This is a genomic window from Candidatus Rokuibacteriota bacterium, assembly GCA_030647435.1.
In the GTDB taxonomy this organism is placed as follows: domain Bacteria; phylum Methylomirabilota; class Methylomirabilia; order Rokubacteriales; family CSP1-6; genus AR37.
The window spans coordinates 1-42,551 of record JAUSJX010000127.1; the positions used below are offsets into that span (position 1 = coordinate 1).

The window sequence follows — 42,551 nt, forward strand, 5'->3', positions numbered from 1 at the left end:
TCAGCGGCTGATGCGGACCATGGAATACAGCAGCCTTCATATCGTCCTCCTCTATCGGTCTAGTGGGATCCGGGCGGCGTGCAGGCACAGACACTGCGCCGCCTCGCCCGAGGTGTCAAGGCCCCCAAGGTTGTCGAGTCAGGCCTCGAGAAAGTCGTCAGACCGCGCCGGAATCGGAGAGCGTCCGCGTGGCGGGGTCGTCGAGATGGGCGATGCAGTTGAGCAACCGCACCCGCCACGGGGCCGGATGGTCGATGACGGTGAGCGCTGTATTCTCCCAGCGTGCCGGGACCTCCTGGCCCTCCGGCAGGATCAAGTGTCTCGCGGCCAGCGAGCGGCAGACGAGCCCGTGCGTCACGACCGCAAGATGCCCGCCGGCCGCGGCGGCCGTCTCCCGCACGAGCGCCCAGGCGCGATCGACGCGCTCGTGGAAGACCTCCCAGGTCTCGCCTCCGGGCGGCGCGTAGTCCGGCGCAAACATGTCGAGGCCGAGCTCCGCGTAGGGCGTGCCCCGGAGATCTCCAAAGTTGCGCTCCTGCAGCAGGGGGTCGTAGCTGATGGGCACGCCCGTGACCCGCTGAAGATGCTCGGCCGTCGTCACGGCGCGTGAGAAATCGCTCGAGAGGATGGCCGCGATGCCCTCAGACTCGAGGCGGCGCGCGAGGCGCTCCGCTTGAGCGACGCCGCGGGGAGAGAGCGGGTTGTCGGGCAGCTGAACGGTGCGCGAGGCGTTGCCGAGCGTCTCGCCGTGACGGATCAGGAAGATCGACATCCGCGAGCTGGAGGCGGCTTAGATGACGCGCTCGCGTCGAAGCGCCGCGATGTCGACCGAGGCGTACCCGAGGCCCGCGAGAATCTGATCAGTGTGCTGGCCGAGCTTCGGCGCCGTCGCGCGCACTCCGATTTCGCTCGCGGACATCCGCACGGGCGTGCGGATGTGGGGCACGCGTCCGAGCTCCGCGTCCTCGGCGTAGACCACGAGCTCGCGGTGCTGGACCTGCGGATCGGCAAAGAGCTCTGCGTAGGTGTACACGGGCCCGCCGGGCACGCCCGCATCGTCCAGCACCTTGCTCCAGTGCGCGGACGACGCTGTCGCCAGGACCGCCGCCAGTTCCACTTCGAGCGCGGCGCGGTTGCGCATGCGGTCGGCGCCGCGGCGGAAGCGCGGATCATCTATCCACTCCGGATGCCCGAGAGCCTTGGCGGCGCGTTCCCAGATGCCCTGGCCGGCCGCGCCGATCATCATGTAGCCGTCCTTGGTCTCGAAGCGCTGGTACGGCGCATTCTGACGGTGGCGCGAACCCTGGCGCGTGGGCTCCTTGTGATCGGCCAGCCAGCCCGCGCTCGTCCACGAGGAGAAACCGACGGCTGTCTCGAGGAGCGAGCACTCGACCTTCTGCCCCTGGCCCGTGCGCTGCCGCTCGTAGAGCGCCGCCAGGATGCCCTGCACGCCCCACATGCCCGTGCCGAGGTCACAGATGGGCAGGCCGACGGAAGTCGGCGGACCGTCAGGCTCTCCCGTGACGTGCATGATCCCGCCCATGCCCTGGGCGATCAGGTCGAAGCCGCCCCGCTCGCGGTAGGGGCCGTCGGAGCCGAAGCCGGACAGTTGTGCATAGACGAGGCGCGGGTTCTTCTGCCGCAGAACCTCGTAGCCCAGGCCCGCGCGGTCCATGACGGTGGGGCGATAGTTCTCCACGAGCACGTCCATGCCGATGACGAGCTTGAGGAAGATCTCGCGGCCGCCGGGCGCCTTGTAGTCGAGCGTCAGGCTTCTCTTGTTGCGGTTGATGTAGCGGAAGTAGGGATTGCGCTCGCTGCCGTCGCCCATGGCGCGAGAGGAGTCGCCCGTGCCGGGGCGTTCGACCTTGATCACGTCCGCGCCCATGTCGGCCAGGATCATGGTGCAGTAGGGCCCCGCCATGTGCTCCGTCAAGTCGAGGACCTGGAGACCTTCCAGCGGGCCCCGCGCGTTCTTCTCCGCCATGCCGCCTCCGTGAGAATCAGAGGCCCAAGGCTGCGGCCTCCAGACCACGGGAGATCATAGCACCCTGCGGGACGGAGAGGATCGGCGCGGGCACATCGAGGAGCCGGTTTGACCTCGCACACGCGCTCTGGCAGGATCGGCGCGTGACCCGCACTTCGCTCGCCTCGTTTCTCGACCCGCACAGCATCGCGGTGATCGGCGCCTCCCGGGATCCCTCCAAGATCGGGGGCAGCGTGCTCGCCAACCTGCGCTCGGCGGGCTTCGCCGGCCGCATCGTGCCGGTGAACGTCCTCGCGACGACGGTCCAGGGGCTCCCGGCCTTTCCCTCGCTCCACGCGGTCGACGGCCCGGTCGACCTCGCCGTGATCACCGTGCCCGCCCCCGCTGTTCTCTCCGCGCTCAACGACTGCGTGGCCAAGGGCGTGGGCGGCGCCGTCGTGATCTCCGCCGGCTTCCGGGAAAGCGGTGAGGACGGACGGAAGCGGGAGGCCGAGCTCCGCGAGTGGCTCCGCGACCAGCCCATCCGCGTCCTCGGCCCCAACTGCCTCGGGTGGATCAGGCCGTCGCGCCGTCTCAACGTCACGTTCGCCCCCGGCATGCCGGAGGCGGGAGGCATCGCGTTTGTCTCGCACTCCGGCGCGCTCGCCGTCGCCATTCTCGACTGGGCCCGCGAGCGCCGCATGGGCTTCTCGCTCTTCGCGAGCCTCGGCAATCAGGCCGACCTCACCGAGGCGGACCTGCTCGAGGCCGTCACCGCTGACGCGGAGACGCGGGTCATCGCCGCCTATATCGAGGGCGTGGCGGACGGGCGGCGGTTCTTCGAGGCGCTGTGCGCGGCGGCGGCGGTCAAGCCCGTCGTGCTGCTGAAGGCCGGGCGCTCCGCCGAGGGCGCCCGCGCCGTCTCCTCGCATACCGGCGCCCTCGCCGGCTCCGATCAGGCGTTCGACGCGGCGGTCAAGCAGGCGGGCGCGCTGCGCGCGGGCACCGTCGAGGAGCTCTTCGATCTCGCGCGCGGCTTGGTGAGCCAGCCCCTGCCGCGCGGCCGCCGGCTCCTCGTCGTGACCAATGGGGGAGGGCTCGGCATCGTCGCGACCGACGCGGCGCGGGAAGCGGGACTCGCGGTCGACCCGCTCGACGCGGCCGTGCGCGAGCGGCTCGCGGCCGTGCTGCCGCCGACAGCCAGCCTCGCCAATCCCGTCGATCTCGTCGGGGACGCCGATGCCGCGCGCTACAGCAATGCGCTCCACGCCATCGGCGGCGCCGGGGCCGACGCCGCGCTCGTGGTGCTCACGGCTCAGGCAGCGACGGACGCGCTCGGCGTGGCGCGGGCGGTGATCGGCGCCACGCGGGGCTGGCCCATCCCGGTCGCCGGCGCCTTCGTCGGCGGCGCGCGCGTCGCGCCGGGTGCGCGCGCGTTCGAGGAGGCGGGGATCCCGTGCTATCCGTTTCCGGAGCCGGCGGTCAGGACCCTCGCGGGGATGGCGAGGCTCTTTGAGCGGCGCGGGCGCCGGGCGGAGCCGGCGCGCTTTCCCGCCCGCGTCGAGGAGTCGAAAGCGGCGGTTGCGCGGCTGAGCGCCTCCGGTCGGTCCACGTTCGGCATGGCGGAGCTCGAGCCCGTGCTCGAGAGCTATGGCATCCCCTGCGCGGCGGCGCGGCCGGCGACCACGTCGGCAGAGGCGGCCTCCGTCGCCGAGCGCCTCGGCTTCCCGGTGGCGCTCAAGCTGCGCTCCCCCGACATCACGCACAAGACCGAGGTGGGTGGGGTCCGCCTCGGCCTCGGCTCAGCCGGCGAGGTCGCGGAGGCGGCGACGGCCATGCTCGCGAGCGTACGCGCGGCGCGGCCCGACGCGCGTCTCGAGGGCGTGCTGGTCCAGCGGATGGCTCCGCCGGGCAAGGAGCTGCTGCTGGGCATGATCAGGGATCCGCAGTTCGGTCCCCTGGTCGTGGTCGGCTTCGGCGGGATCTACGTCGAGGTGCTCAAGGACACGGCCGCGCGCCTCTGCCCGCTGGCCGCCCGCGACGCCCACGAGATGCTCGGCGAGCTCAGGATGGCGCCCCTGCTCAAGGGCGTCCGGGGGGAGCCGCCCGTCGACCTCGACGCGCTCGCCGAGACGATCTGCCGCTTCGCCCAGCTCGCCGCCGATACGGCCGACCTCGCGGAGATCGAGGTGAATCCGCTCGTGGCCGGTCCCAGCGGCGTGATGGCCGTGGACGCGCGAGCACGAATCTGACCCGCTCCCTCAGGTCAGGACGGCGATCTTCTTTCGCTCGATGAGGCCGAAGTCGATCGCCGCGCCGAGCCCCGGGCCATCGAAGGCGTGGACCAGCCCCCGCTTGTCGACCTCGATGTCCTGGGCGAGGCCGTACTTCTGGGCTCCGGCCGGCAGCAGCACCTCGAAGAACTCGCAGTTCCGGATGGCCATCATCACGTGGAGGTTCGCCACGTTGTTGAGCGAGTTGCCGCCGTGGTGGATCTCGAAGTTCATGTGGAAGGCCTCGGCGAGATGCGCCGCCTTCACGAGGGCGGTGATGCCGCCCTTCACGGCGACGTCGCCGCGCAGGTAGTCGGTCGCCTGGTGGACGAGCCACGGCGCGTACGCGGTGAGGCCGCCCGGTGAGTACTCGGTGGCCAGGATCGGGATCGCCAGGTGCTGCTTGAGCTTCACGTAGCTCAGGAGGTCGTCATCCGCGAGCGGGTCCTCGTACCAGTAAAAGCCCAGCTCCTCGATGACCTTCCCCACGCGGAGCGCCTCGGGATACTGGTACGCCCAGGTCGGATCGAGCATGACGGTGAAGCCGTCGCCCACAGCGCGCCGGACGGCGCGGCAGACCTCCGCGTCGACGACTGGATCAGTAGGCGGATGGATCTTGTAAGCCGTCCAGCCCTCGGCTTTGAACCGCGTCGCTTCCTCCGCGTACGCCTCCTTGGTCGGCAGGACGGCCGAGCTGGCGTAGGCCGGGACGCTGTCGCGGTACGAACCAAGCAGCCGGTGAATGGGCAGGCCTGTAATCTTTCCCGCGATGTCCCAGAGCGCCACATCCATAGCGCCAATCGCGCGAAGCGTCGTCTGGCGGTTCTTCTGCCACATCGCCTGGTAGAGGCGCTCGCGCGCGAGCGGATCCTGGCCGAGCACGACCGGCTTCAGGTACTGGATGAGCGACTGCCCGTCCAGGTGCGCGCCGCGCATGGCCGAGCCGAGGAAGGCGTGACCCTTGACGCCGTCGTCGGTCTCGATCGTCACGAGGCCGAGCTGGCTCGCGCCGCTGAACGTCCCGGTGTGCCGGCCGTACTGGGTCGCCGGAATGTCGTCCCAGCCAAAGAGCGTCAAGTGAGCGTCGGTGATTTTCATGACGAGGCGAGACTATCACACCGGCGTGCCGGAGCGACTGTGACTCCCCGGCCTGGGACCTTGACAGGTCGGGGCAAGTTTGCTAGAAACAAACACCATTTCGAGTTGACCCTGGTCCGTTCCCGGACCATTTGAGGAGGACTTCGATGACCACACTGCTGTGGAGACTCGTGGGCGCCCTAGCAGTGGTGGCGCTGTTCGGCGCCGCCGAGGCCCAGGCGCAGGCCCCGATCAAGATCGGTGCGTCGCTATCGCTCACCGGGACCTACGCCGCGCTGGGGCAGAACCAGCACCGCGGCTACCAGCTCTGCGCCAAGGACGTCAACGAGAAGGGCGGCGTGCTCGGGCGCAAGATCGAGTTCGTGCTCTACGACGACCAGTCCCTGCCCGCCACCGGCGTGCGCCTCTACGAGAAGCTGATCACTCAGGACAAGGTGGACGCGATCATGGGCCCCTACTCCTCGGCCATCACGGAGGCCGTGGCCAACGTCAACGACCGCTACAAGATGCCCATGGTGGCCCCCATGGCCTCCACCACCTCCATCTTCAGGAAGGGGCGGAAGTACATCTTCATGGTCCAGTCCCCGGCGGAGGTGTACCTCGAGGGGCTGATCGAGGTGGCGGCCAAGCGGGGCCTCAAGACCGTGGCCATCATCAACGAGGATACGCTCTTCCCGAAGGCCACGGTGCAGGGGACCATCGAGCTGGCCAAGAAGAAAGGGCTCCAGGTCGTCTTCGTCGAGGCCTACCCCAAGGGCAACACGGACTTCTCCGCGCTCCTCACCAAGATGAAGGCGGCCAACCCAGACGTCCTGGGCGCGGCGACCTACTTCGACGACGCGCTGGCAATCACCCGCCAGATGAAGGAGCTCAACGTCAACCCGAAGATGTACGGGGTGACCGTGGGCGGTGACCTGCCGAAGTTCTACGAACAGCTCGGGCGCAACGCCGAGTACGTCTACGGCGCCAGCCAGTGGGAGCCGGAGCTGCCGTACCCCGGTTCCCAGCAGTTCGCCGAGGCGTACAAGAAGGAGTTCCCGGGGTCCGACCTCTCCTACCATTCCGCCGGCGGCTACGCCGGATGCCAGATCCTGGTCGAGGGCATCAGGCGCGCCGGGTCGCTCGACAGCGAGAAGATCCGCGAAGCGATCCTCAAGATGGACTTCAACACGGTCTACGGCGGCTTCAAGGTGGACCAGGACGGCTTCCAGGTCTCCCACAAGATGGTCATGTTCCAGTGGCACGACGGCAAGAAGGTCATCGTGTGGCCGGACGAGCTGGCCGGCGGGAAGATCCGCTTCCCCACGCCGCCGTGGAACCAACGCTGACCAGATGACCGTCTGATTCGCCACAGGCAGGGCGCCCGCCGGGGCTCCGGCGGGCGCCGGCTCGCCAGGGCCCTCTCGACTCGCGAGGCTCCATGACCGTCGTCATCACCCCGACCATGATCGGCCAGGTGGTCATCTCGGGCCTCCTGGCCGGATCGCTCTACGCGATGGTGGCCCTGGGCCTCGGGCTCGTCTTCGGCGTCATGCGGGTGCTCAACGTGGCCCACGGGCCGCTGCTCATGCTGGGCGCCTACACGACGTTTGGGCTCTTCCAGTGGCTCGGCCTGAACCCGTATCTCTCGCTCCTGGTGTCCATGCCGGCGCTGTTCGTCGTGGGCGTCGTCCTCCAGCGTCTGCTGGTGCGACGGGTGGTGGACGCGCCGGAACTGTCCTCGCTGCTGCTCACGTTCGGCGTGTCCATCGCCATCGTCAACCTGGCTCAGCTCGGCTTCACCTCCGATGTGCGGTCGGTGGAATATCTCACCGGGTCCTTCGTCCTGGGGCCGTTCGCTTTCTCCAAGTCTCGCGTGATCGCCTGCGCCTTCGCGCTCGTGATCACCGCCGGCGCGTTCTGGTTCCTGCGGCAGACCCGCCTCGGCAAGGCCATCCGCGCGGTCTCCCAGAGCCGCGAGGTGGCCCAGGTCTGTGGGATCAACGTCCAGCGGATCCACATGATTACCTTCGGCCTCGCCTCGGCGCTGGCGGCCGCCGGTGGGACCCTGATCGCCGTGATGGTCGCCATCCAACCCGAGATGGGGCAGGTCTACACCTTCAAGTCGTTCCTGGTGATCGTGCTGGGCGGCGCCGGCAACTATCCCGGCGCTCTGCTGGGCGGTCTGCTCCTCGGCCTCATCGAGCAGCTCTCCTCGTTGTTCATCACCACCCAGGTCAACGAGGCCGTCGCCTACATCCTGCTGGTCCTGGTGCTGCTGGTGAGACCGACGGGCCTGCTCAAGGGGCGCTCGTGATGACGCGCTGGCTGCTGGCCGGTTTCCTGGTGCTGCTCGTCCTCCTGGCGCTTTACCCGATGCAGGGGACGGGTTACGGCATCCGCACCATGCTCCAGCTCTTCATGTGGATCGCGCTGGCTCAGTCCTGGAACCTGATCTCGGGGCTCACCGGTTACGTTTCGTTCGGGCACGTGGCCTTTTTCGGCATGGGCGCCTATACGGCCGGCATCCTGATCGGCAAGCTCGGGTGGCCGTGGCTGTTGGCGTGTCTGGCCGGCGGTGTCATGGCCATGGTGCTGGCGCTGGTGATCGGCTGGCCGTGCCTCAGGCTCAAGGGGCCGTACTTCGCCATCGCCATGCTGGGGCTCAACGAGGTCTTGCGCGTGATCGTGTCCTATTACGAGGGCCTCACCGGCGGCGGCAGCGGCCTCTCCCTGCCCACGCTCCACGCGAGCGTGCCGATCTACTATGCCATGGGGCTGGTGGCGCTGCTGGTCACCGCGCTTACCTACGTGATCATCACTTCCCGCTTCGGCCTGCGCCTCATGACCATCCGGGAGGACGAGGTGGCGGCCGAGGCGATGGGAATCGACACCTTCCGCTACAAGCTCTACGCGTTCCTTCTCTCGGCCGTGGCGCCGGGGATCGTGGGCGGGCTGGCGGCCCGGGACCAGGGCTACATCGAGCCCACCAGCGTGTTCCCCCTCATCACGACGATCACCATGATCGTGATGGCGCTCTTCGGCGGCAAGGGAACCATCTGGGGCCCCGTGCTGGGCGCCGTCCTGCTGTTCACGTTTCAGGAGCTGGTCTGGGCCAGGTTCATCTACCTCCACCAGCTCCTCTTCGGCGCCATCATCGTCGGCGTTGTCCTGCTCATGCCACGCGGCATTCTGGGCGTGCTCCAGCAGAAGTACAACCTCCCGAGGACCATCTGATGGAGCCCATCCTGATGGTGGACCGCGTGGTCAAGCGCTTTGGCGGCGTGACCGCCGTCAACAAGGTATCCCTGTCGCTCGAAGCGGGTCGTATCTACGGCCTGATCGGCCCGAACGGCTCGGGCAAGACCACGCTCTTCAACTGCATCACGGGCGTCGATCAGGCCGACGAGGGGCAGATTCGCTTCAAGGGCCAGCGCATCGACGGGCTCAAGCCCCACCAGATTTTCCACCGGGGTATCGGCCGGACCTTCCAGGTTATCCGGGTCTTCCCGGAGCTGACGGCGCTCGAGAACCTGGTCGTGGTGACCATGGGCGACTATGCGCAGGCGCGCGCCCGAGCCGAGGAGCTGCTCCGCTTCGTCAAGCTCGAGCGGCTTGCCAACGAGTACGCGGGCAACCTCTCCTACGGCCAGCAGAAGCTGGTCGAGTTCGTCCGCGTGCTCATGACGGACCCCGAGCTGGTCCTGCTCGACGAGCCGGCTGCCGGCGTGAACCGCACCCTCCTCAAAGAGCTGCTCGATGCGGTGCGGACGCTGCGGGACCGCGGCAAGACCGTGCTGCTGGTCGAACACGACATGAAGGTCGTCATGGGGCTCTGCGAGACGGTCTTCGTCCTCGACCACGGCGAGAAGCTGACCGAGGGCCCTCCCGGCGTCATCCAGTCTGACGAGCGAGTGATTGAAGCTTATTTTGGCCGCTAGCGCCGCGCTCGCGCTCTATCTCGGCTGGGGCTCCTGGGGGTGGCCGCTGATCCACGACGCCCCGCTCATGCACTACATCGCCTGGCTGGTGGCCCAGGGTGCCGTCCCCTACCGCGACGTCTTCGACATGAACGTGCCCGGCGTCTACCTGCTGCACCTGGGCGTGATCACGCTGCTGGGTGAGGGCGATCGCGCCTGGCGGCTCTTCGACTTTGCGTGGCTCGCCCTCACGGCGGCGGCGCTCTTCGGCTTCTCGCGACGCATGGGCGATGCGTGGAGCGGGCTCGGCGCGGCGCTCCTCTTCATCCTCTATCACCTCTCCGGCGGGGCCTGGCGGGCGGGGCAGCGCGATTTTCTGCTCACGCTCTTCCTCGTCCTGGCCGCGTGGGGAGCGGCGCGCGCCTGGGAATCGGGCGGCGCGCGGGCGCCCCTTCTCTGGGGAGGGCTTGCCGCCGGCGCGGGGGTCATGGTCAAGCCCCAGGCCGCGCTCTTCTGGATCGCGTGCGCCGGCGTCGCGGCGCTCGGCGCCGTGGGCTCGGGCGCGATGCGCGCGCTCGGGCATTGGTGCGCGGCGGGGCTCGCCGTGCCCGTCCTCGTGATGGGCTGGCTCGCGTGGCACGGCGGGGCAGGGCCCTTTGTGTCCATCGTCACGGGTTACGTCCTGCCGCTCTACAGTCGCGTCGGGCGCGTCTCGGTGTGGGAAGGGCTCCGCTGGCACGTTTACGGCTGGCAGATATGGAGTTGTCTCATCGCGCTCGGCCTTCTGGGTTTCGCGCGCCGCCCTTCGCCGGCGTACGGCATCCGCCGCTGGCTCGCCCTGCTGGGCGCCGTCTACGGCTTCGTGCATTTCGCCGCTCAGGGCAAGGGGTGGGAGTACCACAGCTATCCCTTCGCGGTCTTCGTCTGCGCTCTCGCGTCGCTTCCGCTCGCCGCGCGGGTGACGCAGGCCCAGCCCTCACGCTGGGATGCCGCGCCCGCGCTCTCCCGCGCGCTCACGTGCGCCCTCCTCGTGGTTGCCGTGGCGCTCCTGGGCGCCAAGGGCGCGGCCGCGGCCGACGCGCCGTGGATCGCCGACAAGGCCCGCCGCGTCTCGGCTCTCGCGCGCGACCTGGAGCGTCTGGCGGGCGCGGGCCCGGTGCAGGTGATGGACGTAAGCGAGGGCGGGGTGCACGCCCTCCTGCGCCTGCACCTCCGCCAGCCGACACGCTTCCTCTACGACCTCCACTTCTTCCACGACGAAGGCGACGCCCGCATCCAGGCGCTTCGCGACGAGGTCGCGCGCGACCTCGAGCGCGGCAGGCCCACGGCCGTCGTCGTCTTCAAGGACACGTGGCGCCGTCCCGGCTACGAGCGGCTCGACGGATTCCCAGCCGTGGCGGGGCTCCTCGCGCGGGACTACAAGCTCGCCGTCGAGGGTGACGGCTACAGGATCTATGCGCAGCGAGCCAGTCCTTAACGTCATTCGCGCCTACGAGGACAAGATCGTCCGCGGCTACTGCTGGGGGCGCTTCTGGATCCTCCGCCAGCGCTTCCTCGACGAGATCGGCCAGTACCTGCCCGAGCGCGGGCGGGTGCTCGATCTCGGCTGCGGCTTCGGCCTCTTCTCCCTCTACTACGCGAGCGTCCATCCGGGGCTGCGCCTCGAGGGGCTCGACCGCAATCCGCGCCGCATCGCCATGGCGCGGGCCGCGGCGGGCAAGCTCGGCCTCTCGAATGTCCGCTACGAGGTCGGCGACGTCATGGACTTCCGCGGCGGTGAGAGCTTCGACGCGGCCTACATGCTCGACATTGTCCACCACATCCCGGAGGAGGCGGTGCGCCCGCTGCTCGAGCAGGTCGCCAAGATCCTGCCGCCGGGCGGCCGGCTCCTCATCAAGGACGTGGATCGCCGGCCCTTCTACAAGCGCTGGTTCACGCATGCCCTCGACAAGGTCATGGACCCGGGCACCGCCGTTCGCTATTGGGACGCCGAAGAGCTGGGGCGCCTGCTCCAGGACGTCGGATTCACGGTCCACCGCCACCTGATGGTGGACATCCTGCCGTACCCGCACATCCTGTATGTCTGCGAGCGGCGGCCGTGACGCCGACGCTCCTGCGCGCCGAGGGGCTGACCGCGGGCTACGGCAAGATGCCCATCCTCCACGACGTCACCCTCGAGGTGCGCGTGGGCGAGATGGTCAGCGTAATCGGCCCCAACGGCGCGGGCAAGTCCACCGCCTTCAAGACGATGGTGGGCTTCGTGCACGCGACGAGCGGGCGCGTCGTGTTCGACGGCCAGGACATCACGGGTCTCCGCCCCGACCAGGTGCTGCCGCGCGGGCTCGCCTATGTCCCGCAGGGGCGTATCGTCTTCCCGCAGATGACCGTCCTCGAGAACCTCGAGATGGGCGCCTACATCGAGCGGGACGGCGCCAGGATCCGGGAGAGCCTCGAGCGCGTCTACGGTCTCTTCCCGGTCCTGAGCCAGCGGCAGGGGCAGAAGGCCGGCACGCTCTCGGGCGGCGAGCAGCAGATGGTCGCCATCGGCCGGGCGCTCATGACTCATCCCAAGCTCATCCTCCTGGACGAGCCGTCGCTGGGGCTGTCGCCCAAGTTCGTCTCGCTGATCTTCGACACGCTCGCCGAGATGAAGCGCGCCGGCTACACCCTGATGGTGGTGGAGCAGAACGCGGCCAAGGCCCTGGCCGTCGCGGACCGCGCGTATGTCCTCGAACTGGGACGCAACCGCTTCGAGGGCACGGGGGCGGCCCTGCTGGCCGACCCCGAGGTCAAACGCCTTTACCTTGGCGGCTGATTTCTGTATCGTGTAGCGGGTTCAAAGGGGGAGAGAGACTCGAATGGATCGGTTTTTGCGGCCCAGCGGGGTCGCCTACTTCGTCGTCGCGGTCGTCTTCATCGGAGTGTTGGCCGGTCTCCCGAGCTGGGCAGCCAAGAATTCCGCCAAGGCGGCCCCAAAGGCGACCCAGGGCGCTGTAGCCGCGGTCCCGGCGGCGCCCAAGGCGCCCGCCGTCGATCACGCGGCCGGCGGGTATTCGGCTACCGCGCACCAGGAGATCCTCGATCGGGGCAAGCACATGTTTGTGCAGTACTGCGCCTCCTGTCACGGGGACGCGGGCAAGGGTGACGGGCCCGGCGGCGCCAACCTGGCGGTCAAGCCCCAGGACCTCAGCGTGGGCGCGGTCATGAACCCGCTGCCCGATGCGTTCCTCCACCGGGTCATCGCCGAGGGGCCGCAGTCCGTCGGGCTCTCCGCGCTGATGCCGCCCTTCAAGCCCCAGCTTGGCGACCGGCAGATCAATGAGATCATCGCGTATGTCCGGACGCTGGCGCAGCCCGCCTACGATCCCGCCAAGGTCCTGCCCGTCACGGCCACGCGCGAGGGGCCGGTGCAGCCCATCTTCTTCAGCCACGTCATCCACACGGGCTCATACCAGATCGCCTGCCAGTACTGCCACGCGGGTGCGCGCCGCAGCAGCGACGCCGGGGTGCCCTCGGTGGAGAAGTGCATGGGTTGTCACAAGATCGTGGCCGCGCAGGGCAACGAGCAGGTCCAGAAGCTCCACGGCTATTGGAACAAGCAGCAGCCGATCCCGTGGGTGCGGGTCTTCAGGATCCCGGAGTACGCGCAGTTCCCGCACAAGAATCACATCCAGGCGGGGCTCGTCTGCCAGACCTGCCACGGCCGCATCGAGGCGATGGAGCAGGTGCACGCCACGACGGGCCAGAACACCATCAACGACCTGATGAACCTGGCGGCCATGCCCGTGCCGGGGCCCAAGCTGACCATGGGCTGGTGCGTCGAGTGCCACCGCGCCGTGAACGAGAAGGGCGTGCAGGCGGTGCAGCCGACGCCCGATGCGTGGGGCGCGGCGCCGCGGCCGGCGACGGCCGACGACACGAAGAAGCGCAACGCGCCGCTCGAGTGTGTCGCCTGCCACCACTGATCTAACGTCGAAGGCCTCCCCCTCATTCTCTCAGCCCTCGCCTCGCCGCTCGAGGCGAGTGTCTCAGCTCGAACTTCGGCCCTCTCCCCCTCGCGGGGGAGAGGGTTTCTGTTTGTCCCCCCTCTCCCCTCAGGGGAGAGGGTAGGGTGAGGGGTGGTGTACGATAGCCGCCGTGCCCGCGCGCTCCTACCGCTTCGTGCAGGTGGATGTGTTCACCGACCGCGCTTTCACCGGCAACCCGCTCGCGGTCTTTTTCGACGGGCGCGGCCTTGACGACGCCGTGATGCAGCAGATCGCGCGCGAGATGAACCTCTCCGAGACGGTCTTTCTCTTCCCGCCCTCGCGTCCCGACTGCGCCGCCGCGCTCCGGATCTTCACGCCTGCGCGCGAGGTGCCCTTCGCGGGTCATCCCAGCGTCGGCACGGCGTGGGTGCTGGCCGCGCATGGAATGGCGCCCCCGGGCGCGGCGCGCTTCGTCCTCGAGGAGAAGATCGGCCCGGTACCCGTGGAGGTCGAGGGCAATCCCGCGCGGCCGGATTTCATCTGGATGAAGCACCCGGGCGCGACCTTCGACCCCGCGCTCGAGAACCGCGACGCGGTGGCGCGGGCTCTCGGCCTCGCGGAGGCCGATCTTCTTCCCGGCGCGCCCATCCAGCCAGGCTCCACGGGCAACAAGTTCTTGTTCGTCCCGCTGCGCGACAAGGCGGCGGTGGACCTCGCCGTCCTCGCCGTCCGCGCCCTCCTCGAGGCCATGGGCCACCTGCCGCACCTGGGCATCTTCGTGTTCGCCCCGGATCCCGATCCCGCCGCCGGCCGGGTCTACTCGCGCATGTTCGCGCCCCACACCTCGGGTGTCCCCGAGGACCCGGCGACGGGCTCGGCGAGCGGCCCGCTCGGCGCCTATCTCGTGCTGAACGGCCTCGTGAGGAAGAGCGCGGAGGTCCGAATCGTGAGCGAGCAGGGAACGAAGATGGGACGGCAGAGCTTTCTCCACATCCGCCTGGCGATGCAGGGCGAGACGATCACGGGGATCCGTGTCGGGGGCGGCGTCGTGCCGGTGCTGGAAGGGGAGCTTCGGATCTAGCTGAGGATCGCGGTCAGGCTGCGGAGGTCGGGGCAGCCGTCGAGACCTTCGACCATCTCGCGTACCGACTCGACGCGGTCCTCGGACAGAACGATACGCGCGCAGTCCCTGAACTTCTCCCTCAGCTGATCCATCGAGAGCGGCAGGTCCGGGTGTCCCGGCACGGCCCTGGGCGCGATGGCCAACTCCCGCCCGTCACGCAGGCGCACTGTCATGCGCGTCCACATGTGGCGCTCCAGGTCCCCCGGGATCGTTGGGTCTACGACCACGCGCACGCGCTTCATCAGCCCCGTGATGGCCGGATCGTCCGTCTTGCCGTCGCGGAACGTCGCGATGCCGACCCACCCCTCGCAGAGCGCCGCGGCCGCCGTGAACTCGCCCGAGAACTTGGCCTCGAGGCCGCTCCGCGGGTTGGAGTGGATGAGGATGCGCGGGACGGCGGCGTTGACGCCCACCGTGACCCGCTCCACCTGCTCGGGAGTGATGCCGTGGGTGCGGCGCAGCTCCAGCGCGCTGTCGATGATGGAGTGCGTGCAGGCGCAGGAGGGATACGGCTTGACAGCCACGCCCGTCTTGAGGATCTTCCACGGCGCGCCGAGTGTTTCGAGCGCGCCCTCGTCGCGCTTGCCCGCGCCCAGCACCGCGAAGTAGCCCTGCGGCCCTTCGAGCGCCTGCTCCGAAGCGGAGAATCCCTCGCGCGCGAGCAAGGCCGAGAGCACGCCGCTTCTTGCCGCGTGCCCCGCGTGAAATGGCTTGGTCATGGTGCCGAAGTTTTCCTTGAGCCCCGAGGCCTGGCTGGCCGCGACGGCCAGGGCTGCGCGCGTCTGCGACGCGTCGAGACCGAGGAGACGCGCCGCCGCCGCCGCCGCGCCCATCGTGCCGAGCGTGCCGGTGGCGTGGAAGCCCTTTTCGTAGTGCGGTGGATTCATCACCTCGGCCAGCGTGGTTTCGACCTCGAAGCCCAGCAGGAAGGCGTGGACGAGAGCCCGGCCGTCGGCCAGCGCCAGCTCGCCCGCCGCCAGCGCCGCCGAGAGCACGGGCGCCGACGGGTGGCCCATCATGGCGAAGTTGGTGTCGTCGAAGTCGAGCGCGTGCGCCGCCGTGCCGTTGGCGAGCGCGGCCCACACGGCGCCGGTGCGGAGTGACGTGCCGACCACCGTGGCGAGAGGCGCGCCGCCCTCTGACCGGGCGATCTCCGTCACGATGCGGGCCGCCGGCTCGACCGAGCCCGCGAGCATGACCCCCAGGCAATCGAGGATGGCCCGGCGGGCCGCGTCCACGGCCTCGGCGGGGCAGTCCTCCCAGCGGCTCTTGGCGACGAACTCGGCGACCGTCGAGGTGGCGCGCATGGGCCGAGCCTATCACAGGTCTGCTATCATCGCCCGGTGACCATGAGGCCGGTGACTTTGGTGCTGCGGTTTGCGCTGCTCGCCGCGCTGGTGCTCGCGCCCGCTCACGCGCACGCGCAGATCTTCATCGCCTCGCGCCCCGATCCGCCCTTCGCCATCGGCCCGCTGAGCATTCGCGCAACGGTCACGCCCTCGCTGACCCCGGTTGACCTGGAGGTGCGCTGGGCCCTCGACATCCCGGCGGGCAAGAGCCGCGCGGGGATCGAGCAGGACATCTTCCTCCTCTGGCCCGGCGAGGTCACGAACCCGCATGGCCGCGCGGCGGGGGACAAGGCGCTGGCGCAGTTCGTCGAGAAGCGAGGTTTTACAGTCGTCGGCGACGGCCGCCTGCCGCTCTACGCCCAGAACATCTACGCCGAGGGGGTCGAGGCCGCGCCCAAGCCCGTCGGCGAGGCGATCTACGTCACGTTCGTCCAGGACAGCCACGCGCTGGGCCTGAGCCCGGCGGCAACGTGGATCCGCATCCCCTGGACACCGCAGATGGCCAACGTCACCTACATGATGAGCCTGCTCATGCGCGTGGGCGGCGTCATCAAGCCGCGCCAGCTCCCCTGGTACGAGAGCGTCTTCACCGGCGAGCGCCACCAGTTCTCGCTGTCGTTCAACGAGGTGCGCGACCGGCCGATCTTCCCCATGTACGCGGAGCACCGCAACCGCGCGGTCCGCCTGGCCGAGGCGCCCGCCGAGCTGGTGGTGCACTTCACGCACGCGGAGCAACTGCGGATCGAGCAGGTGTATCCGCCGACGAGCATCCGCCGGCTCAGCGAGACGCTCGAGAGCACGGAAGTGGTCTCGCTCTTCATGGGCGCCGCCGAGGGCATCGTGCCCCAGCACATGACCGTGCAGTTCGGGTACTTCTCGCGCCTCCAGGGGCTGATGATCGTGCTGATCCCGCTCCTGCTGCTGGCCGCGGGCCCCGCGCTCGGTCCTGCCATCGGGCGCGCGCTGCCCGGTCTGCTGGCGCGGGTGCGGGCGCGGCTGCATCTGGGCGCGTCGGAGGCGAGTCTGCGGGCGCGCGGGGTGGTGCTCGGGCCCGAGACGCTCGACCGCATCGTGCCGGGCAAGACCTCGCGCGAGGATGTCTTGCGGCTGTGCGGGAGGGAGGTCGAGGAGGAGGAGCGGCGCGACCAGCCCGATCGACGCGTTCTCATCTACCGCGGCTGGCGCGCCGTGCCCGAGACGCGCCGACGCATGAAATGGATCGCCACCGTCGAGGCGTGGGAGATCTTCGCGCAAGAGGCGCGCATCGAGATCGAGCGCGACGTCGTCAGGGACGTCCGGGTGCTCATCCGGCGGAGCCGCGGCCCCAATCCCGAGCCGCCAGCGTAGAGCCCGACAATAAGGACACAAAGCAGAAGAAGATGTTCTTCTTCCAGGTGGGATTCGACGCTGTGACGGAGCCGGAGCTGAAGGAGAGCCTGAACGCCATCCCGACGACCTTCCGCCTGCGTGCACCGCCTCGGCGGGTTCCTCAGCATACCGGGGAGCAGTCCAGTGGTCGGGGGAAATACATGGTGCGGCTTCTTTAGTCCCGGCGAACAGCAAAAGCAGAAAGAACTCCGGCAGACCCGCTGATCGCGCTCGGAGTGTGCCCGCCGGTTGAGGCGCTGGGTCTCAAGGACGGTTCACAAACGACCCACCGCGGCTTGACCTCGCCCCGCGCGAGGACTACACTCCCGGAACGTTCCGTGTGGGAGATGTGCCTATTGAGCCCGAGCGGGAGGCTGTGACGTGACGTGTCCGCGCTGCCAGGCCACGAGCCGCGAGGGCGCCCGGTTCTGCGAGCAGTGCGGCGCCCGCCAGGCGCGGGCGTGTCCGTCCTGCGGCGCCGAGGTGGCGGCCGAGGCGCGCTTCTGCGGCGGCTGCGGCGCGGCGCTGACGGCGGGCGCTCCCGCGACGGGCCGCTTCGCCGACCCTCAGACGTACACCCCCAAGCATCTCGCCGACAAGATCCTCACCACGCGCGCCCAGCTCGAGGGCGAGCGCAAGCTCGTCACCGTGCTCTTTGCCGACGTCAAGGGCTCGATGGAGCTCCTCGCCGACCGCGATCCCGAAGAGGCGCGCAAGATCCTCGACCCCGTCCTCGAACGGATGATGGAGGCGATCCACCGCTACGAAGGCACCGTCAACCAGGTCATGGGCGACGGGATCATGGCGCTCTTCGGCGCGCCGGTCGCCCACGAGGACCACGCGGTGCGGGCCTGCCACGCCGCGCTCCGCATGCAGGAGACGGTCGGCTGGTACGCGGACGAGCTGCGCCGGAGCCAGGGCATCGACGTCCAGATCCGCGTCGGGCTCAACTCGGGCGAGGTCGTGGTCCGCGCCATCGACAGCGACCTGCACATGGACTACTCCGCGATCGGCCAGACGACGCATCTCGCCGCGCGCATGGAGCAGCTGGCGCGGCCGGGCACGGCGCTGATGACCAAGGACACGCTGCGGCTGGCCGAGGGGTACATCGAAGTCCGGCCGTTGGGCCCGGTGCCGGTGCGGGGACTTGCCGAGTCGGTGGAGATTTTCGAGATCGTCCGCGCCGGGGCTGTCCGCTCGCGGCTGCAGGCGGCGGCCGCGCGCGGGCTCACCCCCTTCGTCGGGCGCGACGGCGAGCTGGGGCGCCTGCGCGAGACGCTCGAGAAGGCGCGGGCGGGGCAGGGGCAGATCGTGGCCGTGTCGGGCGAGCCCGGCGTGGGCAAGTCCCGCCTCTTCTGGGAGTTCACGCACTCGCACCGGACGCACGGCTGGCTCATCCTCGAGAGCTCGCCGGTGTCCTACGGGCGGATGACCTCGTACCTGCCGGTCAGCGATCTCCTCAAGACGTACTTCGGCATCGAGGATCACGACGACAAGCGGCGTATTCAAGAGAAGGTCACCGGCAAGATCTTGACGCTCGACGACAGCCTGCGGGGCACCATTCCCGTGTTCCTGGGGCTCCTCGACGTGACCACGGATGAGGCCGAACAGAACACCGACCCGCGCGAGCGCCGGCGTCGGACCCTCGACGCGCTCAAGCGCCTGCTGCTGCGCGAGAGCCAGGTGCAGCCGCTCCTCGTGATCTTCGAGAATCTCCACTGGTTGGACGGGGAGACGCAGGCGTTCCTCGACAGCCTGGTCGAGAGCCTGCCGGCGGCGCGCCTGCTGCTGATGGTGAACTACCGGCCGGAGTACACGCACGGCTGGGGCAGCAAGAGCTACTACACGCAGTTCCGCATCGACCCGCTCGAGCCCGAGAGCGCGGACGAGCTCCTCCAGGCGATCCTGGGCAACGATGCGGCCCTCGCCCCGCTCAAAAAGCTTCTAGTGTCGCAAACCGAGGGCAATCCCTTCTTCCTCGAGGAGTGCGTCCAGTCCCTGGTCGAGACCGGCGCGCTCGCGGGCGATCGCGGCCAGTACCGCATGGCGAAGTCCGTCGAGACGTTGCAGATGCCGCCGACCGTCCAGGCGGTGCTGGCCTCGCGCATCGACAGGCTCGAGCCCGAGGACAAGCGCCTGCTGCAGGCCGCTTCCGTCATCGGCAAGGACGTGCCCTTCGCGCTCCTCGACGCCATCGCCGATCTCCCAGAGGAGGCGCTGCGCGCGGGGCTCCTGCGGCTGCAGTCGGCCGAGTTCATCTACGAGACGACGCTCTTCCCGGCGCTGGAGTACACCTTCAAGCACGCGCTCACCCACGACGTCGCCTACGGCAGCCTGGTCACGGGCCGGCGGAAGGTGCTGCACGCGCGGCTGGTGGACGCGCTCGAGCACCTCTACGCCGACCGCTTGGGCGAGCAGGTCGAGCGCCTGGCGCACCACGCGGTGCGCGGGGACGCGTGGGAGAAGGCGATCGGCTATCTCCGCCAGGCTGGAGCCAAGGCGACCTCGCGCGCCGGCAACCAGGAGGCCGTCGCGTTCCTCGAGCAGGCGCTCCAGGCGCTCACCCACCTGCCGGAGGGGCGCGCCAAGCTCGAGCAGACGATCGACATCCGGCTCGAGCTGCGGCCGCCGCTGCTCCAGCTCGGACGGCTGCGCGAGGTGCTCCAGCTCTCGAAGGAAGCCGAGCAGCTCGGCACCGAGCTGGGCGACGAGTCGCGCCTGGGGCGCGTGTACAGCTACCTCGTCAACTATCACTACCTGAACGGCGAGCCCGACCTCGCCATCGGCTACGGCGAGCGCTGCCTGCGTATCGCTGACGCGACCCAGGATCTCGCGCTGCAAGCCCTCGCCCGAGGCTACCTCGGCCTCTCGTGCCACGCGCAGGGGCAGTACCGGCGCGCCGAGCTCATCCTCCGGCAGAACGTGGACGCGCTCGCGCAGGCGCGCGGGACCGCCGCCGACCAGTCGGCCATCTCCTACGTCACGTCGAGCGGGTGGCTGGCCTTCACGCTGGCGGAGCTCGGCGACTTCCACGGCGCGGACGCCTGCGTGGACCAGGCGCTGCGCGTGGCGGACGGGGCCGGCCACGTGTACGGCCAGACCATTGCGCGTACCCTGGCCGGGCTGGTGTGGCTGCGACGCGGCCACCTCGAGCGGGCGCTCGGGCTCTTGCAGCCGAGCCTCGAGGCCTGCCGCGAGAAGCACCTCGACGTCTGGCGGCCCATCCCGGCCTCGCTGCTCGGGCTCGGGCTGGCGCTCTCCGGCAGGCTCGCCGAAGCGATGCCGCTGCTCGAGGATGGCGTGCACCTGAGCGAAGTCCTCGGTGTCAACGCGTACCTCGCGCTGTGGACGCTCCACTGGGCCGAGGGGCTCATGGCGGCGGGCGAGGGCGAGCGGGCCCGCGAGATGGCGCGGCACGCGCTCGATCTCGCCGTCGCGCACAAGGAGCGCGGGCACCAGGCCTGGGCGTGGCGCCTGCTCGGCGACCTGGCATCCCGCGGTGGAGCGCCGGCGCTCGCCGAGGCCGAGCAGCACTACCGGGAGTCGCTCGGCATCGCCGAGGAATTGCGCATGCAGCCCGTCGTCGCTCACGCCAAGATGGGCCTCGGGCGGGTCATGCGGCTCGCCGGCGACCGCGCGCGGGCCGAGGAGTATCTGGTGACGGCCTTCATGTTGTTCCGGGGCATGGACGTTCCATACTGGGTCAAGAAATGCGGAGAGGAGATGGTGCAGCTCGGAGAGATCTTCGTCGTCGCGCGATACAATCCGCAGCTCTATGATTACCTCCAGCGCGAGTTCAGCCACGAGGAGCGGATCCGCATCATCATGGACCGCCGGGTGGGCGAGCGCCGCCAGCGCGCGGTCCCCGCGTCGGGCGAGCGCCGGCAGAGCGACCGCCGCCGGCACGAGGACGTGGACGCGAACCTGCGCGAACGCGGTTTCGTGATCCTGCACAGCGGCAACGGCGCCTCGTGATCGTCTTCTACCCCGCCCGGTGACGACGGCCGACCTCGCCCACGAAGGGGAGGACGCATGGGCATTCCGCTGTCTGACGACGTCAAGGCCCTGATCCGGGGCGCCAACTTCGCCCACCTGTCGACGCTGATGCCGGATGGCTCCCCCCAGGCGGCGCCCGTCTGGGTGGACCTTGAGGGCGACCGCATCCTCATCGCCACCGGCGAAGGCTCGCTCAAGGCCAAGAACACGCGGCGGGATGGGCGCGTGGCGCTCTCCGTGGTCGCCTACGCCAACCCTTACGTCGAGACGCAGCTCCGCGGCCGAGTGGCCGAGCGCTGGAAGGACGCCGACTTCAAGATCATGGACCGCATCTCGCGCAAGTACACCGGCAAGGAGTTCCCGATGCGGCAGAATCCGGAGCAGCGCGTGGTGCTGGTGATCGAGGTCGAGCGCGCGCGGTTCGCCAAGCTGCCCTTCGCGCACACGCCGGCCTGACATGCGCGCGTTCATGATCATCCGCATCCGGCGGCCGGCCCCGTGATCCCGGGCGGTCCTCTGCCGGTGACCGGGGGCGAAGCCTCGACGGCCATCGAGCTCAGGACCGACACGATCGACTCCGAGCTCGGCCCCATCGTCGTCGTCACGGACGCCCGGGCGCTCTGCGCGCTCGACTTCGGTGACTGCGAGGAGCGCATGAAGGAGCTCCTCACGCGCCGCTTCGAGGACCTCGTGCTCCGGCACGAAGCGAATCCGCTCGGCGTGAGCGAGAAAGTCCGCGCCTACCTCGCGGGCGACCTCCACTCGTTCGACGGCATCGCGGTGGACCCGGGCGGCACGGAGTTCCAGCAGACGGTCTGGTCGGCGCTCAGGAAGATTCCGGTCGGGACCACGCGCACCTACGGTCAGCTCGCCGCCTCGATCGGACGTCCCACCGCCTCGCGCGCGGTCGGGCTCGCCAACTCTCTCAACCCCGTGGCCATCGTCATCCCGTGTCACCGCGTGATCGGGAGCAACGCGTCCCTCACGGGCTACGCGGGCGGGCTTCCGCGCAAACAGTGGCTCCTGCGCCACGAAGGCGCGCTCCTCTGACCTGGTACGCTCGCTGGGGCCGCCGTCCATTGGCCGCAACCGCGGTCCTTTGTCTCGTCCTCGCGTGGCCGGCGGTTCGAGTCTGGCAGGCCCGGTCACAGGTCACCGACCTGTGCGCCGGGGCGGTGGCCGGCGCGTCGGCGGCCGAGCAGGAGGCGAAAGCGAGGGCCAGCGGGCTCAACGTCATGTCGTGGCAGGACCCGAAGCCGGGCCGGCCCGCCATCATCTCCGCGTCCGGGGGGTTCTTCTTCTTCCGATGGGTCTGTGTCGTGGAGCACGCGGGCGGGAAGGTAGTCGCCACGCGCACGTTCATTCTCGACTGACGGCCCGGGACTGACGGCCTGGGACTGACGGCCTGAAGCTGCTCTAGTCCGCCCGCGAGCGCGCAATCCGCTCGCGAATCTCCTCGATCGGCATGCCGCCGGCCGGCGCCTGCTTCAGTTCACGTTCGGTGTCGTCCGAAGCCCGCGCCGGAGGCGGCGTCAACGTCGGCAGGACCGGCAGCCATCCTCCGGGGCATTCGGGCACGTACGGGTAGTAACCCTGCGCGCTCCGGCAGTAGGCCCAGTACTGCGGTTGAGGCTGACTGTAGGCCGGATACGGGACATAGACCGGGGTCGGGTAGCTATAGACGTACGTCGAAGGGGCGGCGGCCACGGGGGACTGGACGACGAGCCCGGAGCCGAAGAAGAAGGGATGCCGCCCAAAGAACGGCGCCCGGACAAAGGACGGGGGCCGAGTCGGGAGCGGAGGCCTCCTGACCCCGTGTCCGCTGATGCCGCCCCGCGGGTCTGGCATCCTGGACTGAGCCTGGGCGGCGCCCGCGAGAAGCAGCACCAGGACCGTCGACAGCGCCGCAGCTGATGTCTTCATAGCCGTCCTCCTCTGCCCTTCCCCTATCGTACTCTTGCCGGCGCGGTTCTGAGCGTCAGCGTCACCCGGCAGCCACGCTCGGTCCCGTTGATCGTCTCGGCGGGGCCGATGGTGATGGCGCCGTCGTGGACTTGGGCTACGCGGCTGGCCAGCGTGAGGCCGAGGCCGAAGCCGCCCGATGCCTCGCCCGGTGTGCGCGCCTTGTCGAGCCGGTAGAAGGGCGCCAAGACCCGCTCGCGCTCCGCCGGCGCTATGCCGTCACCCTGGTCCGTGACCGACAGCGCCACGTGATCTCCGTCCCGCTCGACCTGGAGCGTGATGGGCGGGGCGCCGTACTTGGCCGCGTTGTCCACGAGGTTCCAGAGCGCGCGCCGGAGCAGCGCGCGATCGGCCGTGAGCTCGATCGCCGGACCCGCGGCGACCCGCACGGAGCCGGCGGCCAGCCGGGGATCGCCGGCGGCGCGCTCCGCGACGTCCATGAGGACCTCGCGCGCGTCCATCATCCCGAGGCGAGGCGGCACCCCCGTCGCCTCGAGCCGCGTGGTGGTGAGCACGTCTTCGATCAGCCGCTCGAGCTCGTCCAAATCCGCTTCCACGTCCTTGAGCCGCGCGTCGGCACCGCCGTCGTGCGGCAGGAGCTCGAGCGCGACGCGGATCCGCGTCAGCGGCGAGCGGAGCTCATGCGAGACGTTGGCCATGAGCTCCTTCTGCCCCGCGATCAGCCGCTCGATACGCTCGGCCATGTCGTTGAAGGCCCGCGTCAGCTCGGAGAGCTCGTCCTCGCCATTCCGCGTGCCGATCGGCACGCGGGCGGCGAGGTCGCCCGCGCCCAGCCGGCGCACCGCCTCGGTCAACCGCTCGACGGGGCGCGAGATGCGGCGGGCGAGGAGCGCGGACGCGATGGCGACGAGGACGAGGACAAGGCTCAGGATCAAGGCGGGGCGGGTGAAGGCGGCCCAGAGGGGGCGCTGCTGCGCCGCGCTCACGACCGTGCCGATGACAGCGCCCGTTCCCGGCTCGCGCACCGGACCGACGGTCGACCAGGCTGGGGTCGGGTGGACGATGCGCCGCCCGGTTCGGGCCTGGCCGAGCTCCTCGGCGGTGAAGGCGGGCGGCTCGGCGCCGGCGGCGGCGAGGACTCGCCCCTCGAGGTCGCGTACCACCAGGTCGATCTCGAGCTCGTCGTGGAGCAGCTTCACGCGGCGCGCGAGCTCCGGCGGGTCGCGGAAGACCTCGCCCACGATCCTGCCCGCGTGGCGCGACGTCCGCCAGGCCGACTCCTGGACGAAGGCGCTGCGGGCGGTGAAGGCGAAGACCAGGCTCGCCGCGACCGCGACCACCAGCAGCACGCCCAGGAAGTGGAGGTAGATTCGCGCGAAAAGCCGGCGCATCTCAGTCTGCCTCGCGCGCGAGCATGTAGCCGACGCCGCGGACGGTCTTGAGGTAGCGCGGCTCCTTGGGATCGGTCTCGAGCTTGGCGCGGAGCTTGGCGATGTGGACGTCGATCGAGCGGTCGAAGGCTTCGGCCTGGCCTTTGAGCGCCTCGAGGATCTGCTCGCGCGAGAGCACGCGGCCGGCCGCCCGCGCGAGCGTGGCGAGGAGCTCGAACTCGTGGTGGGTGAGGACGCGCCGCTTGCCGTTCACCGTCACCTCTCGCGCGGCGAAGTCGAGCTCGAGCCGTCCCACCCGCAGCCGCGGCGGCGTCGCGGCGGGACGGGTGCGCCGCAGCACGGCGCGGATCCGCGCCAGGAGCTCGCGGGGGTTGAAGGGTTTGGCGAGGTAGTCGTCGGCGCCGACTTCGAGCCCAACCACCTTGTCCACGTCCTCGCCCTTGGCGGTCAGCATGATGACGGGCAGGGAGGCCCACTCGGCCGTCGCGCGGATCTTGCGGCAGACCTCGAGGCCGTCCATGCCGGGCAGCATCAGGTCGAGCAGGACGAGGTCGGGGCGGCTCTTGTGGAGCGCGATCAGGCCGCGCGGCCCGTCACCTGCGATCGTGACGTCGATCTCGTGCTTGCCGAGATATTCCGCCACCAGGGCGCCCAGGCGGGCGTCGTCGTCGATGAGGAGCGCGGCCGTGCGGTACGCCATGCTGCTACCCTATCACTCCCGCGCGTCAGGACCGTGTGTGCCGCGTGTAAAGAAGTGTGAAGGCATCCGGCTCCTTGCGCGGCGCGGGACGCCCGGTTATTATCTAACTGGTTACTTTAGCCATGGCCACAGTCTCTCTGCTGCGACCCCGCCAGCACCCCGTCGGGCACCACCCGGCGCGCACCCGCGAGCGCATTCTCGCCTCTGCGCTCAGGGAGTTCTCCGACAAGGGCTTTGCCGGCGCGCGCGTGGATCGCATCGCACGGCGGGCGCGTATCAACAAGCGAATGCTCTACCACTACTTCGGGAACAAGGCGCATCTCTTCCGCGAGATCCTCGCCCGCAAGGTCCGCGAGCGGTCCGCGTGGGCCGTGACGGCCCCGGACGACGCCGCCGAGAGCCTGGCGTTCTGGTTCGACGCGGCCTGCCGGGACCGCGACTGGGTGCGGCTCATGGAGTGGGAGGCGCTCGGCTCGGCCGAGGGGGCGGTGAGCGGGGATGCCGAGCGCCGCGCCGCCTTCCAGAAGGGCGTGGGCCAGGTGCGCGATCGGCAGGCGCGCGGGCTGCTCCGCGCCGACCTCGATCCCGGGCATCTCCTGCTCGCGATGGTCGCGCTGACGACATTCCCTACGGCCTTCCCGCAGTTCACCCTCCTGCTGACCGGGCTCAGGCCGACGGACCGCGCCTTCGTGACGCGCCACGCCGCCTTCCTCCGGCGGCTGGCCGACGGCCTGAGACCCGCGCGTCAGCGCCAGCCCGCGGAGGCCCGGCGATGACGCCCCGGCGCGCCGCGGCGCTCGCGCTCTCCGTCGCCGTCCTTGCCCTCGCGGCCTGCTCCAGGAGCGACGGCGACGCCAAGGCCAAGGCGGCGCCACGCGCGCCCGCCGTGCCCGTTACCGCGGCCACCGTCGAGACCCGCGACGTGCCGGTGGTGATCGAGGGCATCGGCAACGTCCAGGCGTCCTCGACCGTGTCCGTGTACTCGCTCCTCAGCGGGCAGATCTTCCAGGTCCACTTCAAGGAAGGCCAGGACGTCAAGGCGGGCGCGCTCCTCTTCTCGATAGACCCGCGGCCCTTCGAGGCGGCGCTCCAGCAGGCGCAGGCGACCATGGCCCAACACCAGGCGGCCATCGCGCAGGCCGAGGCCAACCTCGCGCGCGACCAGGCGCAGGCCGACAACGCGCGCGTTGAGGAAGAGCGCTACAAGAAGCTCGTGCAGGGCGGTCTGATCGCGCGCGAGCAGTACGACCAGATCTTCACGGCGCACAAGTCGGCGCTGGCGACCGTGGACGCCGCCCGCGCCATGGTGGCGAACCAGAAAGCGCTCGTGCAGGCGGACGCGGCGGCCGTGGAGAACGCGAAGGTCCAGCTGACCTACACCGCCATCCGCGCGCCGATCGAGGGGCGGACCGGCAACCTCCTCATCCACCAGGGCAACATCGTCAAGGCCAACGACATCGGCAACCCCCTGGTGATCATCAACCGCGTGCACCCGATCAACGTCGTCTTCTCCGTGCCCGAGCGCTTCCTCGACCAGGTCAAGACCGAGCGGGCCAAGGGGCCGCTCGCGGTCGAGGCGACGCCGCAGGGGCAGAGCGTCAGGGCGCGCGGCACGCTCAGCTTCGTCAACAACACCGTGGACACGGCGACGGGCACGATCCAGCTCAAGGCGGCGTTCGAGAACGCGGACAACGCGCTCTGGCCCGGGCAGTTCGCGACGGTCACGCTGACGGTCCGCACCGAGCCCAACGCCCTCGTGGTGCCCTCGCAGGCGATCCAGGCCGGCCAGAAGGGGCAGTACGTCTTCGTGGTCAAGCCGGACTCGACCGTCGAGTCGCGCCCGGTCGTGGTCGCCTTCGCGAGCGGGCCGTTCACGATCGTGCGTCAGGGGGTGCAGGTCGGCGAGCGCGTGGTGACGGACGGCCAGCTACGCCTGGTCACCGGCACGCGCGTGGACGTCAAGCCCGCGGGGCCGGCGAGTCCGACCAGCCCCGCGCCAGCGCAAACCAGCCCCGCGCCAGCGCCCACCAGCCCCGCGCCCGCGCCCAAATGAACACCGATCTCTTCATCCGCCGGCCAGTGATGACGACGCTCCTCATGGCGAGCCTCCTGATCTTCGGCGCCATGGCGTACCGGCAGCTGCCGGTGAGCGACCTGCCCAACGTGGACTTCCCGGTCATCCAGGTCGCCGCGAGCCTGCCCGGCGCCAGCCCGGACACCATGGCCTCCGCCGTCGCGACGCCGCTCGAGCGGCAGTTCTCGACGATCGCGGGCATCGACTCGATGACGTCCACCAGCGCCCTCGGCCTGACGCAGATCACGGTCGTGTTTACCCTCGACCGGAACATCGACGGGGCGGCCCAGGACATCCAGGCGGCGATCGCGGTCGCGGCGCCGCTCCTGCCGCCCGGCATGCCCACGCCGCCGTCGTACAAGAAGGTCAACCCGGCCGACCAGCCGGTCCTGTACCTCTCGCTCAGCTCGCTGACGCTCCCGCTGTACACCGTGGACGAGTACGCCCAGACCATGCTGGCGCAGCGGATCTCGACCATCAGCGGCGTCGCCCAGGTGCAGGTCTTCGGCTCGCAGAAGTACGCGGTGCGCGTCCAGCTCGACCCGCGCGCCATGGCGACGCTCGGCGTCGGCATCGACGAGGTGCAGCAGGCGATCGCCCAATCCAACGTCAATCTTCCCACCGGCACAATCTACGGCCAGTACCAGTCCTTCAACGTCCAGGCGACGGGCCAGCTGACGAACGCCGCCGCCTTCCGGCCGCTCATCGTCGCATACCGGAACGGCTCGCCGATCAGGCTGGAGCAGCTCGGCGCCGTGCTCGACAGCGTCCAGACCGACAAGGTCGCCTCCTGGTACAACGACGAACGCTCGGTCATCCTGGCCATCCAGCGCCAGCCCGGCACCAACACCATCGAGGTGGTGGACTCGATCAAGAAGATCCTCCCGAGCTTCCAGGCCCAGCTGCCGGCCTCCATCAACCTCAACATCCTCTACGACCGCTCGGTGTCCATCCGCGCCTCGGTCGGCGAGGTCCAGTTCACGCTCCTGCTGGCGATCGCGCTCGTGGTGTTGGTGATCTTCCTCTTCTTGAGAAATGTCTCGGCGACGATCATCCCGAGCCTGGCCCTGCCGATGTCCATCATCGGCACCTTTGCCGGCATGTACGCGCTCGGCTACACGATCGACAACCTCTCGCTCATGGCGCTGACGCTGTGCGTGGGGTTCGTCGTGGACGACGCTATCGTGGTGCTCGAGAACATCATCCGGCACATGGAGCACGGCATGGAGCGCATGCAGGCGGCGCTCCTGGGCTCGCGCGAGATCGGCTTCACCATCATCTCGATGACGCTGGCGCTGGCGGCCGTGTTCATCCCGGTGCTCTTCATGGGCGGCGTGGTGGGCCGCCTGCTCCACGAGTTCGCCTCCGTCATCGTCATCGCCGTCCTGGTCTCAGGCGTCGTGTCGCTCACGCTGACGCCGATGCTCTGCAGCCGCTTCCTCAAGCCGCCGACCGCCTCGCACGGAAGGATCTACCGCGCCTCCGAGCGCGTCTTCGCCGGCATGCTGGCCGCCTACCGGGGGACGCTCGAGGTGGTGCTCCGCCATCCGCAGGCGACGATCGGCGTCTTCGTGGCGACGATCGTGGGGACGGGGTGGCTCTTCATGGCCGTCCCGAAGGGCTTCATCCCCGACGAGGACACGGGGCAGATCTTCGCCTTCACGGAAGGCGCGCAGGATATCTCCTTCGACAGCATGATGGCGCACCAGCGGGAAGCCGCCGCCATCGTGCTGAAGCAGCCGTACGTCTCCTCCTTCATGTCGTCGATGGGGGCCAGCAACACGAGCGTCGTGCCGAACACGGGGCGGTTCTTCATCCGCCTCAAGCCGCGCGCGGAGCGGCCCGGCGTGGACGAGATCATCCAGGAGCTGCGCGCCAAGCTCACCGGCATCCCCGGTTTCACCGTGTACCCACAGAAGCTGCCGACGATACGGATCGGCGGCAACCTGACCAAGGCCGCCTACCAGTACACGCTCCAGGACGCCGACGCGGCCGACCTCTACAAGTGGGCGCCGGTGCTCCTCGACAAGGTCCGCGGGCTGCCGGGCTTCCTCGACGTCAACTCGGACCTGCAGGTGACGAGCCCGCAGGTGCTGGTCGAGATCGACCGCGACCGCGCCTCGGCGATGGGCGTCACCGCCTCGCAGATCGAGGCCGCGCTCAACAACGCCTACGGCGCGCCCCAGGTCTCCACGATCTACACGCCGACCAACCAGTACTGGGTGATGATGGAGCTCCTGCCCCGGTTCAAGGACGACCCCGACGCGCTCGGCATGCTCTACATCCGGTCGACTTCGGGCAAGCTCGTGCCGCTCAGCGCCGTCGCCAAGCTCACGCGCTCCGTGGGCCCGCTCACGGTCAACCACCTGGGTCAGCTGCCGGCCGTGACGATCTCCTTCAACCTCAAGCCCGGCGTGCCGCTGGGCGACGCCGTCGCGGAGATCCGCGGGCTCGAGCGCGAGCTGCGACTGCCGGCGACGCTGACGACGACCTTCCAGGGCACGGCGCAGGCCTTCCAGTCCTCGGTCAAGGGCCTGGGGCTCCTCCTCTTGGCAGCGGTCCTCGTGATTTATCTGATCCTGGGCATCCTCTACGAAAGCTTCATCCACCCGCTGACGATCCTTTCCGGCCTGCCGTCTGCGGCGATGGGGGCGCTTCTGACGCTCCTCATCTTCCACGAGGAGCTGAACCTCTACGGCTTCGTCGGCATCATCATGCTGGTCGGCATCGTGAAGAAAAACGCCATCATGATGATCGACTTCGCGATCGTCGCCCAGCGCGAGGGCAAATCCCCCCGTGTGGCGATCTTCCAGGGGTGCCTGCTCCGCTTCCGCCCGATCATGATGACGACGATGGCGGCGCTCATGGCGACGCTGCCGATCGCGGTCGGCGTCGGGGCGGGCAGCGACGCCCGGCGGACGCTGGGCCTCTCGGTGGTGGGCGGGCTCATCCTCTCCCAGCTCCTGACGCTCTACATCACGCCCGTGATCTACCTCCAGCTCGAGGGCCTGCGCGAGCGCGTGGGCGGCTGGCGGGATTTGTGGCGGCGGATGCGCCCGGCGCGGCCGGAGGCGCTGCAGCTGCCCTCCTCGGGCGCCGCGGGCAAGTAGCCCGCAGCCGAGAAAGGGAACGAAGAGCTACTGGACCGGGGCCTTGGGCGCGACCGACACGCCGATGGCGCCGGTCTTCTGGATCGCTTGGGCGACCAGCCCAGAGGTTTTTGCCTCCTCGACGAAGCCGCGAAGATACGTCACGCCGGCGTCGCGGCCCTTCGGGATGCCCACGGCCTGCTGCACCGCCATGAACCGGCCATCGAGGATGCGCGATCCGGGCAGCTTCGCGGCGGGCGTTATGAGCGCCTGCCTCAACCCGGCGAGCGCTTCCACCTGTCCCGAAACCAGCAGGGCGATGGCCGCGTCGGCGCCTTGCGCCCGCACCAGCTGGGCGCGCTTCAGGCTCCGGGTGAGGAACAGCTCATACGCGGCCCTGGCCGGCGCGGCGACGCGCACGCCGTCACGGTCAACGTCGGCGATGGCGTGCAGCGGCGACCCGGCCGGCACCAGGTAGGTCGCCTCGAGCTCCACGTAGGCGGCGGTGAAGCTGATCTCGGCCGCGCGGGCCGGATCGGCCCCGAGGAACGCGATATCCCACGCGCCAGCCTTGGCTCCGTCGACCATCGTGCCGACGCTGTCGTACGCGACGATCTCGACGGGCACGCCCAGACGCTTCGCCAGCTCCCGCGCCAGGTCGATCGCCACGCCGGTGGACTCGCCCGTCGCCTTATCCTTCCTCGCGACGATCACGTTCCCATAGTTGATCCCCGCGCGCAGCTTGCCCGTGGGCGCGAGCTCGGCGCGCGCCGGCGGAGGAACCTGGGGGGTCGATGCGCCGGCGGCCATGAGGAGCACAGTAGCAAATCCGAGAGCGATGCGCGCGAGGGATCAGCCGGCGCCGGCCGCCTTGAGTCGTGCGGCCGCCGGTGTTAGAAGAGAGACCATGGATTTCCAGTACACGCCGGAGCAGGAGGCCTTTCGCCGCGAGGTCCGCGGCTGGCTCGAGAAAAACTTGCCGGCGGACCTGTGCGTGGACGATGCCTTCGACGAGCGCGTCGCGCCGGACCGCGCGACCTTCGATCGCCGCGTGGCCTGGCAGAGGAGGATGTACGCCTCCCGGTGGGTCGGCATCTCCTGGCCGGCCAGCTATGGCGGCCGGGACGCGACGCTGCTGGAGCAGATCATCTTCGATGAGGAGTACTTCCGCGCTCGCGCTCCCGTCCTGCCCGGCTACTCCGGCGTGAACATGGCGGGGCCGACCATCATCGAGTGGGGCACCGAGGAGCAGAAGCGGCGCTTCCTGCCGCGCATCCTGAGCGGCGAGGACATCTGGTGCCAGGGTTACTCCGAGCCGGGCGCCGGTTCCGACCTGGCAAGCCTCGCGACCCGGGCGGAGGACAGGGGCGATCATTTCGTGGTCAACGGCCAGAAGGTGTGGACGTCGGGCGCCCAGTTCGCCGACTGGATCTACGCGCTCGTGCGCACCGACCCGGCGGCGCCCAAGCACCGCGGCATCAGCTACCTGCTCGCCGATATGAAGACGCCCGGCATCACCGTGCGGCCGCTGGTCCTCATGAACGGCCATCGCCACTTCAACGAGGTCTTCTTCGTCGACGTCCGCGTGCCGAAGGAGAATCTGATCGGGCGGCAGAACGAGGGCTGGAGGCCGGCCATGACCACGCTCATGTACGAGCGCAAGTCCGGCGGCGGGCGGGGCTATACCGAGCAGCTCGCGCGGCTCCGGGCCCTGGCCGGAGAGCTCTACGTCGCCGGCCGGCCCGCATGGGAGGACCCGCTGGTCCGTCAGGGCTTCTCCCAGCTCTGGATCGACGCCACCTGCCTTCGGTACACGCGGCTCCGCAACATCACGCGCCAGCTCCGCGGCGAGCCGCCCGGGCCCGAGGGCTCCATCCTCAAGCTGTTCGGCTCCGAGCTCGGCGTGCGCATTGCGGACTTCGCCGGCGAGCTGCTGGGCCCCCGCGTGCTGGTCAACCGGCCGAGCACGGCCGTGCCCGACGGCCCGCGCTGGTACAACCGCGTCGTCAGCGCCCGCCAGTACACTATCGCGGGAGGCACCAGCGAAATTCAGCGCAACATCATCGGCGAGCGCGTGCTGGGTCTGCCGAAGGACTAAGAGGAGGACTCACAGTGGCCGGGATCACGCTCGAGCAGGCGACGACGGTGGTGGAGGCGGCGCTCAGGAAGGGCCGGGAAACGGGCTGCGCGCCGCTGGCCGTGGCGGTGCTGGACGACGGCGGGCACCTGAAGGCCTTCTCCCGTGAGGACGGGGCCGGCATCATCCGTCCCCAGATCGCCGTGGGCAAGGCCTGGGGCGCGCTCGGGATGGGCATGGGCTCGCGCGCCCTGGCCCGCCGCGTGGCGGAGCAGCCTCAGCAGGCGCCGTTCTTCGCCGCGCTCAACGCGATGTCGGACGGGCGGGTGGTGCCCGCGCCCGGCGGCGTCCTGATCCGCGACGGCGCCGGGACGGTGATCGGCGCGGTCGGCATCTCCGGCGATACGTCGGACAAGGACGAGGCCTGCGCGCTTGCCGGCATCGAGGCCGCCAAGCTCGTCGGCGACACGGGATAGCCGTCGCTCGCTTGACAGGGTCGTGCGCTTCTCTCATAGTCTGGCCCTCTCACAGGTGGACGCAGTGAACCCCGAAGCACAGCTGAGCGGCGGAGGCGAGCCATGGTGCAGTCGAGCGCGTTGCGCTACGAGGTCCTCGAGGGCTGGGAGCAGCTTCCCGCCGGATACAAGCACCGCGATGTCGCCGGCGTGGCGGTGGACTCGGAAGACCGCGTCTACCTGATCTGCCGCGGCGATCACCCCATCATTGTCTACGATTCCGGCGGCAGGTTCCTGCGCTCCTGGGGCCAGGGCGAGTTCACGTACCGGACCCACGGCATCAGCGTCGGGCCGGACGAAATGCTCTACTGCACGGACGACGGCAATCACACGATCCGCAAGTTCACGCCGGACGGCAAGCTGCTGATGACGCTTGGAACGTTGAACACGCCGTCCGACACCGGCTACGACGGCAAGGACACCGGCACCGTCTCGCGGGCCGCCGGCCCGTTCAACCGCCCGACGAACCTCGCGGTCGGGCCCAAGGGCGACCTCTACGTGTCCGACGGCTACGGCAACTGCCGCGTGCACCAGTTCTCGCCAACCGGGGAGCTTCGGCGATCGTGGGGCACGCCGGGCGGCGGCCCCGGCGAGTTCTTCCTGCCGCACGGCATCGCCGTGGCGGCCGATGGGCGCGTCTTCGTCTGCGATCGCGAGAACGACCGCATCCAGATCTTCAGCCCGGACGGCGAGTATCTCAGCGAGTGGACCGACACCCAGCGGCCGACCCACCTCGTGTTCGACGCGCAGGGCCGGGCTCACGTGTCCGAGCTGTGGTGGCACAAGGGCCAGACCTCCCAGCGGCACGGGCCGACACTCGAGTCGAAGTACGGCCGGGTCAGCGTCTTCGACAAGGACGGCCGGGTCTTGGCCCGCTGGGGCACGCTCAATGCCGAGGAGCCCGGCAGCTTCGCGGCCCCGCACGGCTTGGCGGTTGACTCGCGCGGCGACATCTACGTGGCGGAGGTGACCTGGACCTTCGCGGTGAGTCGAGGGCATGCCCGCGAGGACTGCCACACCTTCCAGAAGTTCACGCTGAAGCCCTGACCGGAGCCGGAAAACACACGTGGCTACGGAGCGCCCTATAGCCCTGCCAGTTCAGGTCTGAGAACGGGTGGTATGTTATCTACGCTCTTCACATAACGCGTGATTTGACGCATCACGAAACCAACGATTGAGGGAAAGGAATCAGCATGATGCAGAAAGGTTTCTTCATGCTGTTGGCGATTCTTGTTGTGTCCACTGCCTTGGCGGCTCCCGACACAAAGGGAACATCGGAAAGGATGCCTGGTTCGGTCACCGTCGAAACGTTGTGCGCCAATGCACAGGCCGATGCGACGTACTTTATCCCGGAGGCCTTCACGGAACACAGCCTTCGGAGCATCTCCGGAAAGCATGGGTATCGCACGAGTCCGAATTGCCCCTTCTGGGTCGCGGACTTTTCAATGAACAGCAAGTCCAACACCTTCGTCGATCCGCGCACGAACCAGCGTATCAAACAGCGGACTCAATTTTATGGCCGTGCCCATGACTTACCCAGTTCTCCGTCGGCGGACGGCACGATGCCTGTCGTCGATGAGGATTGCAAACGATATACCGTTGAATATATCGTCTACAGAAAATTCAAGCACGAAGCAAACTTTGTCCTCCAAAAGCACGTCACTTCGCAAGGCAGTGTGCTGGGTGGCGGGTGCATTCAGCAACCCAAACCTGATCTGGCTTCCTATAAGACGGAAGCGCCCGACGCCAATGTCCTGGTAATCAGAGTGGCCACGCGAGTAAAACTGCGCACGTCCTGGCAGGAGACGGCCGCGAGGGCGGACGACGCCCCTCTCGAATAGCCTATCCTCGGGCCGCATGCTCGGCATCGTCCGCCAGGACTGCCACACCTTCCAGAAGTTCACGCTGAAGCTCTGACGGCGGTCGGAAAACAAACGGGGCTACGGAGCGCTCCGTAGCCCCGCAAGATTTTGGTGGAGCTGAGGCGTGTCGAACTTGACAAGTTGTTCGTAAATACCACAGGCGGGAGGCTGTGCCGCTACGTGCTGAGGTGCGGCTGGAGCGATGGGACGACGCATCTGCTCTTCGAGCCAGTGGAGTTTCTGGAGAAGCTGGCGGCGCTGACGCTTGCTTTCGCCCCGTCCCGTACGCCGAGAACAAGCATTGTGTTACTTACGCACTGACGACGACTAGCGTGAGGTCGAGGGAGAGAGGATCCGGCCCAAATGGCCAGTGGCGAGGTGGTGATCGTGGGAAGCGGCATCGTGGGCATGGTCACTGCCTACTACCTCGCGAAGGCGGGCGTTCCCAGCGTCGTCGTCGAGCGCGACGCCATCGGCAGCCATGCTTCGGGCTTCGCCTATGGCGGGCTGAGCCCGGTGACCGGCTTCGGGATCCCAGGGCCCCTCGCCGAGATCGCCCAGGACGGGATGCGGCTGCACCGCGAGCTGGCCGAGAGCGTGGTCGAGGAAACGGGCATCGGCATCGACTTCCGCGTGCGGCCCTCGCTCGCCCTGGCCTTCACCGAGGCCGACGCGCAGAGGCTCCAGGCCGCCCTGCCCTGGCAGCAGCGGCAACCGGGATGTTCGGCGCGCTGGCTGGACGCCTCGGAGGCCCGCCGCGTGGAGCCTCGCATCTCGGACGAGACCCTCGGGGCGGTGTCGATCGAGGGCACCGCCGACGTCGAGCCCTATCGTCTCGTGCTGGCGCTCACCCGGGCGGCCGAGCGCCTGGGCGTGACTGTCCGGCACGGGCGGGTCACCGGCCTGCGGCGCGAAGGGGGGCAGGTCACGGGCGTGATCCTCGAGCGGGACGAGGTCGCCTGCTCCAGGGTAGTGCTGGCCCTCGGCCCCTGGAGCGGGGAGACATCGGCCTGGATCGACGTGCCGATCGAGGTCCGCCCCCTCAAGGGCCAGATCCTGCGGCTCCAGGCTCCCGGGCCGCCGGTCGCGTGCTCCGTCGGCTGGGGCCACAACTATGCCACCACCAAGACCGACGGCCTGCTGTGGGCGGGCACGACCGAGGAGGAGGCGGGCTTCGACGAGGAGTCGACGACCGAGGCCCGCGACGAGATCGGCGCAGCCCTGGTGAGGATGCTGCCCGCGATGGCGGACGCCCAGGTCGTGCACCAGACCGCCTGCCTGCGTCCGGTGGCTTCGGACGGGCTGCTCCTGCTCGGCCGCGTGCCCGGGCTCGAGCATGTCTACATGGCCACGGGCGCCGGCCGCAAGGGCATCCTGTTCGGCCCGGCCATGGGGCGCGCCATCGCCGATCTCGTTCTGACCGGGGGCACGACGATCGTCCTCGAGGCCTTTGCCCCCGGGCGCTTCGCCCGGTAGCCGGCTTCGGATCGCGCGGCCCGGCTCTCGGGGGCTGAGAACGGGTGTTGTGTTATCTACGCTCTAACGCGCTCGCACGACGCTGACATGAGGAGACGCGCCAGCTCCGCGGGCTGGCTCAGCATCGGATAGTGTCCGGTGTCCATCTCCGTGTACGAGGCCTTCAGGCGCTCCGCCGTCCGGCGCTGATGCGACTCGGGAGGGTTGCGCGCCTGCCGGCAGCGGATCACCGCCGCCTTCCACGTATGCTCCCAGAAGTTCGTCGGCCCCATGGGCGCCTCGAGCGCCGCGATCGGATGGGGTGTGTAGCGGGCGAGCACCCACGCCCGCATCGCCGGCTCGAGATCGGCGAACATGCGCCCTTCAGCGTCCTGGCGCGTCGGCGCCGTGGTCATCTCGGTTACTTCATTGGCGGCGGGACGGTTCACGATATCGGCGACGCGCTCGGCAGGCAGGAGCGCCAGCGCGTCCACGAAGACGAGGCGCGAAATCCGGTCGCCGGCCAGCTCGGCCGCCTGACAGATCACCATGCCGCCCGAGCTGGTGCCCACCAGCACGACGTCTTCCAGATCTTCGTAGAAGAGGAGCCGCGCGACCTCATGGGCATGCGTGCCCACGGTGATTCCGGGGCGGACTTGATGGTGCCGCTCTCCGCAGCCTTCGAGCGTGGGCGCATAGACCTCATGCCCGGCGGCCCGCAGGCGTTGTGCCACCGGCTTCCATATCCAACCGCCCTGATACGCTCCGTGGACGAGTACGTAGGTGGCCATCGCCTCACCCGCCGCCGCCGACCCGCACGCCGGCGAGCCGTTCGAATACCTTGATGACGGCGGAGCCGTCCTCCTTGTTGAATCCCGCGGCGCGCGCCATCTGATAGACCTGCTGGCTGACGTTCGCGAGGAGCACCGGCACGCCGAGCTGCTTGGCGAAGGCCGTCTCCAGCTCCTGGTCCTTGAACGAGATGTCGACGGTGCCGCCCGGCGAGAAATCACGCTTCAGTATCTTCGGCATGCGCGTCTCGAAAGCGAAGCTCGTACCGGTACTGACACGCACCACGTCGTAGATCATCTGCGGGTCAAGGCCGGCCTTCACGCCCATGACCAGCGCTTCGGCGATGGCGACCGTGTTGACCTGGATGAGCATGTTGTTGACGAGCTTCATGGCGAGGCCCTGTCCGAGCCCGCCGACGTGAAAAACGTTGTTTCCCATGGCCTCGAAGAGATCCTTGCACGCGGCCACCGTCTCCGACGTCCCTCCCACGATGATCGACAGCTCCCCCGATGCTGCGCGCCCCGTGCCGCCGCTCACGGGCGCGTCGAGCATGGCGATGCCTCGTGGCGCGAGCTGGTCGGCGAGTCGGCGCGCCGCGAACGGGTCGATCGTGCTCATGCAGGCCACGATATGTCCAGGCCGGGCGCTCCGAACAATGCCGTGCTCGCCCGCGATGACGGCCTCGGCCTGCGCGGTCGTCTCCACCATGCAGATCGTGCGCTCGACCGAGGCGGCTACACTCTCGGCGGAATCGACGATCGTGGCGCCGCGCGTGCGCCACAGCTCGGCTTTCGCCGGATCGATGTCGTGCGCCACGAGCGAGAAGCCGTGCTTGACGAGGTTCAACGCCATGGGACCGCCCATGGCCCCGAGCCCGATGAATCCTACCGTGCCTGGCATCGCGATCACGCCTCCTTGAGGGATTTCGAATGACGCAAATCCTGCCAGATCAGAGTGGATGGGTCAAACCCGGGCTTGGGGGCCGGGCTCCGTGAAAGGAATCTCCGTTCGGCGCCTCGAGGGGTTTACTTGGCGAAGTGATCCCGCGCCAGCGGCGGGCGCACGTCAGCTCCCGAGAAGAGCAGCTGCACGATGATCTCGACCGAGGCGTCGCCGCCGAGCCCCCGGCAACCGATGGCGGCGCGGGTGGGCTTGCCGCGGTCGCCGTAGATCTCGACGAGCAGGTCGGCCGCGCCGTTGATCACCCGGGGCTGATCATTGAAGCCCGGGGCCGAGTTCACGAAGCCCGTCATGTGGACGATCTGCTGCACGCGATCCAGGTCGCCCAGCGCGTACTTCACGGCCGCCAGCGTCGTGAGCGCGGCATAGCGGGCCGCCTCGTAACCCTGCTCGATGGTCAGGTTCTCGCCCAACACGCCGGGGAGATAGAGCGTGCCGTCTTTGATCGGCACGGTGCCGGAGAGATGGAGCATGCTCTGCACGGGGAAGTGCGAGATGTAATGGGCGCCCGAGGCATTGGTGCGGTACAGATCCTCGAGGTTCGGCACCATCAATCCCAGCCCCTTCAGCTTGTCCTCGACGATCATACCGGCCGATGGTGCCAGATGGCCGGGGACAGGTCAAACCCGATGTCGGAGGGGGTCATTGGCGCCCACCCGGCCCATTGGAGAGAGATCAACTCCCACCAAGACGACCTCGACCGGGAGCAGGTCCTGTCTCTCAGTGATCGCCTTGTCAGAGACCTCGCCGCACTGGCGGCACGACAGCCCGGCGGGCCTCGGCGTACCGCTTGATCGCGCGATACTGGCTCTCGCCGTCCAGGCCGGCCTCGGCGAGCACGACCTCGCCCTGGCCGCTTCCGAGGAAGTGCCCGTGCTGGAACGGGTGGAGCGTCATCCCGCGGCCGAGGTCGGATCGCACCCAGCGGAACATCGTCGGCAAGGTGAAGCCCGTGATCCCCATCGCCTCCTGCGCGCGCTCCTCGGGGAAGATCGCGCGCTGCCGCTCCGGCGGGAGCAGGTCGAACAGTTCGGCGCTCGCGACGTAGTAGACCCAGGGATCGAGCCCGTCCCGATCGAGCCGCGCCAGCGCCTCCTGGACGAATGCGTAGGTGACGCCGCTCTCCTGGAGGATCACCGTCCCGTCGCCCTCTCCCCGCGGCCGCCGCAGGAGGTAGACACCGCTCACGGCATCCTGGGCGGGCGCCAGGTGGAGGCGCGCGCGGTCGAGGACGACCTCGTTCGGACGCGTCACGAACGGGGCGATGATCGCCGGCCGCTTGGCGAGCGCGGCGGTCAGGAGCGGCCAGATCTCCTGAGGGTCCCACGGTGTCAGCGTGATGGCCGTTCCCCGCGGGAAATTCTCCTGGAGGAGCTGGAGGGGCTGGGGGTCGGCGTGGGTCGGCCCGTCCTCGCCGGTCGTCAGGCCGGCATGAGCGCACACGACGATCATTGGCCGGTACGGATCCCCGGCCCGCGCGTGGCGCGCCTGGGCGCCGATGGCGTGCAGGCGCGCGGCGATGTGGCTCAGCGGCGCGATGAACGCGCCGTACGACGAGCCGACGCCGATGTGATGTCCGAACGTGGAGAGGCCGGACAGGATCCCGGCCATCCCGTCCTCGCAGATGCCGCCGATCGAGAGGATCCGCGATCCCGGGTTCGCGCTGGCGTTCCAGTACCCGTCGGCGAACCCGACGCCCGCGGCACCGACGCTCGTCGAGGCGAGGAGGTCGGCGGAGGCGGTGAAGAGCGCGCCGCCCGACGCGCGGTTCAGGTGGCCGAGCGCACGTCCAAGCTCGCCCCGGAGCGTCGTCACCGTTCCAGGCTCGAGGAGAAGCTCGACGGGCGTCCGAGCGCCCTCGGCCGCCAGCTCGTACACCGCGTCCACCCGGGGCGCGGCGGATCGGGGACGACGGCCCCGCCGGTCGAGCCGATCGCGAGCGGCGACGAGCCGGGCGGAGAGCGCTTCCACGAGGGGCCGGCTCTCCTCCAGCACCTTGCGCACGATCCCCAGCGACTCCCAGAAGCACGCCTCGATGACGGCGCTGCTGTCCGGGCTCGCCATGCAACGCTGCTGGCCCGCCTCGCACGTCGGCACCATCGCGTCCGCCACGCCCGTCAACCCGGCGATGGCCTGGCAGAAGCCGTCGGAGCACATCTTGTGGCCGGCCCCGTGCGCCGCCTTGCCCTCGATCCCGTACTGCCAGCCCTTCACCGTGCGGTAGACGATCGCCGTCGGCTGGCCGTTGGCGATGGCGGCGCTCGCGCGCTGGGCGGCGGAGACCTGGCGGAGGTCCTTGCCGTCGGGCACGAAGACGACGTTCCAGTCGTGGAGATAGAAGAGCTCCATCGGCGTCCACTGCACGTAGTCGCCCGGCTGACCGTCTTCACGACACACCCGGTTCGAGTCGATCGAGGCCTGGTTCCAGTCGAGGTGGACGACGGCATTCCCCAGCGAGGCGGTGCCCGCCGCCGCCAGCGCTTCCACCACGCGTCCGGGGGTCAAGCCGCCCTCGCCCTCGATGACGTGAACCCTTGGCGCATCGTCGCCGAAGTAGTCCCTGGCGCCGAACGCCAGCCCGAGGGAGCTGGCGAGTCCCACGCCGGATGCCCCCGTGGAGAGCCGGACGAAGGGCGTGGCCGGTGTCGGATGGCCGTCGAGGGCCTTGGCGCCGAACTTCGTGACGAGCGGCGTCTTCGTGACGGGATTGCGCCGGAACCCGAGCAGGTCCTCCAGCCGCAGGCGCGACTTCGCCTCCGGCGGGAGGAGGTCAGGCGCGCCGATCCGGGCGATCTCGTCGCGGAGCGCCCACATCGCATAGAGCCCCATGGCCTTGTGCCCGGCGGCATAGGAGATGATGTCCGCGTCCTCGCGATCGGGGCGCGCGAGGTCGTAGTCCAGCGCGTCGAAGAGCGCGGCGGCCACGATGCGTCCCGAGGAGATCGAGCCCCCCGGATGTCCCGAGGTGGGCACGTAGTTGTAGAGGAGGGCGCAGAGGGAGCGATACACGAGATCCAGGGTCTCGAAGTGGCTGATCTCCGCAGGGGACAGCGGGCGGCCCTGCCCCCCGTCGAGGATCTCGCCGACATCCGTGTAGACGGCACGCCGCGGTCCCATCTGGAATGCCATGGATCCCTCCTTGCGAGCCTCTTTCGCCCGACAACCGGCCAAGTATCCCACTCTCGTTCATACCTGCCGGGGTTGGCGCCGTCAATCAGCCATCTGGGGGGTCAGGTCTTGCAATCCAACATCCGGCCTCGGCCGATGATCCCTCGCCGCAGCGGAGTCCGGCGGACAATGTAGGAATGCAAGACCTGACCCCGATCCCCTCGGCGAGAACACGCTCGGCCTGCGCAAGTGGCACATCGATCCGATCGTAGACGCGATCAACCGGTCACCCTCGCGCTACGTTGGCGACATCTTCTTCTCCGGCGAGGACCTCTCGCGGTTCGACATCGTCGTCATCGTCAAGCACTTCGAGTCCTTCACCCCGGACGTCGTGCGTCGGCTGCACGAGCGGCCCACGCGGCTTGTCTACGACACGGCCGACATCCGGTTCGTCCAGACCACGAGCGGGCGGCGCGACATCTACGAGGACCCCGACGCGCTCGAGCGGCACTATAAGCCATTCCTCCGGTCGATGGACGCCCTGATCCTGGCGAGCCCGCTCCAGCGACGAGACTTCGAGGACCTCGGGATCCCACAGGTGGAGATCGCCCGCCCGCTACTCAACCGCCGGCACCGGACCACCTACGCGCACGGCGGTCCGATCCGGGTGGTATGGCAAGGCTATCGGGAGAACCTCGCGCCGATGCTGCAGCTCCACCCCATCATCGAGCAGCTCCGGGAGGAAACCGGCCTCGACATCCGGCTCGTGTACGACACGAGCGGGCCGGCCCGCGACGAGGGCCCGATCCAGTACACCGAATGGAAGATCCACCGCTGGGAGCGTGTGCTCGCCGCGTCCGATGTAGCCGTGGTGATCAAGCCGCTCGACGACCCGTTCCAGCAACGCAAGGCGCAGACGAAGGTGGTCAGCTACATGGCCGCCGGCCTCCCCGTCGTGTGTACGCCGTCGGAGGCGGACCGGCGCGTCATCGCCCACGGGGAGACCGGATTCTTCGCGTTCGAGGATCGCGAGTGGCACGCGTGCCTCGGCGCACTGGTGACGGACCCGTCACTTCGGGAGCGGGTTGGCACGGCCGCGCGGCAGCACGTCCTGGAAGGGTATGACGTGGAGCGGATCGTCGCCGACTACTTGCGGCTATTCGACCGGCTCCTTGGGCCCTGACCCCTGCGCAGCGCGTGACCCAGACGCGCCCGTGACCCACAGCCGATCTCTGAAACCCTTGGCATCTGTGCCAGTACAGTTCAGGTCTGAGAACGGGTGTTATGTTACCTACGCTCTGCCCTTCGAGTCGGTGTTGTTCTTGTAGATCAGGATCCGCTGCTCGGGTGGCGAGACGGCCTCCGCCCGCACGCGGGCGAGGTCCAGGATGCGCTCGCCGGCCCTGTCCCAGATGACGCAGTCACGCGGGTTGGTCGTCTCCGGCGAGGAGTACTCGGGGTGCGCGTGGTCGACGTAGAAGCGCGCGCCGTTCGAGAGGATGAGGTTGATGAGGCGCGACTCCTCCTTCGACGGCGTCTCCTTCTCCTCCATGTACTCGAAGCCG

At 69.2% G+C, this 42,551-nt stretch carries 37 protein-coding genes and 1 pseudogene; 25 read left to right on the forward strand and 13 right to left on the reverse strand.

All coding sequences use genetic code 11. The features are described 5' to 3' along the window. Window positions 1-157: 157 nt before the first annotated feature. Window positions 158-772: a histidine phosphatase family protein gene (locus Q7W02_21900; GenBank protein MDO8478800.1), complete on the reverse strand. Its 615-nt coding sequence runs from the start codon at window positions 770-772 to the stop codon at window positions 158-160. A gap of 18 nt (window positions 773-790) precedes the next feature. After that, window positions 791-1,987, reverse strand: coding sequence for a CoA transferase (locus Q7W02_21905; protein MDO8478801.1), 1,197 nt, complete (start codon window positions 1,985-1,987; stop codon window positions 791-793). Window positions 1,988-2,130: 143 nt separating this feature from the next. Here Q7W02_21905 and Q7W02_21910 point away from each other — a divergent pair, with 143 nt between their 5' ends. Beyond that, a complete protein-coding gene (locus Q7W02_21910; protein MDO8478802.1) occupies window positions 2,131-4,218 on the forward strand; it encodes an acetate--CoA ligase family protein in 2,088 nt (695 codons plus the stop codon). A 9-nt stretch (window positions 4,219-4,227) separates the two neighbouring features. Here Q7W02_21910 and Q7W02_21915 read toward each other — a convergent pair whose 3' ends face one another. Further along, window positions 4,228-5,337, reverse strand: coding sequence for an enolase C-terminal domain-like protein (locus Q7W02_21915; protein ID MDO8478803.1), 1,110 nt, complete (start codon window positions 5,335-5,337; stop codon window positions 4,228-4,230). Window positions 5,338-5,483: 146 nt separating this feature from the next. Between Q7W02_21915 and Q7W02_21920 the strand changes: the two genes are divergently transcribed. From Q7W02_21920 to Q7W02_21960, 9 genes are all read left to right on the forward strand, one after another. Beyond that, on the forward strand, window positions 5,484-6,665 hold the full coding sequence (locus Q7W02_21920; GenBank protein MDO8478804.1) for an amino acid ABC transporter substrate-binding protein: 1,182 nt from the start codon (window positions 5,484-5,486) through the stop codon (window positions 6,663-6,665). 92 nt (window positions 6,666-6,757) lie between these two features. Next, the gene (locus tag Q7W02_21925; protein MDO8478805.1) at window positions 6,758-7,633 is read left to right on the forward strand and encodes a branched-chain amino acid ABC transporter permease; all 876 of its coding nucleotides are present in this window, start codon (window positions 6,758-6,760) and stop codon (window positions 7,631-7,633) included. Beyond that, the gene (locus Q7W02_21930; GenBank protein ID MDO8478806.1) at window positions 7,633-8,553 is read left to right on the forward strand and encodes a branched-chain amino acid ABC transporter permease; all 921 of its coding nucleotides are present in this window, start codon (window positions 7,633-7,635) and stop codon (window positions 8,551-8,553) included. The genes Q7W02_21925 and Q7W02_21930 overlap by 1 nt, the downstream gene beginning before the upstream one ends. Further along, window positions 8,553-9,257 carry an ABC transporter ATP-binding protein gene (locus Q7W02_21935; GenBank protein MDO8478807.1) on the forward strand — a complete coding sequence of 235 codons (705 nt, stop codon included), beginning with the start codon at window positions 8,553-8,555 and terminating at the stop codon, window positions 9,255-9,257. The genes Q7W02_21930 and Q7W02_21935 overlap by 1 nt, the downstream gene beginning before the upstream one ends. Then, window positions 9,247-10,713, forward strand: a complete 1,467-nt coding sequence (locus Q7W02_21940) for a glycosyltransferase family 39 protein (GenBank protein ID MDO8478808.1) — start codon at window positions 9,247-9,249, stop codon at window positions 10,711-10,713. Before Q7W02_21935 ends, Q7W02_21940 begins: the two co-directional genes overlap by 11 nt. Further along, on the forward strand, window positions 10,691-11,338 hold the full coding sequence (locus Q7W02_21945; protein MDO8478809.1) for a class I SAM-dependent methyltransferase: 648 nt from the start codon (window positions 10,691-10,693) through the stop codon (window positions 11,336-11,338). The genes Q7W02_21940 and Q7W02_21945 overlap by 23 nt, the downstream gene beginning before the upstream one ends. Further along, a complete protein-coding gene (locus tag Q7W02_21950; protein ID MDO8478810.1) occupies window positions 11,335-12,051 on the forward strand; it encodes an ABC transporter ATP-binding protein in 717 nt (238 codons plus the stop codon). The genes Q7W02_21945 and Q7W02_21950 overlap by 4 nt, the downstream gene beginning before the upstream one ends. 43 nt (window positions 12,052-12,094) lie before the next feature. Beyond that, window positions 12,095-13,201 carry a c-type cytochrome gene (locus tag Q7W02_21955; protein ID MDO8478811.1) on the forward strand — a complete coding sequence of 369 codons (1,107 nt, stop codon included), beginning with the start codon at window positions 12,095-12,097 and terminating at the stop codon, window positions 13,199-13,201. A 172-nt stretch (window positions 13,202-13,373) separates the two neighbouring features. Next, window positions 13,374-14,285 (forward strand): PhzF family phenazine biosynthesis protein, encoded by a 912-nt coding sequence (locus Q7W02_21960; GenBank protein MDO8478812.1) that lies wholly within the window; start codon window positions 13,374-13,376, stop codon window positions 14,283-14,285. On the opposite strand, the gene Q7W02_21965 is transcribed toward Q7W02_21960, so the two are convergent. Then, window positions 14,282-15,634 carry an MmgE/PrpD family protein gene (locus Q7W02_21965; GenBank protein ID MDO8478813.1) on the reverse strand — a complete coding sequence of 451 codons (1,353 nt, stop codon included), beginning with the start codon at window positions 15,632-15,634 and terminating at the stop codon, window positions 14,282-14,284. The genes Q7W02_21960 and Q7W02_21965 overlap by 4 nt on opposite strands. Before the next feature lie 57 nt (window positions 15,635-15,691). Between Q7W02_21965 and Q7W02_21970 the strand changes: the two genes are divergently transcribed. From Q7W02_21970 to Q7W02_21995, 6 genes are all read left to right on the forward strand, one after another. Next, window positions 15,692-17,023 carry a hypothetical protein gene (locus tag Q7W02_21970; GenBank protein ID MDO8478814.1) on the forward strand — a complete coding sequence of 444 codons (1,332 nt, stop codon included), beginning with the start codon at window positions 15,692-15,694 and terminating at the stop codon, window positions 17,021-17,023. Between the two features lie 32 nt (window positions 17,024-17,055). Beyond that, window positions 17,056-17,223: a hypothetical protein gene (locus tag Q7W02_21975; protein ID MDO8478815.1), complete on the forward strand. Its 168-nt coding sequence runs from the start codon at window positions 17,056-17,058 to the stop codon at window positions 17,221-17,223. A 202-nt stretch (window positions 17,224-17,425) separates the two neighbouring features. Next, window positions 17,426-21,019: an adenylate/guanylate cyclase domain-containing protein gene (locus Q7W02_21980; protein MDO8478816.1), complete on the forward strand. Its 3,594-nt coding sequence runs from the start codon at window positions 17,426-17,428 to the stop codon at window positions 21,017-21,019. A gap of 57 nt (window positions 21,020-21,076) precedes the next feature. After that, window positions 21,077-21,496, forward strand: a complete 420-nt coding sequence (locus Q7W02_21985; GenBank protein ID MDO8478817.1) for a PPOX class F420-dependent oxidoreductase — start codon at window positions 21,077-21,079, stop codon at window positions 21,494-21,496. A gap of 66 nt (window positions 21,497-21,562) precedes the next feature. After that, window positions 21,563-22,090, forward strand: coding sequence for a methylated-DNA--[protein]-cysteine S-methyltransferase (locus Q7W02_21990; GenBank protein MDO8478818.1), 528 nt, complete (start codon window positions 21,563-21,565; stop codon window positions 22,088-22,090). A 125-nt stretch (window positions 22,091-22,215) separates the two neighbouring features. Continuing rightward, on the forward strand, window positions 22,216-22,413 hold the full coding sequence (locus Q7W02_21995) for a hypothetical protein (protein ID MDO8478819.1): 198 nt from the start codon (window positions 22,216-22,218) through the stop codon (window positions 22,411-22,413). A gap of 43 nt (window positions 22,414-22,456) precedes the next feature. Here Q7W02_21995 and Q7W02_22000 read toward each other — a convergent pair whose 3' ends face one another. Genes Q7W02_22000 through Q7W02_22010 form a run of 3 tightly spaced genes read right to left on the reverse strand, consistent with a single transcriptional unit; the run spans window position 22,457 to window position 25,054 of the window. Next, on the reverse strand, window positions 22,457-22,963 hold the full coding sequence (locus Q7W02_22000) for a hypothetical protein (GenBank protein ID MDO8478820.1): 507 nt from the start codon (window positions 22,961-22,963) through the stop codon (window positions 22,457-22,459). Between the two features lie 23 nt (window positions 22,964-22,986). Further along, a complete protein-coding gene (locus Q7W02_22005; protein MDO8478821.1) occupies window positions 22,987-24,354 on the reverse strand; it encodes an ATP-binding protein in 1,368 nt (455 codons plus the stop codon). Window position 24,355: 1 nt separating this feature from the next. Then, complete coding sequence (locus Q7W02_22010) at window positions 24,356-25,054, reverse strand: response regulator transcription factor (protein MDO8478822.1); 699 nt, start codon at window positions 25,052-25,054, stop codon at window positions 24,356-24,358. Window positions 25,055-25,176: 122 nt separating this feature from the next. Between Q7W02_22010 and Q7W02_22015 the strand changes: the two genes are divergently transcribed. The 3 genes from Q7W02_22015 to Q7W02_22025 are packed head-to-tail and all read left to right on the forward strand — an operon-like array spanning window position 25,177 to window position 30,238. Beyond that, entirely contained in the window at window positions 25,177-25,830 is a 654-nt protein-coding gene (locus Q7W02_22015; protein MDO8478823.1) for a TetR family transcriptional regulator, read from the forward strand. Beyond that, on the forward strand, window positions 25,827-27,107 hold the full coding sequence (locus Q7W02_22020; protein MDO8478824.1) for an efflux RND transporter periplasmic adaptor subunit: 1,281 nt from the start codon (window positions 25,827-25,829) through the stop codon (window positions 27,105-27,107). Before Q7W02_22015 ends, Q7W02_22020 begins: the two co-directional genes overlap by 4 nt. Beyond that, window positions 27,104-30,238, forward strand: coding sequence for an efflux RND transporter permease subunit (locus tag Q7W02_22025; GenBank protein MDO8478825.1), 3,135 nt, complete (start codon window positions 27,104-27,106; stop codon window positions 30,236-30,238). The genes Q7W02_22020 and Q7W02_22025 overlap by 4 nt, the downstream gene beginning before the upstream one ends. 27 nt (window positions 30,239-30,265) lie before the next feature. Here the strand turns inward: Q7W02_22025 and Q7W02_22030 are convergent, their stop codons facing one another. Then, window positions 30,266-31,027 carry a transporter substrate-binding domain-containing protein gene (locus tag Q7W02_22030; protein MDO8478826.1) on the reverse strand — a complete coding sequence of 254 codons (762 nt, stop codon included), beginning with the start codon at window positions 31,025-31,027 and terminating at the stop codon, window positions 30,266-30,268. Window positions 31,028-31,124: 97 nt separating this feature from the next. Here Q7W02_22030 and Q7W02_22035 point away from each other — a divergent pair, with 97 nt between their 5' ends. From Q7W02_22035 to Q7W02_22055, 5 genes are all read left to right on the forward strand, one after another. After that, window positions 31,125-32,315 carry an acyl-CoA dehydrogenase family protein gene (locus tag Q7W02_22035; protein MDO8478827.1) on the forward strand — a complete coding sequence of 397 codons (1,191 nt, stop codon included), beginning with the start codon at window positions 31,125-31,127 and terminating at the stop codon, window positions 32,313-32,315. Window positions 32,316-32,329: 14 nt separating this feature from the next. Further along, window positions 32,330-32,770, forward strand: a complete 441-nt coding sequence (locus tag Q7W02_22040) for a heme-binding protein (GenBank protein MDO8478828.1) — start codon at window positions 32,330-32,332, stop codon at window positions 32,768-32,770. Between the two features lie 102 nt (window positions 32,771-32,872). Beyond that, complete coding sequence (locus Q7W02_22045) at window positions 32,873-33,856, forward strand: peptidyl-alpha-hydroxyglycine alpha-amidating lyase family protein (protein MDO8478829.1); 984 nt, start codon at window positions 32,873-32,875, stop codon at window positions 33,854-33,856. 146 nt (window positions 33,857-34,002) lie between these two features. Continuing rightward, the gene (locus tag Q7W02_22050; protein MDO8478830.1) at window positions 34,003-34,650 is read left to right on the forward strand and encodes a hypothetical protein; all 648 of its coding nucleotides are present in this window, start codon (window positions 34,003-34,005) and stop codon (window positions 34,648-34,650) included. Between the two features lie 384 nt (window positions 34,651-35,034). After that, window positions 35,035-36,147, forward strand: coding sequence for an FAD-dependent oxidoreductase (locus tag Q7W02_22055; GenBank protein ID MDO8478831.1), 1,113 nt, complete (start codon window positions 35,035-35,037; stop codon window positions 36,145-36,147). A gap of 56 nt (window positions 36,148-36,203) precedes the next feature. Here the strand turns inward: Q7W02_22055 and Q7W02_22060 are convergent, their stop codons facing one another. From Q7W02_22060 to Q7W02_22075, 4 genes are all read right to left on the reverse strand, one after another. Next, a complete protein-coding gene (locus Q7W02_22060; GenBank protein ID MDO8478832.1) occupies window positions 36,204-36,917 on the reverse strand; it encodes an alpha/beta fold hydrolase in 714 nt (237 codons plus the stop codon). A 4-nt stretch (window positions 36,918-36,921) separates the two neighbouring features. Further along, on the reverse strand, window positions 36,922-37,818 hold the full coding sequence (locus tag Q7W02_22065; protein ID MDO8478833.1) for an NAD(P)-dependent oxidoreductase: 897 nt from the start codon (window positions 37,816-37,818) through the stop codon (window positions 36,922-36,924). A 125-nt stretch (window positions 37,819-37,943) separates the two neighbouring features. Beyond that, window positions 37,944-38,465, reverse strand: a complete 522-nt coding sequence (locus Q7W02_22070; GenBank protein MDO8478834.1) for a RidA family protein — start codon at window positions 38,463-38,465, stop codon at window positions 37,944-37,946. 148 nt (window positions 38,466-38,613) lie between these two features. Then, window positions 38,614-41,007 carry a hypothetical protein gene (locus tag Q7W02_22075; protein MDO8478835.1) on the reverse strand — a complete coding sequence of 798 codons (2,394 nt, stop codon included), beginning with the start codon at window positions 41,005-41,007 and terminating at the stop codon, window positions 38,614-38,616. Between the two features lie 370 nt (window positions 41,008-41,377). Here Q7W02_22075 and Q7W02_22080 point away from each other — a divergent pair, with 370 nt between their 5' ends. Continuing rightward, window positions 41,378-42,169, forward strand: a complete 792-nt coding sequence (locus Q7W02_22080; GenBank protein MDO8478836.1) for a glycosyltransferase — start codon at window positions 41,378-41,380, stop codon at window positions 42,167-42,169. 111 nt (window positions 42,170-42,280) lie between these two features. On the opposite strand, the pseudogene Q7W02_22085 reads toward Q7W02_22080, so the two are convergent. Next, a pseudogene (locus tag Q7W02_22085) lies at window positions 42,281-42,551 on the reverse strand (proteasome accessory factor PafA2 family protein).

What these genes read in the sequence shown, in the direction of transcription:
- Q7W02_21925 (MDO8478805.1), top strand. Translation starts at nt 6,758, where the DNA reads ATGACCGTCGTCATCACCCCGACCATGATCGGCCAGGTGGTCATCTCG.
- Q7W02_22015 (MDO8478823.1), top strand. Translation starts at nt 25,177, where the DNA reads ATGGCCACAGTCTCTCTGCTGCGACCCCGCCAGCACCCCGTCGGGCAC.
- Q7W02_21935 (MDO8478807.1), top strand. Translation starts at nt 8,553, where the DNA reads ATGGAGCCCATCCTGATGGTGGACCGCGTGGTCAAGCGCTTTGGCGGC.
- Q7W02_22000 (MDO8478820.1), bottom strand. Translation starts at nt 22,963, where the DNA reads ATGAAGACATCAGCTGCGGCGCTGTCGACGGTCCTGGTGCTGCTTCTC.
- Q7W02_22075 (MDO8478835.1), bottom strand. Translation starts at nt 41,007, where the DNA reads ATGGCATTCCAGATGGGACCGCGGCGTGCCGTCTACACGGATGTCGGC.
- Q7W02_22035 (MDO8478827.1), top strand. Translation starts at nt 31,125, where the DNA reads ATGGATTTCCAGTACACGCCGGAGCAGGAGGCCTTTCGCCGCGAGGTC.
- Q7W02_21975 (MDO8478815.1), top strand. Translation starts at nt 17,056, where the DNA reads ATGTTCTTCTTCCAGGTGGGATTCGACGCTGTGACGGAGCCGGAGCTG.
- Q7W02_22060 (MDO8478832.1), bottom strand. Translation starts at nt 36,917, where the DNA reads ATGGCCACCTACGTACTCGTCCACGGAGCGTATCAGGGCGGTTGGATA.
- Q7W02_21920 (MDO8478804.1), top strand. Translation starts at nt 5,484, where the DNA reads ATGACCACACTGCTGTGGAGACTCGTGGGCGCCCTAGCAGTGGTGGCG.
- Q7W02_22020 (MDO8478824.1), top strand. Translation starts at nt 25,827, where the DNA reads ATGACGCCCCGGCGCGCCGCGGCGCTCGCGCTCTCCGTCGCCGTCCTT.
- Q7W02_21985 (MDO8478817.1), top strand. Translation starts at nt 21,077, where the DNA reads ATGGGCATTCCGCTGTCTGACGACGTCAAGGCCCTGATCCGGGGCGCC.
- Q7W02_22065 (MDO8478833.1), bottom strand. Translation starts at nt 37,818, where the DNA reads ATGCCAGGCACGGTAGGATTCATCGGGCTCGGGGCCATGGGCGGTCCC.
- Q7W02_22070 (MDO8478834.1), bottom strand. Translation starts at nt 38,465, where the DNA reads ATGATCGTCGAGGACAAGCTGAAGGGGCTGGGATTGATGGTGCCGAAC.
- Q7W02_22025 (MDO8478825.1), top strand. Translation starts at nt 27,104, where the DNA reads ATGAACACCGATCTCTTCATCCGCCGGCCAGTGATGACGACGCTCCTC.
- Q7W02_21955 (MDO8478811.1), top strand. Translation starts at nt 12,095, where the DNA reads ATGGATCGGTTTTTGCGGCCCAGCGGGGTCGCCTACTTCGTCGTCGCG.
- Q7W02_21945 (MDO8478809.1), top strand. Translation starts at nt 10,691, where the DNA reads ATGCGCAGCGAGCCAGTCCTTAACGTCATTCGCGCCTACGAGGACAAG.
- Q7W02_22055 (MDO8478831.1), top strand. Translation starts at nt 35,035, where the DNA reads ATGGCCAGTGGCGAGGTGGTGATCGTGGGAAGCGGCATCGTGGGCATG.
- Q7W02_21900 (MDO8478800.1), bottom strand. Translation starts at nt 772, where the DNA reads ATGTCGATCTTCCTGATCCGTCACGGCGAGACGCTCGGCAACGCCTCG.
- Q7W02_22050 (MDO8478830.1), top strand. Translation starts at nt 34,003, where the DNA reads ATGATGCAGAAAGGTTTCTTCATGCTGTTGGCGATTCTTGTTGTGTCC.
- Q7W02_21930 (MDO8478806.1), top strand. Translation starts at nt 7,633, where the DNA reads ATGACGCGCTGGCTGCTGGCCGGTTTCCTGGTGCTGCTCGTCCTCCTG.
- Q7W02_21965 (MDO8478813.1), bottom strand. Translation starts at nt 15,634, where the DNA reads ATGCGCGCCACCTCGACGGTCGCCGAGTTCGTCGCCAAGAGCCGCTGG.
- Q7W02_22030 (MDO8478826.1), bottom strand. Translation starts at nt 31,027, where the DNA reads ATGGCCGCCGGCGCATCGACCCCCCAGGTTCCTCCGCCGGCGCGCGCC.
- Q7W02_22045 (MDO8478829.1), top strand. Translation starts at nt 32,873, where the DNA reads ATGGTGCAGTCGAGCGCGTTGCGCTACGAGGTCCTCGAGGGCTGGGAG.
- Q7W02_21915 (MDO8478803.1), bottom strand. Translation starts at nt 5,337, where the DNA reads ATGAAAATCACCGACGCTCACTTGACGCTCTTTGGCTGGGACGACATT.
- Q7W02_21905 (MDO8478801.1), bottom strand. Translation starts at nt 1,987, where the DNA reads ATGGCGGAGAAGAACGCGCGGGGCCCGCTGGAAGGTCTCCAGGTCCTC.
- Q7W02_22010 (MDO8478822.1), bottom strand. Translation starts at nt 25,054, where the DNA reads ATGGCGTACCGCACGGCCGCGCTCCTCATCGACGACGACGCCCGCCTG.
- Q7W02_22005 (MDO8478821.1), bottom strand. Translation starts at nt 24,354, where the DNA reads ATGCGCCGGCTTTTCGCGCGAATCTACCTCCACTTCCTGGGCGTGCTG.